Genomic DNA, 57,671 nt, shown 5'->3' on the forward strand with positions numbered 1-57,671 from the left:
CATGGTGGGGTAAGGGGCATTTATATGTCTTTATGGTGACATTCGATGCACTGTGCCCCCTTTTTACTAACGATGCAGATTATTTTCGCTTCTGTATCATATTAGGCGCGTAGTTGCGGATTTGAGGGTTTCCTTTGTTATATAAACTGACATTTTTCCGCCCATGAGAATCGATTCTTTTCCACGAACACTTATGTCGGTCCTGATTTTTACGAAAATATAGCAATAGTTGTATTTATTTAATAATCAATCTGTTACGATGCTTTTGCTTTTGCCCTGCTATGAAATCACTGATTTATTGCAAAATTCTCTAGAGAATTTCGTGTCATCTCAGTGGTTTTACCTGATGAAACAACCGAGATGACAGCGTAAAACAATAAGAATGACGAGAAGAAACAACTGAGATGAGTGCTTCTATCCATTGTTTTTGTTTTGAAATGAGGCAAAAAAAAGTATGATCTTGTACAAAGTTGTTTTTATCTTCTCTAGATTGCAAGTTTACAAGAACGTACTTTTGTTAAGGAAAATACAGATATAGATGAAGTCACGCACTTTACAAGTTCGGATAATAAAAAATAATGAATGTTGGGATGCATAATTAAAAATCGGTGGAATCTGTGAGATATCTTTCTCACGGATCCCACCGATTAAACATTCTTTCCTTGGAAATGTGTATCGTTACATCGTTAATGGTTTTGTGTAAAGCGTGAGGGTCATACTTCAACATGATGTGCTCGATGTCGATGCCCAGCCTTCTGTTGGAATCCAATGACTCTTAAACTCCTCCAAATCATGTTTGATCAGCCCCTTGCCAGGGTCGGCAATATAGTTTTTTTGCCCTATTTGACCTTGTTGGTGGGGCTTGTCTTATGTAACTCCCTTCTTTTCGACAGTATAGAATTGTTAGCATGAAACATTAAAATCTCAGTCCGATGGCCAAGCTCGCCCTGCTGTTGTGCTGACTGTTGGCGGCATGGAGATAGTCCCCGTCGAGCCGGACGAACCACATCGAGGTGTGGCCTTTGACGGTGATGGGCTGCTGATAGGTCAGCGCGAGGCCTGCCCTCCAGGAGTTGACCGTGTAGTAGTCGTCATAGTCGGCTGTCCATACCTGCTGGGCATAGGGCGTGGTGGCATCGGCGAGACTGAGCTGGTTGTCAAAGACCTGACGCAGGCGGAAGGCGGCATCCACCCAGAAACGATTGGCAAAGAAGCCATGACCGGCAGCGAGCCCCCAGTCGACATAGTGATGGACAAACGATGAGGCGGGCAGATGATACTCGTTGTGGACCGAGCGTAGGATGCCATCCACGCCGATGTAGCCATTGATGCCGTGATCCGACGCACTGTTGAGGCGGTAGCCCAGTGTGGCGTCGAGCAGGCGCACGCGGTAGCGTTTGTTGTAGGTCATCTGGTTGACATACTTGTAGGTGTTGTAACCCGTTGTGGAGTCGGTGGTGATGGTGAGCTGCTGGCGATACTCGTCAGCATAGCCTTCCTCGTATTGCAGACGGGCCTGTACGACGTGGAGCCACCGTGGTGTGCGCCATGTCGTCTTGTTGGCTACGGCATAGCGATAAACATGGTAGTGCCCCGGCTGATACTTATAGGTACCGTAGATACCTTCACTGCCACGGTCGATGCCGGCCTCGGTGAGTGAGGACCAAGAGGGCGACTGCCAGGCATAGGAGAGGCGGAAGCCAAACTCATGGTTGACGTATTCGCGCATATAGCCGTTGTAGCCGCCGACGACCCCGTTGGCGTTTTCCATTCCCGTCATCGTGTAGTATTTCATGTTGGGATCAGTCTGCACCGTGGTGATGTCAGGAATCTTCTCTTTGTAGCGGCGGTAGTGTCCCTCCAAGCCCAGCGTGGAGCGGCCGATGGAGTAGGTGAACGACGGCGTGAGGCGATAGTCGAGCATCTCACTTCTCGACCGTGGGTCGCGCAGACGGCTCAGGTCGCCGAGCTGGTAGTCGAGGCGCAGGCCGAAGCGCCAGGGGCCGAAGGCAGTGGTACCGACGGCTGCCGTGAGGCTGATGTCCTGACGGTCGTAGCTGCCGCTCACCTCACTGCCTGAGATAAATGGATCACTGTTGTAGGTCCGGCGCACGTCGCTCCACCGGCGGTTCTTCGTACGTCCCATGTCAAAGTCGAACTTGCCATAGCCATAGAGGTAGCGTCCTAAGTGCTGATAGCGCTCGGTGAAGAAGCGGAGGCTGTTGTCCTGATTGCCTTCCTGCACGCGGTGGAAGTCACGGCTCTCGTGGCTGCCCTCCATCATGGCGACACCCCGGTCAACGAGGAAGTCGAGGGTGAGACCAGCCGCATTGGCGGTGGTGGACCAGAGCGAGGCGGCGTCGGCGAGGCGATAGGATGACTCGTCGATGGTCTGAGCCTGCAGTGTCGCAGGGAGGAACGTAGAGGATGCGGCTAAAAGAGCAAGGGTGAGCGTCTTATGATCAATATTCATAGTTGCGTGGCGTTAGAGTGGATGAAACAGAAAAGTCGTTGGTCGAGTTGTTGGTATCCTGCAGGATATATTGTCCCTTGGCTCCTTTGCGTGTGGATTTCTTTCGATATACGGTCTCGCCGTTGTATCCGCTGGCAGAGTGGATGTAGGTGGCTCCCGCGTCGATGACGGGCAGGAGACGTTTGGTGGCGAGGTCGATGGTACCCGTGTTTTTATATTTCAGAATGTCCACGCCGTCGAGGATCTGCGAGATGCCGGCGGCGAGCCACTGGCTGCCCGAGGTCTTTCCGTAGTTGTAGACGTTCTGCCAGGAGTTCACGGCGGCATTGCTACGGAAGAGTACCACGCCTGTGGGACCTCCCTGTCCGATGTTCATCTTCGAGATGGCACTGAACGCCGTGTAGACCAGTTCGAGTGCCGGTGTCGCGGGGTTGTTGAGCGTCTTTCCCTGTGCGTCCTTGGCTTCGTAGTCGGCATCGGAAAGATTCATGGGCGTGCCGACGTTAGCAGTGTGGTCAATGGCACTGTTGGTGATCACCACCGACTGTCCGGGGTTCACCAAGTGAGGTGTAGCAGCTGGAATGCGGAAGAGCTGCTTGAGCACGACCACGGAGTCCTGAAAGCCAGAAGCGATCTGCTCGAGCGTATAAGCCGGTGAGGTATTTGACTCGACAAGTCCGAGGTACATGCCCGCAATGTCCACCGCCTCGTCGCCTTGGTTGTAGAGCTCGATATACTGTGCGGCGAGATAGTTTTTCTTGTTTACATCTTTCATTCCGGCATAGAACACCTTTGAGATGACGAGCGAGCGTGTGATGGTGAACTGTGTGGCGAGGATCATCGGCGAGGCGGTCATGTCGGTCGTAAGCAGTTGGGAATGGCTGCTGCCCGCCACGATGGCACCGTCGTTGACTTCCGTGTCACCGGTGGCTTGACGGTATTCATCGGCAGAAAGGGGCCATGACACCGAGACAGTGTATACGTCGGGGATGAGCTCCGTGAAATGCGCGATGCCATTGGCGTCGGTCGTTGCTGTCGTCTCGCCGCCGCCCTCTCGGGTCAGCGTCACGGTGTGGCCCTCAAGGGCGAGTTGAGCAGTGGCATCGGTGGGCTGCTCCACGCGAATGTCCACATTGATGGTCCGGGTCGTGTCGCTATAGTCGACGCAGCTGACCATGAGGGTCAGACACAGCAGCAACAGCATCCAAAGACCTATATGTTTTTTGTTGTTCATTTACTAATATATTATGGTATTGGTGTATGTTGATGGTTATAAGTTGAAATAGAGCTCCATGCCATAGCTGAAGTTGTTGGTGTTGCGCTGCACGAGCGTTCCTGTGTTGTTGTTCGCCACCTTGTAGGGTTCGTAGAAGATGACGTTGTTGACATAGAGCGAGAGTCCGCCGATGTTGCCGAGCTGTTTGGTGAGGCGCGCTGAGAGATTCCATGTCGGCATCGTCTTGGTGGGCACATTATCCTTGTAGTTGAGCGCGAGGTCGGCGACGGCGATGCCCTGTGTGCTGGCGGGCAGGGTTGTGTAGTAGTTGCCGGCGTAGTCGAGATAGCCGTTCTGCATGTCGGCGGCGAGTGCGTGGTAGCCCAGGTTGGTGTCGATCAGCCCAATAGCCTGCTTGTCGGCCATATAGCTCCAGCTGTAGGTCTGCCAGATAGCTTGTCCGGCAAGCGATGCCACCATCTTCAGCGACGGGATATTCGTCACCACACGCACGGTGCTCACGTACTGCCGGTAGAGGTCATAGTCCAAGCCTGAGGGATAGACCACCTTGAAAGGCGTCAGTCCGTAAGCCGAATAAGCAGAGGGCAGCAGAGCCGTCTTGACATTGGCAGTGTTGAGATCAGTGCTGTAAGTCTTGGTCTCAGAGAGCGCACCACTGTAGTAGAAACTCGTGTTGATGGCGCGGATGGTACCGAGGTCGAAGTCAAACTCCAGTCCCTTGTTGATCGTGGTGTTGGTATTGCCGATCTTTCCCGTGGTCATATACACGATGTCGGTGCGTGCGGGATTGGCGTAGTCCACGGTAGTGGCGGCTCCCGGCGTGATGATGAGGCCGTGAGAAGCGTCATAGACATTAGAGGGATAGGTGAAGTATTGCGTTGCCGCCCCGAAGCCGTTGGGCGTCTTGTCGTGATAAGCCAGCACACTCAGCTTTCCGCCCCAAGGCAGCTTTACGTCCACGCCGGCTTCGATCTTTGTCGTGGTGGCGTTCTTCAAGTCTGTGCTTCGCTTCACGTCATATACCTGCGTGTGATAGACCAGAAGTTGCTGCACGGCGGCGCCGGCACCTTGCGGCATAAAGTTCACGGCCACGCGGTCGTCGTATTTCTTGTCGGGATAGAGATAACTCAGTCCCGGTGTCTTGCTGTTGAGGCCGATGCCGGCGCGGAGAGCCAGCCATCTCGTCACGTCGAACGAGAGGTTGACGCGCGGGCTGAGTGCTGTGGTGCTGAGATTGGAGAAAGGCTGCTGGGCCGTGAAGCGCAGACCGATCTGCGCCCGCAGGTGGTTGACACGGTTGGGCGACCACACAAAGTGATCCTCGGCGTAGGCAGCGAGCTGATGGAGCCCGGGGATGTCGGAGAAAGCACGTGGACGACCGTTGGCGTTGGGGCGCAGCGGATGGCTCTCGTCGAGGTTGAAGTAGCCGCGTCCGTCGTTCCAGTCGTATCGGTATTCAGCACCCACCTTGAAGCTCTGCCGTGTCTTGCCCCAATGGAAATAGAAGTCGTCGGCAATCTTGGCAAAGATGTTTCCCGGTCGCCCTTCCGTCTTGCTGGTAGCGAGATAGCTCTGTGTAGCCCAGCTCACGGAGTGGTACCCCGTCTCCATGGCCGTGATGATGGGCAGCAGTCCGCCGGGCACGGAGACGAAGGCGGTGTTGCGGCTGTCCTGCCAGGCATAGCTCATGCCGAGGGTATAGCTCAGGTTGCGTGAGAAGAGACGGTCGAGACGTATCTTGCCATTATGGGTGAAGCCGAGTGAGAGGTAGTCGTTTTTCGTCTCCGAGCCGTCTTGTCGGGCGTCGGGGTCGTTGCCGCTCCAGTCGCGTGTCTGTGCCATCCTCACGCGGGTGTCGATGTGCCATATCTTGGAGATGTTATAGCTCCATGCCATGTTGCCGTTCCAGCGGTGATAGGAGCGGGTGCGCAGACGCGGATCGCTCCACGCTTTGGCATAGTCAACACTGAGGTTGAGGATACCGGCGCGGCCGAGCGAGGTGCCCTTGCTGAGTGAGTAGTTTTGCAGTTCGGGATTGATCTTAGCCTTAGCCTGCCACGGCGTGACACCTGCCTTGGAGTGAACGATGACAAGACCGGAGGTGAGATCGCCATATTCGGCCGAGGGGATGCCGCGCACCACCTCGACGTTGTCGATGTCGTCGGCGCTGATCTGCCGGAGGTCCGTGCCGGTGAACGCTGTGGCACTGAAGGGTCCTTGAGTCATCGCGCCGTTGTTGCTCATCGGTATGCCGTCGACGATGATACTCGATCCGAAGGCACTCGTGTTGTTGTTCACGAGCGTGCGCAACTGCAGGTTGGACTGGCTGGTGAGGTCGGTGTTTTTGATGATCTGTCCGGGCAGGAGCTGCATGACGTCAGCCAGTGATGAGGCCTGCAGGTGGTCGATGGCCTGGCGTCCGATCTTGCTACTGGTGCCCATCGTGTTTTGTTTGGCGGTGACGACGACCTCTTTGAGTGAGAGGTCGCTGATGCGCAAGGAAATGTGCATGTCGACGTCTTTGGAGACTTTCACCTGCGTTGTGGAGGTGACATAGCCCACGTAGCTCACCACCAGCTGATAGTTGCCGTCGGGAATATTGGTGATCGTGGCCTTTCCGTCCATGTCGGTCACGGCATTGGAGCCGAGCGGCTGGAGCTGCACGGAGCCCATGACGATCGGTTCCTTATTCGAGGCATCTGTCACGCTCACCGTCAGCTTGTGACCCAGCATCGGTCCGGCAAAAGCCGGGAGCGCAAGCCACAGCAGGATGACGAACAGAAGTAGATAATGGAATGTCTGCTTTTGTATCATTGCTTGTGATTATAGATAGTGATTATATTTATATGATGTGTTGGCAGTTAGGTCAATGTGCATTGGCAAGATGAGTGTTACCTAAACTTCTACAATGAATATGACTAATACGTTGCAAAGGTAACAAAAAAAGAGCGAAAGAATGCAAACGCAACTTAATAAACACACGAGAATACCTATTAATGTGGATACTTGTTTGCGGAAATACAGCCATGCAAGCCAAAAACTCAGTGATAGATTCACGATACTGACTGATTATTTGTATTTTTGCACGTAAGTATTTCAATCATAGCATTATACTCAAAACAGTTCCATGGCAAAGGCTAACACAGAATACGTCGACGACGCTGCCGTTCTGCAAATGATGACTTGCAACTGTTGCGGGAGAACAGCGCCAATGCCTAAATACTGCCTCACCCCTATACCCCTTCGGCCTCACCCCCCTAACCAATCTCCAAAGGGAGAGGGGGAGTGATTACCGACAAGAGCTGAGGAAGTAGGAGGTGATGCGTCCCGCGTCACATCATCACAATATCGGTTGTGAAATGCTTGACACAGGTCAATAAAAGCTATGAATATACGGTTTTTATGCTAATTGACTGCCTTTTCCTTTTGTATATTGATGCTGTTTTTATACCTTTGCAAGCCGTAACCAATAAAGGAAAAGAATGTTTAGGATACTTATTGTCTTGCTTGTCGGCATCGTGCTGGGCTTTGCGCTGCGTCGAGTGCCACATATCCATAAGGTAGAGACAAGTGCTCATTATACTATCTGTGCCCTGCTTTTTGTCTTCGGACTGGGTTTGGGCTCCAACAACTCGCTGATGCACAACATCGGCTTCTATGGTCTTGAGGCCGTGGTGGTGGCGCTGTTGGGTATGGCGGGCAGCTTTGGTGCCGCCCGTCTGTTCAACCATCTCATGCAGAAAAATTCGGAGGGCAAGGCATGAAAGGAAACCTGCTCTTGTTCGTTTCGCTGTTGACCGGTATTCTTGTAGGCATGACCGGTGTCACTCCCCATTGGTTGCTCAACCCTCAGTTGCCGATGCTGCTCTTGGAGCTGCTCATTGTGCAGGTAGGCATGGGCATCGGCTCGATGGAGCATCTCGACCGATTGTTTGCCGGATTCCGTTGGGAGATGCTGTTGTTGCCGGTGTTCACCATTGTGGGCACGTTGCTGTTTTCGGCTACGGCGGTGCTATTGTTCAGTGGTCATTCGCTGAGCGACTTTCTTGCAGTGGGCAGTGGCTTTGGCTATTACTCGCTCTCGTCGGTGCTCATCAGTCAGGTCAAGGCGGGTGCCGTCGGTTCTGCCGCTGCCAACCAACTTGCCACGATCGCACTGCTGGCCAATATCGTGCGAGAGATGGTATCGTTGCTCAGTTGCCGCTTCGTCGCTCACCGTGGCAGTGGGTGGGCTGCTATCAGTGTGGCGGGCATCTCTTCCATGGATGTGTGTCTGCCTTCCATTCTGAGCAGCACGGGCAACAAGCGCTATATGCCTATCGCCATCTTCCATGGGCTCTGCCTGGAGGTGAGCGTGCCGATGCTCGTCACCTTCTTCTGCAGCGTGAACCTATAGGGAAAGGGGCATCATCTTTACAAGAAAAAACAGCAACGACCGTCACAGGATTACGTGGCGGCCGTTGCTTTTTATTCATTTCTCTTTGTGCTTTCTTCAAAGAAAAAAGAACTTCCTAAGTTTTTTAGTATTCCACCACGAGTGCTTCCCTGGGTTGCAGGGTGATGTCGTGGGTGAGGTCGATTTTGCGTCCGGAAATGACATCGGTTGCAGTGGTGGCTTTGCCGATGACCTCAGCATAGCGGGCTACGGACATGGTGGCCTCGCTTCGCTTGCCGTTGAGGATGGTCAGCGACGTGCGCCCCTGATACTGGCGTGCGATGACGTAGATGCCTTTGAAGGGGATGAACTGTGTCTGCTTTCCCTTGCTGATGAGGTCGTTGCCCTGACGCCAGTGGAGCAGTTTGCTCTCCCACTGGAACATGGCGTTCTCGGCCTTGGTGCGGCCTTCGGCGGTGAAGCAGTTATGCGTGTCACCGGGGAAACCGCCGGGGAAGTCGCGTCGTACATTGCCGTCGGTGACCTCCTTGGTGCCGTTCATCAGCACCTCTGTACCGTAGTAGAGTTGTGGGATGCGATTCATCGTCAGCAGCAGGGCGAGTGCCTGTTTCAGTGCTGTGGAGTCCTTGGTGTTGCCCAGGAAGCGGTCGGTGTCGTGGTTCTCGATGAAGGCCAGCACATGCGACGGGTCGGCATAGAGATAGTCATAGCAGAGACTGTTGTAGATGCGGTTGAGTCCCTTCCACCAGTCGTCGGTCTCTTCGTGCTTGGCCTGGCTGAGCTTGTCGAAGAAGCTGAAGTCCATGACAGTTTTGAGATAGCTGTTCATGTTGCTGAGCTTTGAGTCTTTCTGCCAGGCAGCGGTGTAGGCTGGTTCGGTGACCCATGTCTCGCCTACGGTGTTGAAGTTGGGATATTCCGTGTCGAGGGTTTTCATCCATTCGGCCATCGCCTTTCGGTCGGCATAGGGATAGGTGTCCATGCGTATGCCGTCGATGCCAGCTGTTTCTATCCACCACTCACTGTTTTGGATGAGGTAGCGCATGAGGTGAGGATTGCGCTGGTTGAGGTCAGGCATGGACTTGACAAACCATCCGTCGACGGTCTCGCGCATGTCCTGCTTCGAGGCATAGGGATCGAGAACCGGGGTCAGCTTATAGCTTGTCTGCAAGCCGTAGTTGGGATTGTTGAACCAGTCCTTTGTAGGCGGGTCGAGGTTCCAGGGATGGTAATCGCTGCAATGGTTGAAGATCATGTCCATCACCACCTTCAGCCCACGCTTGTGGCATTCGTCGATGAGTTGCTTGTACTCCGCATTGGTACCGAAGCGCGGATCTACCTTATAATAATCGGTGGTGGCGTAACCATGGTACGAACTGTTCACGCCATGGTCGTTGGGCCAGTTGTTCTCTAAGATCGGAGTGAACCACAGTGCGGTGACGCCGAGGTCGGTGAAATAGTCAAGGTGTTGCTCAATACCGGCGAGGTCACCGCCGTGGCGCAGACTTGGCTTGGTGCGGTCGCAGGTCTGGTCACGCATACCCTTGACGACATCGTTCTTCGGGTTGCCGTTAGCGAAACGGTCAGGCATGAGCAGGTAGAGCACGTCGGCGTTGGAGAAGCCTTTGTGCTCCTCGCCGCGCATGGTGCGGTCTTTAAGCGTGTAGCGTACTTTTTTGCCGTCGAAGTTCAAGGTCATCTGTCCGGCTTTGGCACCTTGCAAGTTCAGGTAAACAAGCAGGTAGTTGGGTGAGTCGAGACGGACGATGGAGTCCACCTTCACGCCGGCGTAGTCTGTGGTGACCTGTTTGACATTCTTTACATCTTTACCATAGACCATGAGCTGCAGGCTCGGGTCTTTCATCCCCACATACCAGTCGGTGGGGTCGATGCGGCTGATCGTGGTGGCAGAAGTTGCCGTGGCCATCATCAGTCCCAGTCCTAAAGTCATGAGCGTTTTCTTCATATCTTCTATTATATTTATTTTACCATAATCATCGCACTCTGTCCGCTTACCTTTACGTCACCTCCAGGTAGGATAGTGAGACCGGTCTCGTCGATTTGTCCGTTTTGGCAGACCACACGGTATGTGCCTTCTGGCAACGTGATGGTGCGGGTTTCACGGTTGCCATTGAAGATGACATAGATGTTGCTCCAACTGTCGATGCCGTCAAGACCCTTCAGGTGGAAGGCTACCAGAGCAGGCTGCGACGGCAGAAACTCCAGATGCTCACGCACTGCGGCGGCTGAGCCGAGACGGAAAGCTGGGTGATGGCGGCGCAGGGCGATAAGCCGGCGATAGTAATCTGTGACACCGGGATAGCGCTGCAGGTTGCCCCAGTCAAGGGCGTTGATGCTGTCGGACGAGTTGAAACTGTTGTGCACACCCTTCTTGTCGCGCAGCAACTCCTCACCGCTGAGCATGAAGGGCACACCCTGAGAGGTGAATACGATCGTCTGGGCGAGCTTGTCGAGGGCTTGTAGTTCAGATGACGTGATGTTCGGGATGGAAGCCTTCAGACGGTCGACGAGGCACATGTCGTCGTGACAGCTGACATAGGCGATCATCTGTGTGGGCTCGGTGGCCCATGGCTCCTTGCTGTAGTTCACCTTGGTATAGTCCACTTGCGGATGGGCAATCATACCGGTGATGCCTGCCTTGATGCTCTCCTCACTGCCCGGCAGTCCGGCTAAGAATGCGGGCTTGTGGTCATCGCTGAACGGTCCGCGTACAGCATCGCGCAAATCATCGCAGAAGGCGGCGATACCTGGCATTTGCTTCATGTTGGCTTTCATGGCCAGCCGATCGTTGGGAAGGGCGCAGCTGCCTGCACTCCAGCCTTCGCCATAGATGAAGATGTTCGGGTCGAGGGCTGTGAGCTCCTGTCGGATAGCGTTCATCGTCGGGATGTCGTGCACGCCCATGAGGTCGAAGCGGAAGCCGTCGATGTGGTATTCTGTGGCCCAGTATTTCACGCTTTCGAGCATGAATTCGCGCATGAGCGGTTTCTCTGAGGCGGTCTCGTTGCCGCAGCCCGAGCCGTTGCTGGGCTTGCCGTCCTTGGTGAATCGGTAGTAGTAGCCGGGATGGGTACGCTGAAAGTTGCTGTTGTCGAGGTCGAAGGTATGGTTATAGACCACGTCGAGGATGACGCGGATGCCAGCCTTGTGCAAGGCTTGTACCATTTTCTTGAACTCACGGATGCGTGTGGCGGGGGTATAGGGGTCAGTGGAGTAACTACCCTCCGGTACGTTGTAGTTCAGTGGGTCGTAGCCCCAATTGTACTGTGGTTTGTCGAGTTTGGTCTCGTCGACAGAGGCGAAGTCAAACGACGGCAGGATATGCACGGCGTTGACGCCGAGGCTCTTGAGATAGTCCACCGCCCAAGGCTCTGACAGTGCCAGAAACTTACCCGGATGGTCGGCGTGGCTGGCGATGGAGAAGTCGCGGTGGTGCATCTCGTAGATGACGAGGTCGGCAGGGGAATGGGTGGTGAGCCTATGGTCATCAGCCCAGCCTTCCGGGTCGGTCTGACGCAGGTCTATGATAGCACCGCGCTGTCCGTTGACACCGACGGCCTTGGCGAAGACGCCCGGTGTGTCACCGCGTCCGATGTTAAAGCTATAGAACTGTCCCTTGAGGTCGCCCTTGACGGTGGCTTTCCAACGGTTTTTGCCATCGGCACGCATCTTCACCGTACGCAGAGGCTGACCGCCGTCGCCGTCGCTCCACAACGAGAGGGTAGGTCGCTTGGGGCTATTGAGATAAAAAACAGTCTGCTTGGGACTGTAGGACATCTCGCGAAAGACATCCTGCGCCCAAGCAGACATATTTGTTGCCAACATAGCGATGACAGATATTGATAGTTGTCTGATGTTCATGGTTTGTTGCTAAAGGTGATTTAGGGGTGTAGAGAAAGTGAGGAGTGTAGGGGAAGGTATAGAACTCCTCCGATCCGCTTTTCCTCTTCCTTTGGGAGGGGTTAGTGGACGGGCTTTATGCTGACAGCGAATCCTCCGCCGGGTGCCTCGGTAAACTTTAGGGTGTCGCCCTTCTTCACCGTGCGCTTGGTGATGACATATGCCTTCGGGTTCTTGTCGTAGCTGGCGTTCTTGGCGTCAGCATAGATCGTAGCCTCGTATTTGCGGCCCTTGTCGAGGAAGTCGAGTTTCACAGTGCTTTGATGTCCATGTTCGTCGCACTTGCCGGCGAGGAACCAGTTGTCGCTGCCCTTTGCCTTGCGTGCTACGGTGATGTAGCGGGCAGGTTCAGCCTCGATATACTTACTGTCGGACCAGTCGATGGCAACATCCTTGATAAACTGGAAGGCATCGTTGTACTTGGCATAGTTCTCGGGTAGGTCGGCAGCCATCTGTAGTGGTCCCCACATGACGAGATAGAGAGCGAGCTGCCCCACAAGTGTGGTGCGTACATAGCTTGGGTTGTCGCTCCATGTCTTCAGTTGAGTCTCGAGGATACCCGGTGTATAGTCCATCGGACCGCCCTGCAGACGGGTGAAGGGCAGGATGACAGTATGGTTGGGATAGCTGCCGCCGAAAGCCTCGTATTCTGTACCGCGTGCACTCTCGTTGCCGACGAGGTTAGGCCATGTACGGGCGATGCCGGTAGGACGTGTGGCCTCATGAGCATTGACCATGATATGGTGTTTGGCTGCTTCCTTGACGCAGTAGAGATAGTGATTGTTCATCGGTTGCGAGAAGTGATGGTCCCCGCGTGGGATGATGTCACCCACATAACCACTTTTCACGGCATCGTAGCCATATTTGTTCATTAAGTTGTAGGCAGCCTCCAAATGACGCTCGTAGTTGACCACGCTCGAAGAAGTCTCATTGTGCATCATCAGTTTCACACCCTTGGAGTGGGCATAGTCGTTGAGTGCCTTGATGTCGAAGTCGGGATAAGGCGTGACGAAGTCGAAGACATAGTCCTTCCAATGGTTGGCCCAGTCTTCCCAACCTACGTTCCATCCCTCGACGAGTACCTCGGAGAGACCGTTGGCAGCGGCGAAGTCGATATACTTGCGCACCTCGGTATTGTTGGCACCGTGTCGTCCGTTGGGTTTCACCTTACTCCAGTCAATCTCATCGAGCTTGATGGACGGATACTCATCGGTGTAGTTCCATGAGTTGCGGCCGACGATCATCTCCCACCACACACCACAGTACTTCGTAGGATGTATCCAGGAAGTATCCTCTATCTTGCACGGCTCGTTGAGATTGTAAATGAGGTTGTTGGCCTCAGAGAGCATGTCGCGAGCATCGTCGCTTACGGCCACGGTGCGCCAAGGCGTATTGCAGGGAGTTTGCATATAGCCTTTCATACCTGTAGCATCGGGAGTGAGCCACGACTCGAAAACCATGTTCTTGTCATCGAGGTTGAGATGCATGGTGGCATAGTCGACGCAGGCAGCCTCATGGATGTTGATATACAGTCCGTCCTTGGTCTTCATCTGTAAGGCGGTCTGCACGCCTGTGGGCGAGAAGACCGCAACCGACGAGTTGTTCCAGTTCACGGCGTCATGGAAACGGGCGCGTATCTCAGAGAGCTTGCTCTCCTGCGTTTCTTGTTCCTGAGTGTCATAGTCGCCGGGAAGCCACCATGCGGTGTGATCACCAGCCATAGCAAACTGAGTGTGTTCGTCCTTGATGACAAAATACACCAGAGAGTCCTGCTGTGGGAACTCATAGCGCAGACCCATACCTATATTATAAACGCGGAATCGGATGGTCATCTTGCGCTTGGTAGCGGGTTGCGTGAGGTTCACGGCCATCTCGTTGTAGTGGTTTCGGATCTTGGCATATTGTCCCCAGACGGGAGTCCAAGTCTCGTCGAAAGTTGACTTTGTGCTGCTGGTTTCTGTAAAGCCGTCCATGAGACTGGTCTCGCGCAAGCCCTTGCTGGCGTGCTTGTCTTTAGCAAGTTCAAGTCCGAGGTGTGAAGGCTTGACGACAGCCTTGTTTTTATAGGTCATCTCGTAGGTGGGTACGCCATTGCCGGTGAGCGAGAAGGTGAGGCTGACGTTGCCGTCGGGCGACTTCACCGTCTGTGCCAAAGCTGCCAAGGGCATGAGCAGTGCCAAAGAGATGATGCTTGCTATCTTGTTCATATCGCTTGATTTAATATTATCATTTGGTTGAGGGCTATAGCTTCTGTAGCCCCTATAGCCCCAATAGTTTCTATAGTCTCCTATTTCCGCGTTAGCCTTCCCCTCCCCTGGGAGGGGTTAGGGGTGGACTTTCCTTATCTTTCTCCGAAGGTGTTGGTGCGCCCGCTCTGGTTGACCAGTTCCTTGACGTTAGCCATGAAGCTGTTGTTGGCCATGAGATCCTCGATGTTGAGGTGCATGCGGTAGCGCCAGTAGTGCTTCGGGTTGGCGGGAATATTGATGCGCTCGGCATTGGCATCGGGCAAACGCAGCTTGTCGTCGATGGCGAGCCAGTCCTGTATGCTCAGGATGCAGAGCATAGAAGGAGAGGTGAGCTGACGCGAGACAATGTCGCGCGCCAGCCAGCCTGGCAGAGGATGCGGAGCGGCTCCACCACGGTAGAGCATGCTGTTGTAGTAGTCCTGTGTGCGCTCGTAGTTCTCGTCCCACCATTGGCGCAGTGTCGGCATGTCGTGAGTGGAGAACGTGCAGACCGAGCGATAAGGATTGCGTGAGAGGTGACCGAAGCGTACGTGTGGATCTTTCGGCATGGACTGGATCTCCAGTGAGAGGATGCGCAACTCGTTGATGACCCATGGCACACAGTCGGGAACCATGCCAAGGTCTTCAGCGCAGACGAGCATACGTGTGGCCTCGACCAGTCGCGGCAGCTTCTTCATTGCCTCACGATACCAGAACTGGTTGTTGCGGCGATAGAAGTAGTCGTTGTACAGGCGGTTGAAAGCACCCTTGTCGTTGTCGTAGAGGCTTTCGTAGATGAAGCTGAACTGTGCGGACACGCGAGGATGGAACTTCGAGGCATCCTTGGTGTCGCGTACAAAGAGTACATCGCTGATCATGGCATAGAGACCATCGCGGATGTTGAGCTCGTCCTGGTCCGTGACAGTTGCAAAGGCTTTCTCCACCTTGCGCTGAGTGTCGTACTCGGGTTTCATCTTATAGCGCTCATCGTCAAGGCGGTCGAGATATTTCGCTTTCACATCGTCGGCCTTGTCGTGGAACATACGCTCCAGTGTCCAGTCTGTGATAAACGGAGTGGTGAATCTCTCTTCCTGGAAGTTGAGGCCGTAGCCGCGGATCTCATCGGCTGTCATGCCGAGTGCTGGTGCGAACTGTCCGAGCAGTCCATGTACGGAGTTGATAGGTATCTCCCAGATGCGGAAGAAGCCGAGTACGTGGTCGATACGGTAGGCATCGAAGAACTTCGCCATGTTTTGGAAACGTCGTACCCACCACTGGCAACCGTCTTTGACCATCTCGTCCCAGTTGTAAGTCGGGAAGCCCCAATTCTGACCGTTGACAGAGAAGTCATCGGGTGGCGCGCCAGCTTGTCCGTTGAGGTTGAAGTAGCGTGGCTCCATCCATACGTCGCAGCCATAGCGGTTCACGCCAATAGGGATGTCGCCCTTGAGGATGACGTGGTGCTGGCGTGCGTAGGCATGAGCCTCGTCGAGCTGAGTATTGAGGATATACTGAACGAAATACCAGAACTCCACTTCTTTATATAGCTTGCTGCGGCTGTTGGAGAGTTCCTTGCGGTCGGCCTCGTTCCAAGTGTTGTGGTCGGGCCATTGCGAGAAATCGGCCGTTCCGTACTTGTCGCGCAGCGTAGCATACTGTGCGTAGGGCACGAGCCACTGCTCAGTTTCGTGGAAGAACTCGTGGAATTTCTTAGAACTCATCATCTGTTTGCCTTCTTGGGTGAAGAGCAGATGGAGATATTCGAGTTTGGCATTGTTGACACGTTCATAGTCGATCTGCTTAAGTCCGTTGAGCTCTACGCGCAGCTTCTCGAAGCGGTCGCGCTCCTTGGCGTCCTTCAACTGTGGCAGTTGTGTGAGGTCTACATACATCGGATGCAGTGCAAACACGCTGATGCAACTATAAGGATAGGAGTCGGTCCATGTGTGGGTGATGGTGCTGTCGTTGATAGGCAGGATCTGCAACACGCGCTGTCCGGTCTTGTCGATATAGTCGATCATCTTCTTCAGATCACCGAAGTCACCCACGCCGAAACTTGTCTTGGAGCGAAGTGAGAACACAGGTACGAGCGTACCGGCGATCTTGGTGTTGTAGATGGGCATGTAGGCCTCGTTGAGATCATAGACCACGACTTCGCCGTCTTTCATTTCCGGCAATTCTATTGTACGGTTGTTGCTGCACTCCCACAGTGGCGTAACGTCTTTCTTGCTGTCGAGAGCGGCGAACTTAAACTCCATCTCTCCCTCGGGGAAGTCGTCGGCATTGAGATCCACTACCCACTCGTTGATGTTGTGCTCGGTCATCTCCACAGCTTTTGTGGAGTCCCAAGCTCCTAAGGCGGGGTTGCTGCCGATGATGGCAAGACGCTCAGAGGAGCGCAGCTGGGGAGCACGCACGATCAGTCGTACGGTTTTGCTGAATGATGAAGAGGGAAGCGCATGTAGTGTATGCGGACACAGGCAGTCTGTGAAAGCTGAACTGTAGAGATAAGCGTCCTCAGGGATGTCGGACCAATGGTCATACATCGTGTAGCTATTGCCCTTGGAGGCATTGAGCTCCAATTTATGATGCACGGTTGCCCATTCATGGCGGTGTTCACTGCCGATGGCGTCCACACTGTAATAATATTCCAACACTTGGTTGGTATCGGGGATGGTCAGTTGGCATGTCCATCGTGCACCGTCAGTGGTACCCAGATGGTATTGCGCAATGGCTCCATCTTTCATAATGTTCAAGACTAGTTCTTCTCCGAAAACCGTCTTGTAGTCTATGCTAAATATTAAGTTCATCGAGCTTTAGGTTTTTTATAATTTCACGTTCAAAATTACGAAAAAATAGATGGTTGAATGTCATGGACTTGCACAAACAGCAGAAAAGATTGTGCAAACGATTGTAATGCTTTGCTTGGATTTTGAAAGTTTCAGCTTGTCCTCATACTTTATCGTGTCGTCAGGTGATTTAGCTTGTCAGCGCAAAAGTTAAACACAGTGAGAGTATGAGAGGGCAGGGGATTATTTGTTGAAGAGTTGTATGCAGAGGCTGAGGCTTTGTCCGTCTGTGGTCACTGCGTAACGGTTGTGCTCTCCCGTGATTCTCTCGCCGAGCCAATAGCCCAAGAGCGTGCTGCCCACACCGATGGCGGCTCCTGCTGTGACATCCTGCCAGGCATGGCGGTTGCGTGCCATGCGGTCGACAGCCACTCCCGTTGCCACGGCATAGCCTGCCACGCTGATCCAGGGGGAGACGTGACGGTATTCCTTGTCGAGGATGACGGCACCGGTGAAGGCCAATGCAGTATGTCCGCTGGGAAAGGAGTGGTTGTCGGTCCAGTCGGGTCGCCGCTCATGGATACTGTGTTTGAGTGCCCACGTGGTGCCGGCAGAAAAGGCGTAGGAGACAACGGTGTTGACAGCCAGTTGCTTCCATCCGCTTTTACTCTCTACGCCACATGTCTTGAGTGCATACACCGTGGCGACGGGCACGAAACGCAGTACGTCGTCGGGACCGTCACCGTGGTAGGCTCGCTGTGCCCATGTGGGCAAAGCGAGCAGTAGGGAAAGAGGTATGCTCCAAAGTCTTTTCATAGAGAGAATGACACTAAAAGCAATAGCTGTTATCGTTTTTTTAGAGTCTATTTTTCTTTGATGGCACTCACACTCAGCGCGCCGAGAACGAGGGCAATGCCGGCCACGATCATCATGTGGCTCTGCACGCTGCCAACAAGTGCTAACAGTGTGCCACCGATGGCGGCAGCGACGATCTGCGGGATGCAGATGGTGCCGTTGAAGAGTCCCAGATAGGCACCCATGTGGCCGTAGCCCTGCAATGCATTGGTGACAAAGGTGAACGGCATGGCGAGCATGGCAGCCCAAGCGCAACCGATGAGCAGGAATGGGATGAACAGCAGATACTGGTCATGGATGAAGGCGCAGGAGGCAAACCCGATGCCACCCAAGAGCAGACTCACGGCATAGGCAACCTTGCGGTTGGTGAACTTTGGCAAGATGGGAGCCCAGATGACCGAGCCAATGGCCTGTACGGCAAAGAGAATGCCTACCCAGTTGCCGGCAGCCTGATAGCCCTCGCTTGTCACGTCGGTGGTGCCCCAGCAGTTGGCGGCCACGGTGCCGTTGGTGTAAGTCCACATATACATGAATGCAAACCAGCAGAAGAATTGCACAAGACCGACCTTCCAGAATGTGGCGGGAGCGTTTCTCAACAGGGTGAACCAGTTGCCACTACCTTCTTCTTCCTTTTTGACCTCTTGCTTCACTCCGTTGTATTCCTCGTATTCCTTTGGATTCCACTCTTTTACCTTGGCGACAGTGTAGATGACACAGAGGATGAGGATGGCGGCACCGACATAGAAACTATAGATGACAGAGTCGGGGACAACACCCTTGGGCGCGGTGTTGGCAATGCCTAAGAGTGCAAAGACAAAGGGGAAGACATAGCCTACCAGTGAGCCTGCGTTGCACAGAAAACTCTGAATGGAGTAGGCGGCAGCCTTCTGCTTTTCGTTGACCATATCGCCCACCAGCATCTTGAAAGGCTGCATGGCCATATTAATAGAGGTGTCGAGAAACATCAGGGCGATCAGACCAAAGGTCATGGCAGTGGATACGGTCATGCCAAACGATCCAGAGTTCGGCAGCAGACACATCACAAGTACGGCAATAGCAGCACCGATGAACAGATAAGGGATGCGGCGACCGAAGCGGCACCATGTCTTGTCAGAACAGGTACCGACAATGGGTTGCACAATGATGCCCATCAACGGCGGTAGTATCCAAAAATAACTGAGATTATGCGGATCTGCACCTAAGGTAGCAAAGATCCTGCTGATATTGGCACTCTGTAGTGCATAGGCAATCTGTACGCCGAAGAACCCAAAGCTCAGGTTCCACAGTCCCCAGAAAGATAGATTTGGTTTTTCTTTCATATTGTGATTCTTTAAATTATTCGGTGGATTATCATCTGTTGTGATGGTTATAGATTCTATAGCGTTGCTTATTTCTGTAACTTCTATTGTTTCTGATATTTATCTTGTTGTGCCCCGGATGATCAGTCTTGTACGTACGACGCGCTTGACGACTTTGTCCATGGGTATCTCTCCTTCTACCTTGCTGATGAGAATGTCGGCGGCCTCCTCACCGACGAGTACGCCACGCTGCTCCACTGTTGTGAGCATGGGATCGCAGGCCACGGCACGCTGGCCGTTGGTGAAGCCACAGACCGAGATGTCCTGCGGCACACGAAAGCCCATGCGTTTGGCGGTATACAGAATGCCGATGGCGGTGTCGTCATTCACAGCGAAGAAAGCATCAGGCTTCTCGTCCTGCGAGAGCAACTCTGGAGTGATGGCCTCGGCGTCGGCACGGTTGTCGCAGATGCGGAACATTTTCTTGTCAGGTTCCAAGCCATAGCGCAACAAGGCATCGCGGTAGCCGTTGTAGCGGTTTTTGGAGATCTCAAGCGACATAGGAGACATATAGCAGGCGATATGGCGACAGCCGGTCTCTATGAGATGGCTAACGGCATTGAACGCGCCCTGATAGTCGTCGACAACCACGCGGCTACAGTCAACCCCCGTGCAGATACGGTCGTAGAACACCAAGGGAACACCGCTGTTGATGAGCTTTTTGAAGTGGTCGTAGTTCATCGTGTCCTTAGCCTGACTGACAATGATGCCGCAAACCTTGTTTTGGTAGAATTTATCGCAGAGAAGAGTCTCTCGGTCGTATTGCTCAGCGCTCTGTCCTACCATGATGGTATATCCTCGCGACATAGCCTCCTGCTCGATGCCGCTAAGGATCGAGGAGAAGTAGAAATGCTCAAATTGCGGTACGATGACCCCGATGATTTTCACGGGTTTTGTACGACTGTTGCGCAAATTCTCTGCAATCACGTTGGGGATATAGTTATGTTCGCGCGCATATTGCTGGATACGCTCGCGCTGTTCATCGCTGATACGGGGACTGTTTTTCATCGCCCTCGACACAGTGGCCACCGAGACGCCAAGAGCCTTGGCAATGTCTTTCATGGTGATAGGTGCTGGTTGTTCCATTGTCAAATTTAGGTTGTATGGCAGACTTGTCGCAAGAGTTTTGTATGATCGTGGAAGATGTGCAAACCTTCTGCGCCTTGTATTTGCTCTATATTACGCTTGTATTTGCTTTTTACACATGCTATATGTGCTACAGTGCAAAAGTAGCAAAAAAAGCAAGAGTCCTCCTATAAGGCTTTGGATAATTTGTGGATTATTTACGCAATCGATTGCACAATTACAAAAGAGAGCTTCTCAGCGGTGGCACATCCTTTGTCTTGTACGTTTATCCTCTTTTTTCCCTTTCCTTCTCTTTCTATTTGTCTTTTTCCCCTTCCCCCTCTTTTGCCTTATTCCTTGTTTCTTTTCTTTATTAGCCTTATCTCATCCAGATTCCGTACTTGCGAAGCCTTTCTTCAAGACAGATAAAGACGGAGAAAGAGAAGGCGTTAGTTCTCTCGTCATGGTACCATTTTGGTGTTGCCATCTTTATTGTTGCCTCTCTCGTTTCCCCGAATGGTGAAGACAATCAAAGAGGGGCACCCGACGACGAGATGCCTCTCTCCTTTTTTAATAAGAGATATTAGCGGAAAGACACACAATACACAGCAAGTCATATTCTGACATTCCTATGTCAAAATCATGTGCAGTGATACCATATGGATAGGGCTTGTCCCGCCCTAACTCTACGGGTCAAATAACTCCCGTTAAGATTTTCGCAAAGATCCAAATATGACAGAATCAAGCCAAGATAAGAAACCGACAGCTGACACAGCTCTCTGCAAATCGTCTCAGATTGTCTCTATATCCGTGATAGAGAGTCCTGTGACTTTGGCTATGACATCCGTAGATATTCCCAAGGCTTTCATAGTCTTGGCATTTTTTTTCTTTTCTTCTAAGGCTCCTTCCTCTCGTCCTTCTTCTCGTCCTTCTTCTCGTCCTTCCTCTCGTCCTTCTTCTCGTCCTTTATCCCATCCTTTTTTATACCCCTCTTCCTTGCCCTCAGCATATCCGTGGCGGTGGGCACTCTTATAATAGGTACGCTCCGTACGCACGATATCCCAGAACTTATCGTAGCCTTCCAGCTGGGCAGGCGTATAAGAAGATTCTTCAAGGATGTCAACGGCCTTCTTTACTTCTGGGTTGTCAAGAAACTCTTGCGGCACCTTGCTGGCGCCACCCATTTCCGTGAGGAAACGCAGCCATAGCACCTGCATCTTCTTCTCGGAGAAGCTCTGAGGCTTGAACTTCGTCAGCTCCACGAAGATGAGATGTAAACCCTCAATAATCTTGTCAGGGTGGTCGATGTTTGCCACAGCATACTGATGGTAGTAGCTGGGCAGGTTGGGCTCAAAGGTCTCATTGACAAGATTAAGCGAATAGACAGGCTGGAGGAAATCGAAGTTCTCGCTCTTGTCCAATTGCCGCTTTCCCATACGCATATAGGTTCTGCCCCATGCTAACATAGGTTTGGTACTATGCGCACATAGGTTCTGTTCCAAGAACAAAGCATGTTCGTATTCAATCATAGGCAACATCAATGTCTGTCATATTATATATATATTGGTCTCTTTGTCGAATAGGTCTTTTGTTGTGACAGCTCCTTAGGATCTCCACTCTTCAGTCAAGTCAACGAAGACTTCTCTCGTAGAAAGGGTTTTGATATAGGGGAACGGTAATGCCTTGCGACACAGAAGATTCAATTGTAAGATGTAGTGTGGCGGTCGCATAGTTGCTCATGCAACAGCTTATGCAACAGTCATGACAGACAGTGATCTTTTTACACTATTGCAAACGTTTGCACGAGGAAAAGAGTGTTTTTGCTGGAAAAACTAAACAAATATAAGTTAAAGAAAGTACTTTTGCACACGAAGATGTAGCCTAAGACTGCTCATACAACCTATATATTGAGGAGGAACCTAAATAGCAGCCACAAGGCCACGGGATGGCCCAAAGAGATACATCGAGATAAGGCAGATAACTAAAAACAATGCAATAACATTAACTTAAATTTAAAGCAAATGAAGCAGGTAAAAATCAAATTGCCGCTAAGGACGCTCGCTCTTGCAGGCGGTCTGTTCCTTTCCGCTACGGCCTTTGCTCAGTCTGGTGCTGTCAAGGGTCAGGTCAAGGATGCTACCGGCGAACCCGTCATGGGTGCTACCATCACTGCCAATGGCAAGACGGTGGGCATCACCGACATGGACGGTAACTACAGCATCAACGTAGCTCCGGGTACCAAGCTCACATTCACTTACTTGGGCATGGCTCCTCAGACCGTTGCCGCAGGTGACAACATGGTTGTCACACTCAAGGCCGACGAGAAGACGCTGGATCAGGTCGTGGTCATCGGCTACGGTGTGGCCAAGAAGACGGATGTGACCGGATCCGTTACAGCTATCAAGCCTGACGATATGAACCACGGCTTGCAGACCAATGCTCAGGACATGCTTTCCGGTAAGATCGCCGGTGTGAACGTCATCAGCACCAACGGTCAGCCGGGTGCCGGCGCACAGATCCGTATCCGTGGCGGTTCGTCACTGAACGCCAGCAACGACCCGTTGATCGTCATCGACGGTCTGGCCATGGACAACTATGGTGTGCAAGGCTTGACCAACCCTCTCTCGATGGTCAACCCTAACGATATCGAGAGCTTCACCGTGCTCAAGGATGCTTCCGCCACGGCCATCTACGGTTCACGTGCTTCAAACGGTGTGATCATCATCACCACCAAGAAAGGCCGCTCCGGACAGGCTCCGAAGGTGAGCTACAACGGCAATGTCTCTGTCTCTACACACAAGAAACTGATTGACGTCATGGACGGCAACCAGTATCGTGAGTTTATCAAGAATCTCTATGGCGAGGACAGTGACGCTTACCGTTCACTGGGTTATAGTAGCCTGAGCGACGAGACCATTACACCTACTTATGACAAGGATGGTCACCTCAACGGCTATAAGAGCAGCTTCGGCACTACTGGCGACCAGCAGTTTGCCAATACCGACTGGCAAAAGCAGATCTACCGTACCGCTGTCTCTACAGACCACAACATCACGGTGAGTGGCGGTCTGAAGAACATGCCTTACCGTGTCAGCCTCGGATACACCAACAACCAAGGTATCGTGAAGACTTCTAAGTTTGAGCGTTACACCGGCAGCTTCAACCTCAGTCCGAGTCTCCTCGGCGACCACTTGAAACTGAATATCAATGGCAAGGGCATGATTGCCAAGACTCACTACAACGACGGTGGCGTCATCGGTGCTGCCCGCTATATGGATCCGACAAAGCCCGTATCGTTCAGCAATGCCGTGTATGACAAGTATTTCGGTGGCTACACGCAGTGGTACAACGCTTCGTCGTCTTATCTCGATCCGACATGGGGCGTGTCCTACAACCGCAACGCCACCTCCAACCCGGTGGCCCTGCTGAACATGAAGGACGACCGCGCTACTTCCAAGACTCTCGTGGGCAACATCGAGGCCGACTATAAGATCCATGGATTTGAGGACTTGCACCTGCATGTCAATGCCGGCGCAGATGTCTCTACCGGTAAACAGAATACCGACATCAGCCGCTTTTCCTACTCCAACTCTTATTATGGCTACAACGGCTGGAACAAGATGGATACTTACAACCTCTCGTTCTCGGCTTACGCTCAGTATCTCAAGGACTTTGCCGAGGTGCACCACATCGACGTGATGGCCGGTTACGAATATCAGCACTTCCACAAGAAGACTGACTGGAATGGTTACGGAATGTATCCGAGCACGTGGTCTGAGGCTGACAAACAGAACAAGCCGTACAATGCACCGACTTCTATCACTCAGTACAAGACTGAGAACTTCCTTGTGTCGTTCTATGGCCGTTTGAACTACAGCCTGATGGATCGCTACTTGCTCACCTTCACACTGCGTGATGATGGCTCTTCCCGTTTTGCCAAGGGCAATCGCTGGGGTCTCTTCCCCTCTGTGGCTTTGGCCTGGAAGATGAAGGACGAGAGCTTCCTGAAGAATGTCAACTGGCTCTATGATGCTAAGCTGCGCTTGGGATGGGGTAAGACCGGTCAGCAGGAGGGTATCGGTGACTATACCTATATTCCTACCTATACGCCGAACATTGACCACGCTTACTACAGCGTCATCAAGAATGCCAAGGGTGAGGGCGTCACCTATCGCCCGGATGCTTATAATCCCAACTTGACTTGGGAGAAGACAGCCACTTGGAACGCTGGCCTCGACCTCTCGTTCCTGCGTGACCGCATCACGATGAACCTTGACTGGTACTACCGTAAGACCACCGACCTGATCAACTCAGTCTACGTCTCCGCCGGTTCGAACTTCCGCAACAAGGTGACCAGCAACATCGGCTCGCTGCACAATACCGGTTTCGAGTTCGCTACCACCGTGCGTCCTATCCAGACACCTGCGTTCCGTTGGGAGGTAAATTATAACCTCACCTACAACAAGAACAAGATCGATGAGCTCGTCAGCGGCTCCGGCGACAACTACTATGTTGAGACCGGTGGCATCAGTGCCGGTACGGGTGGTACCATTCAGGCACATGCTGTAGGTCATCCTTCCAATGCTTTCTACGTCTACCAGCAGGTATACGACAAGGACGGCAAGCCTATCCAGAATACATTCGTTGACCGCAATGGCAATGGCTATCTCGACAGCGGCGACCGCTACTTCTACTATAAACCCGCTCCTGACGTGACCATGGGCTTGGGCAGTAAGTTCATCTATAAGAACTGGGATCTCAGCTTCTCTATGCGTGCCAGCCTGGGCAACTATGTGTACAACGACAACTTCGCAGGCTCCTGCAATGTGGGTAGTGGTGCTGTCTACACGCTGGGTTATGCCGGCAACCGTCCTGTCAAGGCAGTGGAGTTAGGATTCAACAGTCCTTCTACTGAGCAGTTCTATTCTGACTACTTCGTGGAGAACGCTTCCTTCCTGAAGATGGACAATATCACGCTGGGTTACTCCTTCGACAGCCTGTTCAAGGCCAACAAGTATCAGGGCATCAGCGGCCGTCTGTACCTTACTGCACAGAACGTGTTCACCATCACCAACTACAGTGGCATGGATCCTGAGATCACCAACGGTATCGACAACTCGCTCTATCCGCGTCCTTTCACCGTGATCTTTGGTTTGAACTTGAATTTCTAAATTCCTAATAGAAAAATAGTCATGAAAATCTTTAGATATAAAAATATCATTCCTGCCGTCGCTCTCGCTGTGGCTTCCTTGGGGATGACCTCTTGTGTAGGCGACCTCGACGTGGACAACATCAATCCACAGCAGGTAGCGACACCGGACTACGATGCCGTATTAAATAAGGTGTATGCCAACATGGTGCTCACCGGTCAGACAGGTCCTGCCGGAAACGGTGACCTCGACGACATCGATGAGGGTACCTCCAGCATGATCCGTCAGTTGTGGAACGCCAACGAGCTGACAACCGATGAGGCAGAGTGCATCTGGGGCGATGCCGGTATCCCGGAGTTCAACCACAACTCCTGGAGCGACAACCACCCGATGATGAAGGCACTGTACTATCGTCTTTATTTCGGTATCACGTTGGCTAACTATTATCTCGACCAGACAGTCGGATCTACCGATGCTGGTATTTCCACCAAGCGTGCTGAGGCTCGCTTCATGCGTGCACTCTACTATTCCTATCTGATGGATCTCTACGGCAACGTGCCCTTCACTACGAAGACCTCTACTGAGTCTGCGCCCCAGGCCAGCCGCACTAAGATCTTCCGCTTTGTGCAGGATGAGCTGCTCGAAGTGTCTGGTGAAAAGGGCGGTTCTACAGAGGTGCTCTCCGATGCCAAGGTATACAATGGCAACGAGAACGGCTACGGACGTGCCAACAAGGCTGCTGCCTGGCTGCTGCTCGCACGCAACTATCTCAACAGCGGAGTTTACACAGGTACAGAAAAGAACGACTCTGCTAAGATCTACGCTGGCAAGGTCATCGACTCTCCTTATAAGCTTAGCACAGAGGCTTCGGGCAGCTATACTGGCTTCCAGAAACTGTTTATGGGTGACAATGACACCAATGGCGCTCAGAACGAGATCATCCTGCCTGCTATCCACGACGGTGATAAGACACAGACTTGGGGTGGCTGCCTCTTCCTGATCGCTTCGACCACCGACGCTGATGTTCTGAAAGACTATCCTACCGGTACGTCTGAGAACTGGGGTGGTAATCACGCCCGCAAGCAGTTCGTGCAGAAGTTCTTCCCCAGCAGTGAGCCTGCTGCCGGAACACCGGCTGATGTCAGTGCTGAGGCTAAGGACGACCGCGCGCTCTTCTATACAAAAGGTCACACTGAGAGCATTTCTAAAGAGACCGACTTCAAGAGCGGATTTGCTTATGTGAAGTTCATTAACCGTCATAGCGACGGAACCAACCCGAAGAACTCTCAGTTTGTCGATGTCGACTTCCCGATGATGCGTGTGGCTGAGGCTTACCTGACTTATGCTGAGGCTGACGCTCGCCTGAACGGAAACAAGTGCACTGCTGATGGTCTGGCAAAGGTCAATGCCCTGCGTGAGCGTGCCCATGCTGCCACACTCTCCAGCTGCACGCTCGACAATCTCTGCGACGAGTGGAGCCGTGAGTTCGCCTATGAAGGACGTCGCCGTATGGATCTCATCCGATTCGGCAAGTTCGGCGGACAGAGCGACTATACATGGGAATGGATGGGTGGCACAAAGAACGGTACACCGTTTGACAAGCACTTCAACATCTTCCCGATCCCGAACAGCGATATCAACGCCAACACAACGGGCTTGAAGCAGAACCCGGGTTATTAATTCTTAATCTTATAATACTTAGAATCATACGATATGAAAAAGATAGGTTTATGGACGATGTCGCTGCTGGCCGTGGGTGCTGTTGCACTCACCAGTTGCGACGCTGACCGGGACGATAACCCCGTGCTGACCGTCCCAAGCTCATTCAATCTTCTCAAGCCGGATATGGCAGATAATGTCATCGACTTGGCCAACACTACCTCCGTGGAAGTTCAGGCTGAGGCAGCACCGGACTTCGGTGGCTTCCCCACAGAGACAACCTACTGGATGCAGGTGACCGGCGAGGACAACAAGGACTTCTCCAAGAAGGACGAGATCTATTCTCTCTCTACCACCTCCAATTCCACCACATACAACGCTCCTGCCAAGGAGGTGGACTACTGTGTGATGCAGGTCAAGGGATGGGATGATGCTTCCAAGGTAGAGTATGGCAAGCCCGTGACGCTCAATGTGCGCTTGGTGGCCTGCCCGAAGAATCTCAATGACAGTGCACACTATGTGTACTCTACAGCCCAGCAGATCAAGGTCTATCCTTACTTCATTAAGGAGAGTTTGCCAGACTTCTGGTATCTCACCGGTGGCATGATTGCTGACGGCGGTTGGGGCAACGACATCGCAAAGGTCGGAACAAGCATGATCCCGATGTACGTCAAGAAGGGTGCCGAGTACGACAAGTTTACAGGTGCTGGTGTAGTCGAGTACACAGGCTACTTTGCACAGGGTACATTCAAGATCATCGCCCCTGCCGGTTTGTCAAACTGGAACTATGGTATGTGCGGTGGTACGATTAACTCTGCAGGTGGTTCTGGCTTCGCTTATCGTGACGGCGGTGACGATCCCGGCAACATCACTGTTGAGGAAGCTGGCTTCTATACGCTTGACCTCAACACCACAGAGCACACGCTCAACGTCAGTCCATACAAGGGCGATGTCAAGGACTACACCGCTATGAAGGTGGGTGACAACGACATGGCTCCTGTGACCACAGTGGCAGGTGGCAAGAACCACGACTGGTATGCTACGGTAACGTTCGCTGCTGATACAGAACTGACCTTCACTGCCGGTGACGGCACCACATGGGGCTCCGCTGTGTTCCCCTGCGCCATTGCTAACGTAGGTGGCAGCAAGATCCCTGTCGCCAAGGGCACGTACAAGGTCTACTTCAACGATATCATGGGTGCTTACTCTTTCGTGGAACAGAAATAAGTGATTACATCACGGCATGGGGCTCGTCCCCATGCCTTTAAAAGAAACAATCATTATGAAAATCAAATCATATTTACTGGCTGGCCTTGCTATGTTGGCCATGGCTTCCTGCGATGACAGTTTCAACGACTGGACACAGCAGGCCACCAATACCGAGAAAGATGCCATCTCCTTTGGCAATGGCACAGTCAATGAGGTGGGACTGATAGACTTTGCCAACCTCCCCGAGGGTACTGACTCTGTGCAGGTTTGCACCATCAGCGCTGCTCCTACCACTTCTTCCGACACTTACAAGTCTTCTTACTCGATCATCTTCTCCTACACCAATCCCGCTACAAGCAAGGTCGAGGAGACCACGCTCAACATGAGCAAGGACGGCAAGGTGGCTTTCAGCGAGCTGAAGAGCTATGTGGAGGCTACCTACGGCAAGCGTCCTACTGAGCGCGACCTCGCCTCTGTAGCTCGTGTGTCTTTCAGCAATGGTACGACTGCTACTTATCTCAATTCCGACAACTTCACTGTCAAGGTGAAGCCGCAGGCTCCTGAGATCGAGCAGGCTTATTACTATATCGGTGCAGCTAACGGATGGAGCACAACAGACCAGACCTACAAGCTGACTAACAGCGGTCTCGATGTCTATGACGATCCTGAGTTCTCTGTAGTGGTGCCGGTCGTCTATGACAAGGATGGTAAACGCCAGGACAACTGGTTCAAGATTGCTCCTGCATCTGCTTATTCTGCTCCTGACTTCTGGTCATATGATAAATTCATCGGTGCTGCTACGAATGGTGAGTCTGCTGCTGAGGGCTCTTTCGTGCAGGGTAAGGATGCTCAGGCTTTCAACATCAACGACGCTGACGCTAAGTACTACAAGATCACCTTCAACTTGATGACCCGTAAGTACAAGGTGGAAGGCCTGAACTTCAGCGAGTACCTCTATATGGCTGGTAATGCCAATGGCTGGCACCAGATCGACTTCTTGAGCACAAGCACCTATGATGGTAAGTACACAGGTTTCATGTATCTCGACACAAACGGCTTCAAGTTCTGCTCACAGGCTGACTGGCAAGGTAAGAACTATGGTGCTGGTGCTGCCGATGGTACCCTTTCTGATTCTGGTGACAACATTACTTCTCTGCCTAAGGGCGATGGTTACTACAAGGTGGATGTCGACCTCTCCAAGAACACGGTTGCCTATACACGGATCAATACCATTGGTATGATCGGTGACGCTACTGCCGGTGGCTGGAGCGAAGACACGCCGATGACCTATAACGCTACTGAGCGTTGCTGGGAAGCCAAGGGTGTGACACTGAAGAAAGGCGACCTGAAGTTCCGTGCCAACAATGATTGGACAATCAACTGGGGTGGCAAGGGCTTAGCTGCTTTGACACAGGGCGGCGACAACCTCAAAGTTGAGGCCGGTACCTACGATGTCCAGCTCTTCGCTTGGTGTAATGGCAAGGCTTACGCCGTGCTGACAAGGAAGTAATTTTTACCGCTTTATCATTATATCGTGAAGAGGGCAGCTCCGTTACGGGGCTGCCCTTTTTCGTTTTCTTTCTATTTCGGCCCCCGTTCGTGGGTAGCAGGGGACGCTGCGCAGCAGCGTCTTACAGGACGATGCCTCCATCACTCGCATAGCCGCCGTGCTATCTCGTTGAGTCCGAGGCACTCCGAGCGCGTGATGGTCTTGCGCTCGTTGCTGTGATAGGTAGGACCGAGGAAGAGAAGCTGACCGAGAGCGCAGGCATCAAAGCTCTTGCCCGACGGCTTTGCCAAAGGGGCAAAGCCGTTGTCCTTGAGGATGATCTCCGGGAAACCTGCATCGAAGGCTGCGCGCATGACAGCCTTCTCGCCCGGTGACACCGAGGGCGATACCAGAACGGCACCCTGACGGCAGAGAGCCAACGTCTCCGCTGTTTTTGCTGCTATCTGCTTCTCGGAGAGGCTGCGCGAGCACTGTATTTGGACAAGCATCGGACGACGAAGCAAGAAGAGGTTCCCCAAACCGGAAAATGTCATCCCCTTCCACACTAACGACCGCTGGACCCGGAAGAACTCCGGGTGCTCGCGCTTGACGAGGAGACGGCGGGGATTGTCGGCGAGATAGTGCTTCCAGATGTCGAGCTGTCCCCCGCGGAGGAGGACTTTGTCATTGTAGTTGAGCTCGAAGAGAATGCCGTGGTCGGAGGCTTTACGATGAGCATCTTTGTGCTGACGCTGCGCAGCAGCGTCGTACAGAACGGGACAAAGGGCATGGAAGGCTTGTCGGCAGCCGGTCTTGAAGCCGTTGAGGACCTTTCCCAACGGGTTCGCCATCTTGCCGGTGATGAAGAGGATGGCATGGAAATGGTCGGGCATGAGTTGGAAGGCGATGCCTGTCATTTCAGGGAAACGTGCTAGCATGCCTGACCAGTTGTCGAAGATAGCCGCGCCAAGTGGCGTAGGCACCGTGTGGGGCGCATCGGGATCGCCGTAGGGTTTGTGCACATCGCCCACTACCTTGCCAAAGAGCGGGAGCCGCCCTTCCGTAACCATTGTGACAAGATAGATGCATCGGGAGCTGTAGTCATGGCCGTCAAGACGCCGTTTCATGGAGGGTTTCTTTTCCCCAGCATACAGTCGCTTCTTTTTACGTGCTTCTTCATCCATGCTGCAAGTTTTTTGAGATGCGGCAAAGATAAGGAAAAAAGAGACACGGGGCAAGGCTTTGCGGCCTCTTTTTTCAAAAAAACAGGCGCTGCTGCATAGCAGCGGCCTACGGCCCCCAGCCCACCACACCCACAAAAGACATGGCAGAAGGAGAGAGGCCGGGAACGAAGGGCAGGGCAAGAGAGGCAGAAATCAAAAGCCAAAGGGAGAGAGGCTGGAAACGAAGAGAAGGAGGAGAGAGGGGGGAAAGGTAGGACGGAAAGAGTGAGCGGGCAGCGGTGGGCTGGGATTCCGTAGGGTGCTGCTTTGCAGCGTCGGGCTGGGTTGGCTGGAACAGCGATGCGCAAACGTTTACGCAAAATAAAACATAATTGATAAAAATCATGCAATAGCGCAACAAGAACTTTTCGTAATTTCGCAAAAGAAAAGCCAAAAGACGGCAGAAAGCCAAAAGGCAGCAAAAAAGTTATATCCACTTTGCGTCAACACAAAGAGAGAAATCTGAAAACAAATATAATATCAATAATATGAAACGAATACAACATCTTATCCTCGGCATCCTCCTCGCCCTGCCAATGAGCACATGGGCACAGGGATGGCCCAGCGACTATAGCGGCGTTATGCTGCAGAGCTTCTACTGGGACAGCTACAATGACACACAATGGACCAACCTCACCACACAAGCTGACGAGCTGTCTAAATACTTTAAACTCGTGTGGGTGCCTCAGAGCGGCTGGTGCAACGGAATGAAACAGATGGGCTATGCTGATATCTATTGGCTTGACCAGCACAGTGCCTTCGGTACTGAGGCGGAGCTCAAGAAGATGATAAGCACCTTCAAGGAAAAAGGTATAGGTACTATCGCTGATGTCGTCATCAATCACAAGAACGGTAAGTCAACATGGGTCGACTTCCCTAACGAGACATACACAAGTAAGACGACCGGTAAGACCTATACCCTTAGCTGGACCAACCCTTTGGCAGACATATGTACCGGTGATGACGGCGGCAAGACCAAAAATGCAGGCTATAACGTATCTGGTGCTGCTGACACTGGTGATGACTTTGACGGTGCCCGCGACCTCGACCACACTAATACCGAGGTTCAGAACAATATCAAGACATATCTTGACTTTCTCCTCAACGAGATGGGATACACAGGCTTCCGTTATGATATGACCGGCGGCTACTCACCGACATACACAAAAATGTACAACGAGTCAGCGAAGCCTTCCTTCAGCGTAGGAGAATACTGGCGTAGCGATGGCCTTTCCGGCCTGCAAAACTGGATAAACAACACCGGCAAGACAAGCGCTGCCTTCGACTTCCAGCTTAAATGGCTCATCAATAATGCCTTTAACAACAGTTCTTGGAGTACTCTTGCTAATTATACAGCGCAGAGTCTTATCGGCAGCGGATACGCACAGTATGCCGTAACGTTTACGGATAACCATGATACATACCGTAACAGCAGCAACATGCTGAGAAACAATATCGAGGCCGCCAACGCCTATATTCTGACTATGCCGGGAACCCCTTGCGTCTTCATGAACCACTGGAAAGCTTATCGCAAACCAATCAAGAAGATGATACTCGCCAGGAAACTTGCCGGAATATCCAACACCAGCAGCGTTACATCTTCCAAGGGAGAGAACGCTGGCTATTCCGTTACGGTCAGGGGCGACAAGGGCAGCGTGCTCCTCTGCCTCGGCACGACAACGGTGAGCACCAGCGGATATCAGCTTGCTGTGGAGGGCACTAATTATAAGATGTATGTCTCCAACGGCATAGACATTAGCTCCATAAGTGCTGTCGACAATGAAGAGGAGACAAAGGTTACTCTTCCTGCCTGTGCTACGAAGATTACCGGCGCGAAGTACTACTGCTACTTCGAGAAGCCGTCGAACTGGAAGACAACCATATACGCATGGCCTTGGAGTGAGAATGGCACTACGGTGAATGTCTACACCTCATGGCCCGGCTCAACAGCGGATGTGACGAATGTCGGCACCAACCCGGCAACGGGAAACACGGTCTATCTGTGGAAGTACAACGGTACCAAGAGTGTTACGATGATAATCTTCAACGAGGGTAAGGACGGTTCGCAGACCGGCAACCTCGAATTCAAGAACGGCAACTACTATACCGCAGCCGGTTACTACGGAAATGTGGAAGATGCTTCCACCGGTATCAGCAAGATAACTACTACAACGAATACCGTTGACGCTCCAATGTTTAACCTTGCCGGGCAGCGTGTGGGCAGCAACTATAAAGGTGTGGTGATACAGAATGGAAAGAAAGTAGTGAGAAAGTAAAAGCCCTTCCCTAAAGCCCTTCCCTAACCCTCCCCAAGGGGAGGGAATGGCAATACCCGAAAGGGTGGATTGCGGTTTTGATGTAGGGGCGGGCTTTATGCCCGTCCTAACTCTCTTGAAAGTAATCTTTTGATATGAGGAAGATGCCATTCGGGGGTTAGGACGGGCATAAAGCCCGCCCCTACGGCGTTACCCCCTGGTTGTACATTTTAGTACAGCAGTACCAGTCCGGCGAAGGCGGCGTAGCCAATCATGCGGATAGGGTTGATGTGTAGCCAGTAGGTACCCACAAACGTAGCGACGAAGAGCGCTACGCTGATGGAAAACTGCCAGGGATTCTCTGCCCAGGACGAGAAGTTCTCCTTGTCGAGAAGCATCAACGTAGCGGCAGCAAGCAGGCCGACGACCCCCGGGCGCAATCCTAAGAAGATATGCTGAACCGTCGGCGTATTCATATACTTCATAAACATCCGTGCGATGACGATCATCATGATGAACGAGGGCAGCACCAGCGCAAAGGTAGCAGTGGCTGATCCCAGCGTCGACATCATCATGCCGTAGCCCGCATTGTTTACCGCGGTATAGCCGCAGTAGGTGGCGGAGTTGATGCCTACGGGTCCCGGCGTCATCTGTGAGATGGCGACGATGTTGGTGAACTCTGCCGTCGACAGCCATCCATGGACGTGCACGGTCTCGTTCTGAATGAGCGAGAGCATGCCGTAGCCGCCGCCGAAGCCGAAGAGGCCGATGAGGAAGAACGTATAGAAGAGTTGCAGAAAGATCATAGATTATTCGTTGATGAGATACTTACCGTAGACATAACCGCCCAGTCCTGTGGCGATGATAATCCAGATAGGGTTGACGTGGAGTCCCCAGATGAGCAATGCCGAGGCAATGGGAATCCAGCAGTTGGACAGGGTGATATGGGCACTCTTGGCCAGTGTGAATGTCGGTGCGGCAATGAGCGCCACCACGGCGGGACGTATGCCACGGAACATCGCCTCTACCCAGTGCCATTCCATGATGTGATGCAGAAACATGGCGATGGCAAGGATGATGAGAAAGGAGGGTAGGGCAGAACCCAACGTGGTGCACAGCGCGCCCTTCTTGCCCTTGAGCTTATAGCCGACAAAGGTGGCCAGGTTGATGGCGAACACACCGGGACAGCTCTGTGCCACGGCGACGTAGTCGATAAACTCCTCCTTCTTGATCCAATGATATTTGTCCACGACATCAGCCTCAATGATGGGCAGCATGGCGTAGCCGCCCCCCAAGGTGAAGGCTCCGATCTTGAAGAAAGTGGTAAAGAGCAGAGAATATGAACTCATCTGATAATGGATACTTACTTTTGTGTAAACGCTCCGCTTGGCGGAATAGAGAATATTTCCGGATATAATATATATATGGTATTCGTTTATATTCTTAATGCCATCGACGATGGCACGTTTAAAGCTATAAAAGTCCCCGTCACACGTTTCTTTCGGAGCGTGTGAGGGGGACGATCTGTTCTTGCTTACTTCTTGCAGTTCTCAATCCACTTACGTGCATTGACGAAAGCTTCTATCCACGGCGTGACATCGTCGTTGCGGTGCTTAGCCGGATACCATGCGTTCTGCCAAGGGAAGATGGCGCGCTCGGGGTGCGGCATCATGGCCAGATGGCGGCCGTCGGCCGAGCAGATGCCAGCCACGTTGTAGTCCGAGCCGTTGGGGTTGCCGGGATACTCAGCGTAGTTGTACTTTGCCACGACGTTGTAGTGGTCCTCAGGTTCGGGCAGATAGAAACGACCCTCGCCGTGAGCCACCCAGATGCCGAGCTTGTCGCCGCTCAGACTGCCGAGCATCACGCTGTTGTTCTGTGGAATGCTCAGTCCGAGGAACTGGCTTTCGAACTTCTGGCTGACGTTGTGCGTCAGGTGCGCGCGGTGCTTATGCTCCGGGTTGATGAGGTTGAGTTCCACCATCAGCTGGCAGCCATTGCAGATACCGAGGCTCAGCGTGTCCTTGCGGGCATAGAACTTGTCAAGAGCTTCCTTAGCTTTCGGGTTGTAGAGGAAGGCACCAGCCCATCCCTTAGCCGAGCCGAGCACGTCGCTGTTGGAGAATCCACCGCAGAACACGATCATGTTTACCTCTTCGAGCGTCTCGCGGCCACTGATGAGGTCGGTCATCATCACGTCCTTCACGTCGAAGCCTGCCAGCCACAGCGTGTAGGCCATCTCGCGCTCACCGTTGGTGCCTTTCTCACGGATGATGGCAGCCTTAGGACGTGCAGCCTGCTGAGCGTTGTCTTTCCAACGGTCGGGGTTGAGGCCGAGCGACTCGAAGGAACCCTTGAAGTCCTTGCCGAACTTCATCTCCAGCGGTTGCTTCTTATAGTTGAGATAGCGCTTGCGTGCCATGCCATTCATGCTCTGGTCGCGGTCGAGGAGATAAGAGGTACGATACCAAACGTCGCGCAGCGCGTCGATGTCGAATTCGTGGCTGTAGTTGCCCTTGACCACGACGATCTTGCGCTCGTGTGGCGTAGGATAAGCGATCTTGGCGTAGCCGATGCCGTTGTCTTCGAGATACTCGCGCAGCTCCTTCTTGTGCTGGTCAGAAACCTGGATGACCACACCGGGGTTCTCGGCGAAGAGCATCTTCACGATGTCGTCGCTCTCAGGCTCCACATCGTGGAGGTTGACATGCAAACCGCCTTCTGTGTTGGCGAAGGTCATCTCCAGCAGCGTGGTGATGAGACCACCAGCACTCACGTCGTGACCTGCCATGATCCATCCCTTGCCGATGAGCTCCTGCACGGCATTGAAGCAGTCGGCAAAGTACTCGCTGTTCTTCACCGTAGGCACGTCGCTGCCGATGCGGCCGAGGCTCTGCGCGAAGGCTGAGCCGCCGAGGCGCTGCTCGTCGAAGCTGAAGTCTATATAATATAAGGAGGAGTTCTTGTCGTTGACAACCACGGGGCTGACGACCTTCTTCACGTCGCTGACCTCTGCACCACTGGTGACGATGACAGTTCCCGGAGCGATGATCTTGCGTCCGTCGGGATATTGCTGGCTCAGCGAGAGAGAGTCCTTGCCCGTCGGCACGTTGAGTCCGAGCTCACAGCAGAAGTCGCTCAGAGCCTGCACACCGGCATAGAGACGGGCGTCCTCACCTTTCTGGCTGCGGCACGGCCACATCCAGTTGGCGCTGAGGTTGATGTTCTGTACAGGATAAGGATGGTCGTGATCAGTGGCGATTGGTGCCCAGATGATATTGGTCAAGCTCTCTGCCACGCTGAGCACACTGCCTGCGGCAGCGTCGGCCATACCGGCCTGAGGAGCATGCCCCAGTGCGGTGGCGATGCCTTGCTTGCCACGGTAGTCGAGTGCCACCACGCCACAGTCTGACAATGGCAGCTGTATCTGGCCCTGTGTCTGCTGGCGGGCTACCTTACCCGTCACCGAGCGGTCTACTTTGTTGGTCAGCCAGTCCTTGCAGGCCACAGCTTCGAGCTGCAACACGCGGTTGAGGTATTCATCAATGTGGTCGGCCGAGTAGGTCACGTCCTCGTAGTGGTGCTCGACGGTTTCGTCGACCATCACGGTCTTGGGCGAGTGGCCGAACATCTGAGCCACGTCGAGGTCGAAAGGCTTCACGCCGTCGCCCTGTACAAAGCTGAAGTGGGCGTCGCCCGTAGTCTTACCGACGACATACAGCGGGGCACGCTCGCGCTCAGCGATCTTCTCTACGTGCTCAAGGTGCTTTTCGTCGATGAGCAGTCCCATGCGCTCTTGGCTCTCGTTGGCGATGATCTCCTTGGCAGAGAGTGTCTTGTCGCCGATAGGCAGCTTGGTCATGTCGATCTCGCCACCGCAGTCCTCGACAAGCTCAGAGAGGCAGTTGAGGTGTCCGGCGGAGCCATGGTCATGAATGGAAACCACTGGGTTGACGTCTTCCTCGACGAGGGCACGCACGAGGTTATAGGCACGCTTCTGCATCTCAGGGTTGGCGCGCTGCACAGCGTTGAGCTCAATGCCGTTGCTGTAGCGTCCGGTATCTACCGACGAAACGCTACCGCCACCGAGTCCGATGCGATAGTTGTCACCGCCGACGACGACGATGTCATTGCCGGTTTGTGGCTCCTTTTTCAGGCAGTCACGTTTCTTGCCGTAGCCCACGCCGCCGGCGAGCATGATCACCTTGTCGTAGCCATAGACCTCACCAGCCTGCTCGCCCTCGACAGGCTTGCCGTCAGCAGTCGTGGCGGTGTCGCCCGTGGTGCTCTGATACTCAAAGGTCAGCAGCGAACCGGTGATCAGTGGCTGACCGAACTTGTTGCCGAAGTCCGAGGCACCGTTGGAAGCCTTGATGAGGATCTGCTCCGGAGTCTGATAGAGCCATGGACGTGGTGCGATCTTGTCCTCCCAGTCGCGTCCTGCCGTGTCGTTGTCGGTCTTCAGACGTGGGTAGCTGGTCATGTAGACCGCTGTACCGGCGATAGGCCATGAGCCTACGCCACCGCCCATACGGTCGCGGATCTCACCGCCCGTACCCGTAGCGGCACCGTTGAACGGCTCCACCGTGGTGGGGAAGTTGTGAGTCTCGGCTTTCAGCGAGATGACGCTTTCGATAGGCTTCACGCGGAACCAGTCGCTCGTGCTCTGGTCTTCCGGTGCGAACTGCTCGATCTCGGGTCCCTGTGCGAAGGCCACGTTGTCCTTATAGGCCGAGAGGATCTTGCCCGGATTTTCTTTAGTGGTCTTCTTGATGAGTGCGAAAAGGCTTGAGGGACGCTCCTCGCCGTCGATGACAAACGAGCCGCCGAAGATCTTGTGACGGCAGTGCTCAGAGTTGATCTGTGCGAAGCCGAAGATCTCGGAGTCGGTCAGTGGGCGTCCGTTTTGCTTTTCTATCTTATGGAGATATTCTATTTCCTCAGGACTCAGCGCGAGGCCCTCCTCCTCGTTGTACTTCTCGATGTCGTCGACGTGCTTGATGGGCTCAGGCTCGTGGTTGACGGTGAAGATAGTCTGGTCCAGACCTTTGTACATACGCTGGAGCATGGGATCGTGCTCGGCGTCCTCGCTTTTGACGGGGAAGTACTCCTCAATACGCGAAATGCCGGTGAGACTCATGTTTTGCGTGATCTCAACGGCATTTGTGCTCCATGGTGTAATCATTTCGCGGCGTGGTCCGACGAAGAAGCCGTCCAGCTTCTCGTCGCTGAGCATCTCGGCGTCGCCGTAGAGCCAGCACAGTTCCTGCTTCTCCTGCTCACTGGGCTGGTGGTCCATCTCAGTGGCAATGACAGTCTCCTTCGGAGTCTTAAAGAAAAGAATCATAGTCTCTCTAAAGTTTTATATGAAAGATGTTGTAATATTACAAGTGCAAAGATACAAGAAATTATCGATAAATCACAATCTGAAGATTCAATTTTTAGGGTTGTAGTATGTATTTCTCCGGTTTCCCAACTTCCTGTTCTATAAATGTATCAGCAATTTGATCAAAGCGACACGTCCCCTGAGTGGCAGTCGGGAGTAGATGGTGTTCACCCCGGCGTTTTGTCTGATGATATAGTTTCGTTCGTTGAGTACATTCTCCACATAGCATTTAGCCTCGAATCTTTTACTGATTTTGTAGCTTGCTTCTGCATCAAACAGATGGCAATTCTTGTATTTCGACGGCTCCACCTCATTGATCATGCTTTGGCATTTCAACTTAATGTTCCAGTGCTTTGATGGAAAGAAAAATATCGACGACTCGCTTTTGAGTGACGAGAGCACGTCGGAGTGGTTGTAGTTGTTGCGTTCCCAATAGAGAAAGTCTGTAGCCGCCAGGTTCAGCCGCAGCCACGACAGCTTTTGCCATGTGGCGTTGATGCCCATACTGACTATGTGGGAACGGTTGCCGGTGACCACTCCTGACTGGGACAGCGGATAGGTTGAGAGACTATATGACAACTGAGTCTTGAGCGTCAAGCCGGCATCAGAGAGGCTTTTGCTCACTTCAGCGTTGCTCAGGAATGTGCGTCGGTGGTTATTCTCGGCCACCTCAGAGACGTAAGTCTTCGTTTCGGTATATTCGAAATTTTCGTAGCACTCTCGCCGCTCATCGATATACGATGCCGAGACGTTGAAGAAGAGCATGGTAGCCAGGTCTTGGTAGTAGAAGCCGCCGAAGAGCGAGCTGCTTTTGCTAAAGAAGAGCTGATTGCTTGTCTCGTACCATGAGCGGTAGGAAGTCCTCACCGGATCGAGGGCATAGAAGCTGCCGGGAGTGTCGCTCTTGCTCAGATCCATCGACAATTTTATTTTCCAGTGTGGTGACAGCACATATTTGAAATGTAGGGCCGGACAGAGAAACGGCATCTCCCTTGTCTTCTCGCTTTGTGCGGTTACCGAGGCGTAGAGCCACCCCATGGTCATTTCGAAGGTCGCATAGCACTCTTTACCCCAGGAAATGGTGTAGCTGGGTTGCAGCTGATAGTTGTCCCGACGGCGTTGCACCGTATCTTCTGCCCTGTATTGGTGATAGGCATGGTTGACGAGAGCCTTGACGTCGACATAGCGTCCCCAAAGAGGGAACGAGGTGGAAAAGACGTTCTTCGATGTCCACGAACGCAGAGACAACGGTTCCTCTGCATAGTAGTCTTTTATCGAGTCAGCGAGGCAACACAGCATCTCGTGACGGACGTAGTATCTGGTGAGTGATTTGAATTGTATGGCATTCTGTCCCAGGGTAAACGCTGCGGTGAGATAGTTTTGTAAATAGGTTGGTCGCGCGTGTACGTGCTCACGAATATCCTTCTCGTTGCTGGTCAGGTGGTTGTCAACGTCATAGTTGTTGTAGGAGTAGCGCAACTCGTTGGAGAGAAACACCTTTTTGGTGTTTAGCTCATATCTGATGATGGGCAACAACGTCAATGTACGTCTGTTCAGACGGTTGTCTTCGTGGAGCTGTGTCGTAGTCATGCCTCCATAGGTATAGTCATACAGGCTGTTATACCCTGATCGGTCTTTATAAGCCAGCATGTTGAAGCGCAGCGTGGCATCGGTGGAGAGGTTGACAAGATAGTTGAGGCCGCCGGTATATGACTTATTGGTGGCGTATCGGTTGACGGGAAGGCTTTCCTGAAAGGACGTGCCGCGTAACAGTGACGTGGGCGTAGGCTCGTAAGCGTCCAGATCGGTGACGTCGATATGTTCTTGCGTCTCCTCAGAGAGGTCCTTCCCGCTGTTGTTCATCTTTCCGGTCACCATCAGCTGACTGCCACCGAGAATCTGAGTGAGAAAGAGACTATTGTCCCATACTGTTCCTTGTCCACTTCCCAATCCTCCAGCCGCTTCACCGAAGGGACGTGCGCGGTGGCTTTTGTCCAACTTGATGTTCAGTGCGGCTTTGTCACTGATTTGTTTTCCTTGCAGCACCTTGACGGGCTGGTGGTTTTCCATGACCTCTACGCTTTTCACCGCTTCCACGGGCATGTTGCGGGTAGCCTGATTATAGCTGTTGGCTAAGAGGTCTTTGCCTTCAATATAAAACTTGTTGATGGCTTTGCCTTGGTATGACACGATTCCGTTGTCTGACACGTTGATGCCGGGCAGCTTTTTCAGAACGTCTTCGAGATAAGTGTCGCCCGCCTTGGCAAAGGCACGGACGTCATAGACCAGCGTGTCTCCTAAGGCTCTGATGGCGGGTGCCTTGATGGTGATCTCCCTTAGAGCCACTCCTGTCTGAGCAAGCAATACAGAATGGCACCGGCCGTCGGCAAACGCTGATGCGTGGAGTTCTTGCTTCTTATATCCCAAGGCGTAAAACTCCAGCACGTCGTCCTTGCCGGCCTTGACCGACAGTGCTCCGTCGTTATTGGCCAAAGCATAGCCTGCCATCTTTCCATTGCTGAAAACGCGGCACGCAGCACCTCCTAAAGCATGATGGCTCAGGGAATCGCGGACAAGAAACGTCAATGTGGATGCTTTTTGGGATCCTTGACCCCAACAGGCATCCACACTGAGTAAGATGAGTAAAGTGAGATAGCTTCTGAGCATCTATTCCAATTCCATGGGATTATAGGGTTTGGCAAAGACAGTGGCTTTCGTTTCTTCAGGTACTATCACGTCTGTGCTGGTCAATGCTCCCGCAGGGTCGGCACAATAGTTCTTGTAGATCTGTCTTACCGTTTTTCTATTAGTCTTGATAATTTCTTTCTCAGACCACAAATAGATGGGGCGAGGTCCATTGACTTTTTGGAAGCCATTGAGCAGAAAATCAAATTGGTTTTGTGTGTCTGTGACACGAAGTACAAGTCCAGGCAGGCCGTTGAACTTATAAGGGCCGTAAGGCATGGTGATCTCCGGAGCATACCATGCCACATAGTCTCGGCCGAAAAGAGAAGTCTTGGCCTTATTGCACTTGTAGCCGTTGATGATGGTGTCACCTTCCAATAGCTGCCAGTTCAGTTTCGGGCAATTCTCATCATATTGATACAATTGGGTGAGTCCTGCCGTGCGTTGTATGATCTCTTTGTTCGTCTTCTTGTCCCAAATAATGTTTTCCATGAACTTCTCTTTTCTGAGAAGAGGCAACAATTGGGAAGTTGTTTCCATTACTGTGATCTGTCTTTGTGCACCTTCGTCATAGATGGAGTCAAAGGACAATCGGTATCTGTCTCCAAAGCGGTTATATCGGTCGCCTATCTCCAAAATGGTTTCTCCATGACGCTTGGAATTGGGATCTGCGGCATCACGGACATAGGTGTAGGCATAGGTGGCGATATATTTGGCTGGCCCTAAGATCTTCTTGGCTATCGTATCGCTTTTCATTCTCTTTTGTTTACCAGAATTTCCCCAGTCAATTGTCTGGGCCATAGAGGTGGCGGATAGGCCAAATAGAAGAAAAAAAGATAATAAAATGTTGCGCATTAACGTATGTTGAATCAGATGGTCTTTGAAATTCTCTATAGATTACCAGGTTTAGTCATCGCAGAGAACATGCTCTATGGCCATAACCTGTCTTCTATTACAAAATTACGAAACGAATAGCAAATATCTGCCAAAAATATAAGTTTATTAACGTTTTGTATGGTTTTTATATAATACTAACACTTATCTTTGCGTATAGACTTTTTGCTTTTAGTATACTTAACTGCTATGGTAAATCTCTGCCCAAAGAGATTGCTTTCTATTCATTTTTCTTTGTAAATGTTTAGACCGACCTCTTCTTCATTACATACATAGATTTTTTGAATATTTTGTCCATACAGTTTTTATGCGGTCCTCTTGTCTTTTTAGGGCGATCGGGTGGGTGTAGGATTTTGGTCTAAGGGTGTTGCCCTGAACTAAGGATGTGCTGTTCTTTTCGGGCGATCGATGTTGTAAGGTGAAACAGAGAACTTATGGGGAAATGTACATGTGTTGTTTTCAGAGCGATACTTGTTGGATGTTTTGACAAAAAACGGCCTCTATTTTGCGATTCTTTTCAACGAAGTGGCCTTTTGTCGTGATTTTGCGAAAAATGGCAGGTTTTTGTAAAGTGCTGAATTATAATCATTTAAGGAAAAGACCATTTCGGGGACAAAACGAAAACGGTACTTTGATGAAAAATTCTCTAGAGAATTTTTCATCAAAGTACCGTTTTCTATGAGTCATCTCAGCCTTTTGACCCTATCATCTTGGCTTTTTGACCTTGAAAAGTCACTGTTTTATGCGGGAGATGCCTCTTTTTTATGATATAGAGCGTGGTGAATGTACAAAAATGCCGCTGGATTCTCTCTGGAAGCAACAGTTTTGGTGACAAGCTTTTGTAAAGTTCGTTGAGGTCTGTATCACTGGTGGAATTGTACCGACCCCTCCCTTTGGGAAAGGTGGGGCTCTTCACAACGTGTCTATATATAATATGGTGTATAAAGCTAAATAAAGTGTGCTTTTCTTTGTTAATAATAGATTATTTACTATCTTTGCAGGTGTAAATAATCAGCAAGAAAGCGTATAGACACCGATACGGCATGTTTATGCTTTGGAATATTAATTTTCTACAGCCATGAGAATAGCAAAATACGACTATGAGGCGATGCCGCGGGAGACGCGCAACCTCTATCTGTTGATGATGGACAAGACCGCGGGCGGTCAGACCGCCTTTGCCCAGGAGATTGGCGTGCGCCAGCAGACACTCACGCGGCTTTTCCGTCCCGACCCACGCAACGGGCGCTACCCTGCCATCAGTCCGGATATCAAAGAGAAGGTCTGCCGGCACTATGGCTTGGACCAGTCTTTCTTCCTTGCCGAGACAGAGAGCAGTCTTCGCAACACCGATCAGACACGCCCGCGTATCGACCAGACAGCATCGGCGGGCAAGCTCACCGAGGAGATCGATGTCTCCTACGAGCGTTATCCAGTCATCAAGCAGCTGCCCGACTACGACTTCACCATTCTGGTGAAAGGCGACAGTATGGAACCGGAGATCAAGAGCGGCGACGAGCTTGCCTGCCGCGTGGTGACCGATGCCAGCTTCATCCAGTGGGGTAAGGTGCATGTGCTGGATACCGACCAGGGCATTGTGGTGAAGCGCATCTACGACGATAAGGATGGGCTCAAGTGCGTGTCGGACAATCCCAAGTATCTGCCTTTCACGGTGCCGAAAGACCAATTGCGCAGCGTGTGCCTGGTGGTGGGACTCGTCAGGTTTTAAAACGAAAATCGCTGGAATGCCGCGGCATTCCAGCGATTGTTGATTCTTGGTGGTTGTCAGTCATGAAAGAGGCTTCACGAGCGTTTCTCGGTTAAGGCTCGCCAAGGTAGTAGAAGATCCATTTGACCTGCGCCGGTGTGAACGTGCGTTGATGACCGGTGTAGCCAAGATCCTGCAGTCGTTTCAGCAGGTCGGGACAATGCTCTGTCCATTGCCTGAGCTTTCTCCATGCGGCTCCGGGAGTGTCCTGTGGGCAATACATCATGGCGAGTTCCGTGCGTCCGTATGCCCGAGCCTTCATTTCTGTTTCTGTCTTAGTTGGTTCAATCATGCTTTTTTTGTGTTGAATAGTATTAAATGGTTGTTGTTGATAACTCTCTTCGTTCATATCCTTCTTTTGAAATGTTTTTGATTTGTCAATGTGTATGGTTGTAATGAAAGGTAATGCAAAGATATAAAAAGATTGTGAATGTAACAAATAAAAGCTGATAAAAATATCATTTACAAGCGAGATTTTGCTTTTATGGACTTTTCCCCCCTCAGAAACAAGATTGTGAAAGGACAAGAACAAAAACGCCCCGCAGTCATCGCGACTACGGGGCGTGGAAAGTGTTCACAAGAGAGATTACATACTAATATTTCGTGTTTTCAGGATCCCAGTTGGCCCAGCCTGCTGTCCAGTCATTGCCATCGGCGAAGGCTCCTGCCGTTTTTGAAAGTTGCAGGTTGGCCTCGATGATGCTCTTGATGCCGCTCCAGGTCATAGCCGTCCAGTTGAGGATGCTGTTGTTGTTGGCAGCGAGCGTGAAGAACGAGGTGGAGAACGACGGCTTGGAAGCGTCGGTGGTTTTCGTATTATAGTCGTAGAGCCCATCGGTGTAGACTTTGTTGAAGTCAGAGCCTGTGATGGTCATTCCGGCGAAGACATTGTTCTGCAGTTTCATCAAGCCTTTCTTGGCAGCGCCTTGTGTGTCTCCTTTCTCGTTGTCGAGGATGATGCCGACAGGCCAGCCGATGAAGACGCTGTTGAGCACGTTGAGGCGCGAGTTACGACGGATGTGCATGGCAGCCTGGAATTTGCCCATTGACGAGCCGTTGCCTGGGTTCATGCCGCCGCCATTGATGTAGTCGGTGGTGTTCTGGAAGTTGGCGTCGAAGGTCTTCGGCCCGAGGATGGTCATATACTTCAGTGTAGCGGTCGTGTAGGGCTCTGCCGTAGAACCGCTGGCATTGTTGTCGCTTTCGAAGCTGTTGCTCTGTGAGGCATCTGCAATTTTGGAGTCGCGGACGCTTAGCCCATAGGTTACGCTGCCGGCGAATCCGTTGTCGGTGTCGAAGTCATCGTCCCATCCGCGGTAAGCGATGAGGTGCTGGCAGTTCACCGTGCCACCGAACCACTCGAAGGAGTCGTCGTTGGAGTAGCTCACCTGCACGTGGTCGATGGTCGTTCCAGCTCCCACGGATCCGAGAGTCAGGCCATTGATCTCCTGGTCTTTTTGGAAAGGATAGCCAGCGAACTCAATGCGCACATACTCCAGGTCGCCAGAGTTGTCGTTGGCATCAGTGCCACCGTGCTTGGTGCGGGGACCTCCCTCGATCTGCTGGTTGAGCACGCCGTTGTTGTTAGGAGCCTTTCCGCAGAGGATGATGCCGCCCCAGTCACCGGGCTTCCGACTACCGGCTGCCATCTCCGAGGTGAAGACGATCGGGCTTGTCTGTGTGCCTTTGGCGATGAGCTTGCCACCTGGCTCGGCGATGAGGGCAGCCTTGGTGTCCTTGTCGCCCTTGATGACGGTGCCCGGCTCGATGGTCAGTTCAGCACCGTCAGCGATGTACACCCATCCTTTGAGCAGGTAGGTGCCTTTCTTGATGGTCTGCTTGCCCTTGAAGACGAAGTTCTGGTCGCCGTTGCCGATGACGACACCATTTGCATCGTCCTTGCCGTTGTCGTCGAAGAGAATGTTGTCGCAGGCTTTGAAGCCACCGTCGGTGGACCAGTTGTAGACGACAGACGTTCCGCCGTTGTTGCCGCCGTTGTTGCTGCCGCCATTGTCGTCGTTGTCACTGCTGCACGCTGTCATCGAGGCAGCGAGGGCCAGGATGCCCATGCATCCTAAAAACATCTTTGTTGTTTTCATCTTATTGTTGTTAAGAGTGATTATTTTTCCTTTATAGTTTCGCTAGTTGCTCTAGTTGTTCTAGTCGTTCTAGTTGTTCTAGTTGCTCTAGCCCCTATAGCTTGAATGTCACCGTGGCCTGCAGGTTGCGGCCGGGCTTGTAGCGTCGGGTGACCTCCTGGACTTTCTTGCTGCTGCCGCCTACGCTCACCGTAGTGAACTGTTTGAAAGTGATGTTTTGGTTGAGCAGGTCGCGGGCGGCGAGCTTCAGCTCCACATGTTTGCCGAAGCGCTTGCTGACGGTGAGATCAAAGGCATCGCGCGGCATCTCGTAGCTGTTGGGCACTTTGACGTTTTTGTCCATGCCTTCGGAACGTCCCACACCTACGATGCGTTTGCCGATGCGGTTGTAGAGAAGTGCGATGTCGAGGTCGAGCGGTTGGCTTTTGTAGAAGAGTCCCGTGTTGACCAGATAGGGTGACTGTCCCTGCATGGCGCGACTTTCCTCATTGCTGCCCGGCTCAAAGTTGACGCGGCTATGGATGAGTGAGCCGTTGAAACTCCAGTTCAGGTCTGGCAGTCCCATGAAGGCGAGGTTCTTGCGGATGTCGAGCTCCAAGCCGTAGTTGTTGGCCGAGCGGGCATTGGCATAGGAGTAGATGACATCGGTGCCGCCCGCCATGGTATAGACCCACTCGATGGGCGAGTCGAAGTGCTTGTAGAAGGCTGCTAAAGATATCATCTCGCCGCGGCTGGGATACCACTCATAGCGCAGGTCGAGGTTGTCGATATAGCAGTTCTTCAGGTTGAAGTTACCCTCTACGTTGCTCGCCAGGTCGAAGTCGTAGTAGACCGATGGCGAGACCTCGCGAAACTCCGGGCGGTTGACGCTGCGGCCATAGCTGAGCCGGATCTGGTTTTTCTCGTCGATCTTATAGGTTGCGTTGGCAGAGGGGAAGAGGTCGCTGTGACGATAGTAGTGGCTCTCGTGGCTCGTCTCATAGGATTTGCTGTTGGAGATGAGTTCCATCTGGTTGTATTCAAAGCGGACACCGGCATGGATATCCAGTCTGCCAAAGGGGAGAGCAGCACTGACATATCCAGCCCCCAGTGTGTTGTGTCCGCTGTAGTCGTTGATCTTGTTGACATCTTCGAGCAAGTAGAGCTTGTCGGCACCGTAGTTGTCGGCATTGCTCAGCAGGCTTGTCATCTCCATCGAGCGGAATCCGCTGGGCAGGCTGTTGCCTTCGGCGTTGTACCAATACATGAAGTTGCGGGTGGTGTACTTACGGGTGCGGTACTCGCCGTAGGCACCCACCTTCACCTTAGGTTGCCAGTCACCGAAGGCAAACTGATGCTCGTCGTTGACATTGGCAGAGACGATGTGCTCGTCGAGAGAGGTCCACTCGCGCGAGATGTCGTTTTGATAGAGCCACACATAGTTGTCGCTCTTGCTGTCATCCTCGTTGTAGAGGATGTATTTACGACGGTCAGGCAACCGGCGATTGGCATACGCATAGCCGACGCTCCAATCAAGTGCATCGCCACTGAGGGTATGGCGGCCGGTTATCTGACCGGTATAGGTTGTTCTGCTACGATAGTAATATTCTGCCGAGCGTTCGGGCTCGGACTGGGCACTGAGGCCTTCACGCCAGGTGTATCGGTTGTTGCCGATCTGGTTGAAGACATTCTTGAGCTGGTATTTGTTCTTGCCGCTGGCACTGAGCAGGGTCATGTTGAAGAGTGCGCCGAGACGTACGTTGTGGTTGTACTGGTTGTCGGTGGAGAGGCGCAATGGGTTGGAGCGGTCGTTTTCGGTGTCGTAGGCTCCATAGAAATTGTTGAGCATGTCGCGGTAGACGCGGTACTCGTTGGTGTAGTTCACGGCGGCGATGGCACCGAGCTTTCCGGCGGTCAGTGTCCAGCTATGGCTCCAGTCGGCAGCGAGCTTCAAGTCGCCCCAGGGATGTTGGTTCTTCACTGCCCAGTCGTTGTTGAGGTGGTTGTCCGAGAGGCTGTACATGGTGTTGCCGCCGCTGTTTTTTCCGAGGTTGGCCAGGGTAGCGTCGATACCGCCGTGGAGCGAGCGAAGTCCGTTGTCGAAGCCGAGGAAGTCGGTGCGGCTCTGCTTGGTGGCAAGGAAACTCTTGAAGGCAGACGCACTGTTCCAGTTGCCGCCCACAGAGACGTGAAAGGCATTCTCCAAGGGAATCTCTTTGGTATCGATCATGATGAAGCCACCTGTGTAGTCGGCAGGATATTCCGGCGTCGGAGACTTCACGATGGTGAGGTTGTCGATCTGATTGCTTGGAATCATGTCGAAAGAGAAGGCTCGCTGGTCGGCCTCACTGCTGGGCACGGCACCACCATTCATCCACACATTATTATATCGTTGGGCCAGGCCACGCACCATGACGAATTTGTCGTCGATGAGGCTCACCCCGGGCACGCGGCGGATGACTTCGCCGGCATTGGCATCTTGGGTGAGCTTGATATCCTGGGCCGAGATGTTGCTCACGATGACGGGACTGTTTTTTACTTCGAGCACGGCGGCCGTGACAGTATTTCTTCGTTTCACACCGGTCACCGTGACTCCTTTCAGTTGCTGTTCATCAGGCTTCAGTGCGACGGTGAGAACGTCTTCTGCTGCTGAGGCCTTTGAGAGAACCCCGTCAATGGTTGTATTCTTGTACCCCACGTATTTCACCAAGAGGGTGTAAGGCGTGGTGGTCGAGAGATGGTCAAAATGAAATTGTCCGTCGGTGTCGGTGACAGTCTTCGTGTCAGTGCCTTGCAGGCTGACGACCGCACCGATGAGCGGTTCTTTTGTTTTGGCGTCAACTACACGTCCGACGATGCTCTGTGCCTGGGCGGTAGTGGCGGCTATCAGCAGCACGGTGGCTGCTATTCCCCTTTGTAGCTTTCTCATTGTTACTGATTGTATCCTTACTTTTGTTTTCTGTTGCAAAGTTAGCATATAGATGTTTCCTTTTGATGTCCATGTGTTTACAATGGATAGACAGAAACAATACAATATAATGACGGGAAAGGTAAAGGTGCAATAAAAAACAAGTGCAAAGCTCCCCTTGTTAGCCTGCAATTGCTTATCTTTGTAGCTGGGAACAATCGGTGCAGTAGCATCTCATGTTATAGCTTATGGAGAATACACATCAAGACGGTAAGGAGCTGTCCGCAGATAAGGATAAGAAAGTGCTTCGCGACGTGGTTGACTGGCAGCACCTTCACTTATATCAGAAATCAGATGTACTCTATCAATTAACCTTTATTTTCTGCCAGCGGTTTCTTCCGAAGTATGGTGACCGCACGGTAGACCAAATGGTACAGGCGGCACGATCGGGCAAGCAAAACATTGTGGAGGGCTCGGAGGATGGCATGACCTCCACTGAGATGGAGATCAAACTGCTCAATGTGGCGCGAAGCAGCTTCCGAGAATTGCGTGAAGACTACCAGGACTACCTCAACTCACGCAATTTGCGGCAATGGGATTTTCATCATTGCCGCTACAATGGCATGTTGGCTTATTGCCGGGAACACAACCTGTTTGCCGACTATAAACCTTATGCTATGCGATGGACAGCGGAAGAGTTTTGCAATGTCGCCCTGACGCTTTGCCACATCACTGACAAGATGATGTGCAGCTATCTGAAGTGGCTGGAAAAGAACTTTGTGCAGAAGGGTGGCATCAAGGAAAGAATGTATGCGGCTCGCACTGGCTACCGCCAGCAGCAAGATGAGCTCTTGAGTAAATACAAGCAAGAGAACGAGGCTCTCAAACGAAAATGCTCGGCCTACGAGCACGAAATACAATGCCTGAAGGCCGAGCTGGCTAAATTATCTAATGCAGCTTGTGACACTAGTACAACTAGTACCACTAGTACAACTAGTATAACTAGTATAACTAGTGCCACTAGTGATACTAGTTCATCTAGTTCTCCTAGTTCTCAATGAACTTCTTGGCAGCACGCAACTGGTGGCGCATGATATTGAGAAACTCATCCGTCTCCTGCAGAATGTTGAGATATACGAGAGACACCTGAAGCATTTGTGTGCCGGTAGACTGCTGGATATGGTCGATAAGTCCTTTGCGAAGTGTTGACAACTCGTCGCGGCAGAGATCAGCCTCTGAGAGGATATCGCGGTAGTCGTCGTACTTACCATTGGAGATCATCTCCTGCGTCATGTGCATGAGGTCGTTGACCTTTTGGCGAACGGGCTGGAACTCATGGATATATTCCTCGGGTATCGGATTGAAGTTGTTGTCGACATGCTCGCGTACCGGTTCCAGCATACGGCGCAGGCAGTAGATGAACTGTTGGTCGGAGTTGGCGCCGAGGTGGAACCAAGTATTGCGCTCGATAGCAATGTCCTGTGGTGATTTCTTCAGTCCGAGCATTTCCTGACGGCGGTATTTCTTCAGGTTGTCCTGCTCCTTATGGAGTGACTTGCGGCACCGGCCGAGCTCACGTGCGTTTTGTCCGGTGAAGCCGTCCATGATCTTGTTGAACATGTCAAGCGCATAGTGATTCATATTGCATTGCGTGCTGCTCACACGCTTCTGCAGCATATCCCAGACAAGCTCGGGATCACGGGTGCGCATCATCAAGCGGAAGCTGTCCTCGTCCTTGGCCTCCTGTTCTTTCTTCTTCTTGTATTGTTGGTTGCTGTGCCAAAGCAGATAGATGACGAGTATCATGAAGCCCACTTGCAGTACGATACCGCCATACCACATTGTCAGAGCCACCAGTGAGCAGGTGATGAAGGCCACACCGGCAGTGATGAACCAGCCACCAATGACGCTTAGCACGCCGGTGACACGGAACACGGCACTCTCACGGCTCCAGGCACGGTCGGCAAGACTGGAACCCATAGCTACCATGAACGTCACATAGGTGGTAGACAATGGCAACTTATGATTCGTTCCGAAGGTGATCAGCATGGAGGCAATCACCAAGTTCACGGCGGCACGCACCACGTCGAAGGCGGCTTTGTCATCGACAAGCTCCACCTCGTTGGCGTTGAAACGGCTGTTGATCCAATTGCGCAGGGAAGCGGGGAAGATATGTGCGACACTCTCCACGCCCCACTGGCAGAAACGGACGATGGCACGGGCTGCCTTGGACGAACCAAACATCTCGTCGCCCTCGTCCTGACGGGCCAGGTCCACGGAGGTCTTGATCACATTCTGGGCTTTCTTGGAAGTACCCATTGCCACGATCATGATGATGCCGGCTGCCATCAGATAGAAAGGAGGAGTCTTGGCACTCTCCATCAGCGATTTCATCATGAACGTGTCTACACCGGCACCATGGGCGTTGGCGGCATAGTCCTGATAGGAAGCCAAACCGGCCAAGGGCACACCGATGAAGTTCACAAGGTCGTTACCGGCAAAGGCCATGGCAAGACCGAAGGTGCCCATGAGCACGACAAACTTGAAGATGTCAACGCGGCACAGATGCAGGACTTCCATGACGATGGTAGAGCCAATGAATGTATAGATCAGCAGCAGGTTGATGTTGCTGTTGATATAGTCGCGCACGCTCTCACTGACGTAGGGACTGTTGCCGACACCTTTCATAAAGATGAAGTAGGCCAGCACGGTGAACGAGATGCCACCGAAGATGGCGATGGCGTAGCGGCTGTGCTTCTTGTAGTTGAATGTGAAGACCACACGGCTGATCCACATCACAATCATGCCGACGACAAACGAGATTGCCACGCTCACAAAGATGGCGATGATCACGCTCAGAGCCTTGTCGGAGTTGAGCAGTATGCCATAGTCAAGACTCGGGTCGCCCATGATCTTCAAAGTCGAAATCATGAACGCGCCACCGAGGAGCTCGAAGACCAGTGATACCGTGGTCGACGTGGGCATGCCTAATGAATTGAACACATCGAGGATGATGACATCCGTGACCATGACGGCCAGGAACACGGTCATCACCTCATGGAAAGAATAACGGGCCGGCATCATGATGCCGTGGCGCGCAATGTCCATCATTCCCGATGACAGCACGGCTCCTAATACCACAGCGATGGAGGCAATGATGAGCACCGTGCGGAATGTTGCCACACGAGCACCTACGGCCGACTGCAGGAAGTTCACCGCATCGTTGCTCACGCCCACGAACAAGTCGAAGACCGCCAGACAGAGCAGGAAGATGACGATACACAAATAAATTGTTTCCATAAATGATAAGTTATATTCTTTTTGTGCGCAAAGTTAATCAGTGTATATTACAAGTGGTTTAAACACATATTACAATAGTGTTCACATGTATTACAATCATGTTACAAATAGCTATTGGACGGCTCTTTTTGTTATATGTAGTATTTGAGTCAATTTTTTGGAAAAACAAACTGAAGGACGAATCAAAAAATGAGGAAGAACGCAATAATTTGTGAATGCGGAATGTCGTATTATGAATTATTTCTTGTAACTTTGCGCATGAATCCACAATGAAATGAGAAGGGGGGATAAACCTATTTTATCGAATGACGAATATTATGGAAGGCAATGACATATTCTTAAAAAGCGTGGAGATGATGACACGTGTCTCTGACGATGAGCGTCGGATGGCCCCCCAGGGTGATACGCCTTTACCCTCGGTCGATGCACTGCGTGAGATGGTCGAACTGGTGAAGATGATCGTCTTCCCCGGCTTTTTCGACAAGCGGCAGATCGACAGCGACATCCGTTCTTACCATATTGGTGTGAACATGGAGCGGCTTTGTAGTCTCATGCGCAAGCAACTGACATTGGCTCTTTGCGCTGATGGCAGCGATGAGCACAGTGCAGAAGCTGAAGCTGCAGAGAAGTCCTTAAAGCTGATCGGACAACTGCCTCTCATCAAGCATCTGCTCTACACCGATGTCGAGGCTATCTTCGACGATGACCCGGCAGCCTCTTCGCATAGTGAGGTCATCTTTTCCTATCCAGTCATTCATGCCATGATTCACTATCGCTTCGCTCATGTACTTCATGAGATGGGTATCCCTGTTATACCTCGTATCATCACTGAGCAGGCACATGCCAATACAGGTATCGACATCCATCCGGGTGCCAAGATAGGGGAGTACTTCTCCATCGACCACGGTACGGGTGTAGTTATCGGTGAGACTTGCGTCATTGGCAATCATGTGCATCTCTTCCAAGGTGTCACACTCGGTGCGGCGCATACTGAGAACCCTTATTACACACTCCATCAGCAGCCCAACGAGGAGACGCGGCGAGACCGCACACGCCTCGCACCCCGCCACCCTGTGCTTGAAGATCACGTCACGGTATACTCCAACTCCACACTACTGGGGCGCATCACCATCGGACATGATACGGTTATCGGCGGTAACGTGTGGCTCACACACAGTGTGCCGGCCAACACCACTATCATGCAGAGCAAGGCTATGGACGTGAGTTTCACTGGTGGACTTGGTATTTAAGGATAGCAAGCAGATGAAACTGTCATGATATAGAAACATTATTAGTGTCTCGTGTATGAAAAAGAAGAGTATTATCAATGAGTTGCGTGACTACTTGATGATCACGATAGCGATGATCTCCTATTGTATCGGGTGGAACGTATTCCTTTTGCCTAACAATATCACCACGGGTGGTGTGCCGGGTATTTCTTCGGTAGTCTACTGGGGTACGGGCATTCCGGTGCAGGTGACTTATTTCGTCATTAATGCTTTCCTGCTTATTGCAGCCCTGAGAATCCTGGGATGGAAGTTCTGTGTGAAAACGATCTATGCGGTGGTGGTGTTGACATCGCTCACCGCCTTGGCTCGACACAACCTCGTTGGTACCCATCTGCTTGCTGACCAGCCTTTTATGGCAAGTCTTATCGGTGCTATGTTCTGCGGTGGTGGAGTAGGACTGGGACTGGCCAATAACGGATCTACGGGAGGTACGGATATCGTGGCGGCCATCGTCAACAAGTACCGCGATATCTCCTTGGGCCGTGTCATCATGCTCTGCGATATTGTCATCATCACCTCTTCTTATCTTGTCCTTCACAACTGGGAGCAGGTCATCTATGGCTATGTGGTGCTGATGGTCACCGCGTTTTGTATCGATCAGGTTGTCAACTCCATGCGCCGCAGCGTGCAGTTCTTCATCATCTCGGACAAGTATCGCGAGATAGCCTCGCGCATCGCGGTCTATCCCCATCGTGGTGCTACGGTCATCGAGGCGCACGGCTTCTACACGGGCCATCAGGTGAAGATGCTCTTCATCATGGCCAAGCGTCGTGAGAGTAACACCATCTTCCAGATCATCAACGATATCGACCCTCGTGCTTTCGTCACTCAGACCAATGTCATTGGTGTCTATGGTGAGGGCTTTGACAAGTTCAAGGTGCACAAGATGACCAAGAACGGCTATGAGATCATCAACCGTGAGAGAGCGGAGATAGAAAAACTCGAGGAACAGAACTAATAATTCTCTTTGAGATAAAAAGCAAGGGGGGCTATGCCGTGCGGCATAGCCCCCCTTATATAATAATAGGAGTGATCCTTACTTGTTGTTGCTCTCCTTTGGGAACAAAAAAATCTGTGTGGTGATGTACGAACAGCATCACACAGAAAAAATGATGGCATTTGGATAATATGAAGAGAAAGACTTGCTTCATTCGAATAGAATGTTTATTTTTGCAGTAAAAAGGAATATGTCTATGGCTACTTCAAAAAATGATAGGTTTAGAATACCTTATATAAACATGATCATCCGGACATTTGGGGAACATTTCCAATTGTCTGTCCAGCAGGCCTGCAGCTATCTTTACCGCTGCAAGGGTATTCATTATTTAGTGGATCATTATGATGTGGAGCATACTTTGCCAGTGGAAGATACTATTGAAGCCTTGGCCAGTGTGTGCCGAAGAAATGGAGGACTGCTTGCATGATATTATATCACGGAACAAATGTAGACTTTAATAAGATAGATATCTCAAAGTGTTTACCTTATAAAGACTTTGGATGTGGCTTCTATCTTACTGATATTCAGAAGCAGGCTAAGCATATGGCCCGACGCAAGTTCGATGCTTTTGGAGGTGGTATGGTAGTCCAAGAATACTTTTTTGACGATCAGCTTCTTGTCAATGGCAGCCTTGCCGTGTTGAAATTCGACAAAGTCTCTGTAGAGTGGGCTCAATTTATTTATAAGAATCGTAGCCGTCAATTACATTTTCATCATAGTTATGATGTTGTTATAGGTCCTGTGGCTGATGATGGAGTAGCGTTTCTTATGAGCCAATTCCAACATGGTTATATCAATGAGGTAGCTTTTGCTGAACAACTGAAGTATAAGCAACTTAGTAACCAATATTGTTTTTTGACACCAAAGGCAATTAAAACGTTGAAGAGATTATGATGACAAAAGATCAAAGATATCACTTCCTTGTGGATAATGCAGTTGACAGTATGAGTGAACAGCTCATAGAGGATTTTCATTTACCTGTTCCAGAAGCACTTAACTTTATCTATCAATCTTCTACATTGAAGATCATCCAAGATCCAAGAACACTTCTTTATACAGAGAGTCCAGATTATTTGTATCTCATCTTAAAATACGAATACCAAAATGGCAAGTTGCCAGAAACGGCGTAAATGTCTTTTGATATAATCACATAAGGGGGGCTATGCCGTGCGGCATAGCCCCCCTTATATATAATAGGAGTGATCCTTACTTGTTGTTACTTTCCTCTGGAGCCTTGTCGATGAGGTCCATGAACTGGTCGAGCTTCGGTGTGATGATGATCTGGGTGCGGCGGTTGCGCTGTTTGCCGAGTTCTGTGTCGTTGCTGGCCACAGGGTTGTATTCGCCACGTCCGCCGGCGGTCAGTCGCTTAGGTGCCACACCGAAGTGATCAATGAGATACTGAACTACGCTGGAGGCACGCAGAGCACTGAGATCCCAGTTGTTGCGGATGTTCTTCATGGATGGTGCGGCTGTGTTGACAGGCACGTTGTCGGTGTTGCCCTCGATGAGCACGTCATAGTCCTTGTAGTCTGTGATGATCTTAGCAATTTTGCTCAGCGTCTCCTGGGCACGGTCGTTGATCTCATAGCTGCCACTCTTGTAGAGCATGTTGTCGGCCAAACTGATATAAACAACACCCTTGAGCACTTGCACGTCGACCTCTTTCATCTCCTCCTTGCTCAGTGAGCGGGTGAGGTTGTTGGTGAGCACCATATTGAGCGAGTCGCTCTTGCTCTTCACCTCCACGAGATGGCGGATATACTGGTTCGACTCATTGATCTGGTCAACGAGCTTTGAGATGTTGATGTTGTTGGCGTTGGCATTGTTGAGACTCTTGTCGAGAGATCCTTGCAGCGAGGCGTAGTCTTTCTTAGCCTGAGCGAGCTGATCCTCCAAGGAGCTGACGCGAGCCTGAGAGGCAGCGAGCTTTTCCTTGGCGTCCTGATAGTTGGCGGTCAGTTCACGGTTTTCTGTTTGACAATTCACCAAGTCTTTCTTGCTGGCGCAGCTGCTGACGAGCATAGTGCTGGCGAGCAGAGCTACAATAGCGATGTTAGTCTTTTTCATGTCTTATCGTTTTTATTTATAAATGTCGTTTCATATATTGTGTGGCCAGAAATCCTTTGTAATGGGATTATCGTGAAGCCAACTTATTGCAAATATCGTTATTATGACGCAAAAAGGAAAGGAAAGTTGCATGAGATTAGTTTATTTTAACCACATAAGTGAGCTTTTTAGTTTCTTTTGGTAGGAGATAGCAGGAAAAAGAAATATCCACGCATCAGGAGCATCGATGCGTGGATAAAGATTCCGGCTATGCTTATGGTTTCACCTTTGCCGTTTTCATGTCGCGGTAGAGTCCGTCGACGATGGAGTCGGCAAGCGAGATATTGGGTACCATGATCTCGTCGCATCCGAGTTGCTTGCTCACGTCGAGGAAGATGCGGGCTGCGGGAACGATGACATCGGCACGGTCGTCCTTGAGGTTGAAAGAGATCATGCGCTCCTCAATGCTCATCGGCTTGAGCATGGAGTAGAGCCGTTGCAGTTCGGTGATGGAGAGCTTCTTGTTTTTGCTTTCTTTGCTGATCTTGAACAGCTTGTTGATATTACCACCCGAACCGATGATGCGTATGTCGGGGTATAGCTTGGCATATCCTTGCAGATCAGCCTCCATGGCTTTCCAGGCTTCAGGAGTGACGCGGTCAGAGAGCAGACGCAGTGTACCTATATTATAGGAGTGGCTATCGGCGAGCGTGCCGTCATGGATGAGCGAGATCTCTGTGCTGCCACCGCCCACATCGACGTAGGCGAAGTTGCCTTCATTGGAGTCGGTCTTCTCCACAAGGTTGTTGACAAGCAGCAGTGCCTCGTCGGGACCTTTGACCACCTCCAAGTCGAGTCCGCTCTCCTTCTTAATCGTCTTGATCACCTTCATACCGTTTTCGGCATCGCGCATGGCCGACGTGGCACAAGCGCGGTAGGCATCGACGCGGAAGACCTTCATCAGTTGCTTATAGGCTTTCATCATGTGGATCATCATCTCCTCACGTTCTTTC

General features: G+C 51.9%; 37 protein-coding genes (1 of these 37 running past the window's edge). 14 read left to right on the forward strand and 23 right to left on the reverse strand.

All coding sequences use genetic code 11. From position 1 onward, the window contains the following. Nucleotides 1-916: 916 nt before the first annotated feature. Genes FYJ73_RS07940 through FYJ73_RS07950 form a run of 3 tightly spaced genes read right to left on the reverse strand, consistent with a single transcriptional unit; the run spans nucleotide 917 to nucleotide 6,524 of the window. On the reverse strand, nucleotides 917-2,473 hold the full coding sequence (locus FYJ73_RS07940) for a DUF6850 family outer membrane beta-barrel protein (protein ID WP_154534184.1): 1,557 nt from the start codon (nucleotides 2,471-2,473) through the stop codon (nucleotides 917-919). Then, on the reverse strand, nucleotides 2,463-3,707 hold the full coding sequence (locus FYJ73_RS07945) for a DUF4876 domain-containing protein (protein ID WP_235899285.1): 1,245 nt from the start codon (nucleotides 3,705-3,707) through the stop codon (nucleotides 2,463-2,465). Before FYJ73_RS07945 ends, FYJ73_RS07940 begins: the two co-directional genes overlap by 11 nt. Before the next feature lie 36 nt (nucleotides 3,708-3,743). After that, nucleotides 3,744-6,524, reverse strand: a complete 2,781-nt coding sequence (locus FYJ73_RS07950; protein ID WP_154534185.1) for a TonB-dependent receptor — start codon at nucleotides 6,522-6,524, stop codon at nucleotides 3,744-3,746. Nucleotides 6,525-7,192: 668 nt separating this feature from the next. Here FYJ73_RS07950 and FYJ73_RS07955 point away from each other — a divergent pair. Beyond that, nucleotides 7,193-7,474: a LysO family transporter gene (locus tag FYJ73_RS07955; RefSeq protein WP_154534186.1), complete on the forward strand. Its 282-nt coding sequence runs from the start codon at nucleotides 7,193-7,195 to the stop codon at nucleotides 7,472-7,474. Then, nucleotides 7,471-8,106 carry a LysO family transporter gene (locus FYJ73_RS07960; protein ID WP_154534187.1) on the forward strand — a complete coding sequence of 212 codons (636 nt, stop codon included), beginning with the start codon at nucleotides 7,471-7,473 and terminating at the stop codon, nucleotides 8,104-8,106. Before FYJ73_RS07955 ends, FYJ73_RS07960 begins: the two co-directional genes overlap by 4 nt. A 124-nt stretch (nucleotides 8,107-8,230) precedes the next feature. Here the strand turns inward: FYJ73_RS07960 and FYJ73_RS07965 are convergent, their stop codons facing one another. From FYJ73_RS07965 to FYJ73_RS08000, 8 genes are all read right to left on the reverse strand, one after another. Beyond that, on the reverse strand, nucleotides 8,231-10,072 hold the full coding sequence (locus FYJ73_RS07965) for a glycoside hydrolase family 13 protein (protein WP_154534188.1): 1,842 nt from the start codon (nucleotides 10,070-10,072) through the stop codon (nucleotides 8,231-8,233). A gap of 14 nt (nucleotides 10,073-10,086) precedes the next feature. Then, entirely contained in the window at nucleotides 10,087-11,988 is a 1,902-nt protein-coding gene (gene pulA / locus FYJ73_RS07970; RefSeq protein ID WP_154534189.1) for a type I pullulanase, read from the reverse strand. A gap of 101 nt (nucleotides 11,989-12,089) precedes the next feature. Continuing rightward, entirely contained in the window at nucleotides 12,090-14,234 is a 2,145-nt protein-coding gene (locus FYJ73_RS07975) for a glycoside hydrolase family 97 protein (protein WP_154534190.1), read from the reverse strand. A 134-nt stretch (nucleotides 14,235-14,368) separates the two neighbouring features. After that, a complete protein-coding gene (locus tag FYJ73_RS07980) occupies nucleotides 14,369-17,065 on the reverse strand; it encodes a 4-alpha-glucanotransferase (protein ID WP_154534191.1) in 2,697 nt (898 codons plus the stop codon). Nucleotides 17,066-17,287: 222 nt separating this feature from the next. Continuing rightward, nucleotides 17,288-17,860, reverse strand: a complete 573-nt coding sequence (locus FYJ73_RS07985) for a phosphatase PAP2 family protein (protein WP_154534192.1) — start codon at nucleotides 17,858-17,860, stop codon at nucleotides 17,288-17,290. A 47-nt stretch (nucleotides 17,861-17,907) separates the two neighbouring features. Beyond that, nucleotides 17,908-19,218 (reverse strand): MFS transporter, encoded by a 1,311-nt coding sequence (locus FYJ73_RS07990; RefSeq protein ID WP_154534193.1) that lies wholly within the window; start codon nucleotides 19,216-19,218, stop codon nucleotides 17,908-17,910. A gap of 99 nt (nucleotides 19,219-19,317) precedes the next feature. Then, the gene (locus tag FYJ73_RS07995; RefSeq protein WP_154534194.1) at nucleotides 19,318-20,343 is read right to left on the reverse strand and encodes a LacI family DNA-binding transcriptional regulator; all 1,026 of its coding nucleotides are present in this window, start codon (nucleotides 20,341-20,343) and stop codon (nucleotides 19,318-19,320) included. A 770-nt stretch (nucleotides 20,344-21,113) separates the two neighbouring features. Further along, the gene (locus tag FYJ73_RS08000; protein ID WP_235899286.1) at nucleotides 21,114-21,758 is read right to left on the reverse strand and encodes an Rpn family recombination-promoting nuclease/putative transposase; all 645 of its coding nucleotides are present in this window, start codon (nucleotides 21,756-21,758) and stop codon (nucleotides 21,114-21,116) included. 585 nt (nucleotides 21,759-22,343) lie between these two features. On the opposite strand from FYJ73_RS08000, the gene FYJ73_RS08005 reads away from it, so the two are divergent. The 4 genes from FYJ73_RS08005 to FYJ73_RS08020 are packed head-to-tail and all read left to right on the forward strand — an operon-like array spanning nucleotide 22,344 to nucleotide 29,850. Beyond that, complete coding sequence (locus tag FYJ73_RS08005; protein WP_154534196.1) at nucleotides 22,344-25,493, forward strand: SusC/RagA family TonB-linked outer membrane protein; 3,150 nt, start codon at nucleotides 22,344-22,346, stop codon at nucleotides 25,491-25,493. Between the two features lie 21 nt (nucleotides 25,494-25,514). Further along, entirely contained in the window at nucleotides 25,515-27,152 is a 1,638-nt protein-coding gene (locus FYJ73_RS08010; protein WP_154534197.1) for a RagB/SusD family nutrient uptake outer membrane protein, read from the forward strand. 33 nt (nucleotides 27,153-27,185) lie between these two features. After that, entirely contained in the window at nucleotides 27,186-28,358 is a 1,173-nt protein-coding gene (locus tag FYJ73_RS08015; RefSeq protein WP_154534198.1) for a cadherin repeat domain-containing protein, read from the forward strand. Between the two features lie 55 nt (nucleotides 28,359-28,413). Beyond that, on the forward strand, nucleotides 28,414-29,850 hold the full coding sequence (locus FYJ73_RS08020; RefSeq protein WP_154534199.1) for an Outer membrane protein SusF domain-containing protein: 1,437 nt from the start codon (nucleotides 28,414-28,416) through the stop codon (nucleotides 29,848-29,850). 140 nt (nucleotides 29,851-29,990) lie between these two features. Here FYJ73_RS08020 and FYJ73_RS08025 read toward each other — a convergent pair whose 3' ends face one another. Continuing rightward, nucleotides 29,991-31,013 (reverse strand): transposase, encoded by a 1,023-nt coding sequence (locus tag FYJ73_RS08025; RefSeq protein WP_154534200.1) that lies wholly within the window; start codon nucleotides 31,011-31,013, stop codon nucleotides 29,991-29,993. 527 nt (nucleotides 31,014-31,540) lie between these two features. On the opposite strand from FYJ73_RS08025, the gene FYJ73_RS08030 reads away from it, so the two are divergent. Continuing rightward, nucleotides 31,541-33,328 carry an alpha-amylase family glycosyl hydrolase gene (locus tag FYJ73_RS08030; protein ID WP_154534201.1) on the forward strand — a complete coding sequence of 596 codons (1,788 nt, stop codon included), beginning with the start codon at nucleotides 31,541-31,543 and terminating at the stop codon, nucleotides 33,326-33,328. 209 nt (nucleotides 33,329-33,537) lie between these two features. Here the strand turns inward: FYJ73_RS08030 and FYJ73_RS08035 are convergent, their stop codons facing one another. The 5 genes from FYJ73_RS08035 to FYJ73_RS08055 all read right to left on the reverse strand — a co-directional run bounded on the left by FYJ73_RS08035 (nucleotide 33,538) and on the right by FYJ73_RS08055 (nucleotide 42,233). Beyond that, the gene (locus tag FYJ73_RS08035) at nucleotides 33,538-34,113 is read right to left on the reverse strand and encodes a chromate transporter (RefSeq protein WP_154534202.1); all 576 of its coding nucleotides are present in this window, start codon (nucleotides 34,111-34,113) and stop codon (nucleotides 33,538-33,540) included. A gap of 3 nt (nucleotides 34,114-34,116) precedes the next feature. Next, complete coding sequence (locus tag FYJ73_RS08040; protein ID WP_154534203.1) at nucleotides 34,117-34,656, reverse strand: chromate transporter; 540 nt, start codon at nucleotides 34,654-34,656, stop codon at nucleotides 34,117-34,119. 185 nt (nucleotides 34,657-34,841) lie between these two features. Continuing rightward, nucleotides 34,842-38,654, reverse strand: a complete 3,813-nt coding sequence (gene purL / locus FYJ73_RS08045) for a phosphoribosylformylglycinamidine synthase (RefSeq protein ID WP_154534204.1) — start codon at nucleotides 38,652-38,654, stop codon at nucleotides 34,842-34,844. 138 nt (nucleotides 38,655-38,792) lie between these two features. Then, the gene (locus FYJ73_RS08050; RefSeq protein WP_154534205.1) at nucleotides 38,793-41,279 is read right to left on the reverse strand and encodes a TonB-dependent receptor; all 2,487 of its coding nucleotides are present in this window, start codon (nucleotides 41,277-41,279) and stop codon (nucleotides 38,793-38,795) included. Nucleotides 41,280-41,360: 81 nt separating this feature from the next. Beyond that, nucleotides 41,361-42,233 carry a GLPGLI family protein gene (locus FYJ73_RS08055; RefSeq protein WP_154534206.1) on the reverse strand — a complete coding sequence of 291 codons (873 nt, stop codon included), beginning with the start codon at nucleotides 42,231-42,233 and terminating at the stop codon, nucleotides 41,361-41,363. 1,117 nt (nucleotides 42,234-43,350) lie between these two features. Between FYJ73_RS08055 and FYJ73_RS08060 the strand changes: the two genes are divergently transcribed. After that, complete coding sequence (locus FYJ73_RS08060) at nucleotides 43,351-43,998, forward strand: S24 family peptidase (protein ID WP_154534207.1); 648 nt, start codon at nucleotides 43,351-43,353, stop codon at nucleotides 43,996-43,998. Between the two features lie 91 nt (nucleotides 43,999-44,089). Here the strand turns inward: FYJ73_RS08060 and FYJ73_RS08065 are convergent, their stop codons facing one another. The 3 genes from FYJ73_RS08065 to FYJ73_RS08075 all read right to left on the reverse strand — a co-directional run bounded on the left by FYJ73_RS08065 (nucleotide 44,090) and on the right by FYJ73_RS08075 (nucleotide 49,044). Continuing rightward, the gene (locus FYJ73_RS08065) at nucleotides 44,090-44,329 is read right to left on the reverse strand and encodes a DUF4248 domain-containing protein (protein ID WP_206081732.1); all 240 of its coding nucleotides are present in this window, start codon (nucleotides 44,327-44,329) and stop codon (nucleotides 44,090-44,092) included. Between the two features lie 301 nt (nucleotides 44,330-44,630). Then, on the reverse strand, nucleotides 44,631-46,136 hold the full coding sequence (locus FYJ73_RS08070) for a hypothetical protein (protein ID WP_154534208.1): 1,506 nt from the start codon (nucleotides 46,134-46,136) through the stop codon (nucleotides 44,631-44,633). A gap of 94 nt (nucleotides 46,137-46,230) precedes the next feature. Further along, nucleotides 46,231-49,044 carry a TonB-dependent receptor domain-containing protein gene (locus FYJ73_RS08075; RefSeq protein WP_154534209.1) on the reverse strand — a complete coding sequence of 938 codons (2,814 nt, stop codon included), beginning with the start codon at nucleotides 49,042-49,044 and terminating at the stop codon, nucleotides 46,231-46,233. A gap of 227 nt (nucleotides 49,045-49,271) precedes the next feature. Here FYJ73_RS08075 and FYJ73_RS08080 point away from each other — a divergent pair, with 227 nt between their 5' ends. Then, nucleotides 49,272-50,084: a four helix bundle suffix domain-containing protein gene (locus FYJ73_RS08080; RefSeq protein ID WP_154534210.1), complete on the forward strand. Its 813-nt coding sequence runs from the start codon at nucleotides 49,272-49,274 to the stop codon at nucleotides 50,082-50,084. Here the strand turns inward: FYJ73_RS08080 and FYJ73_RS08085 are convergent. Further along, entirely contained in the window at nucleotides 50,071-52,323 is a 2,253-nt protein-coding gene (locus tag FYJ73_RS08085; protein WP_154534211.1) for an inorganic phosphate transporter, read from the reverse strand. The genes FYJ73_RS08080 and FYJ73_RS08085 overlap by 14 nt on opposite strands. Nucleotides 52,324-52,640: 317 nt before the next feature. On the opposite strand from FYJ73_RS08085, the gene FYJ73_RS08090 reads away from it, so the two are divergent. The 5 genes from FYJ73_RS08090 (at nucleotide 52,641) to FYJ73_RS08110 (ending at nucleotide 55,739) form a co-directional block, all read left to right on the forward strand. After that, nucleotides 52,641-53,573, forward strand: coding sequence for a serine O-acetyltransferase (locus FYJ73_RS08090; RefSeq protein WP_154534212.1), 933 nt, complete (start codon nucleotides 52,641-52,643; stop codon nucleotides 53,571-53,573). A 55-nt stretch (nucleotides 53,574-53,628) separates the two neighbouring features. Continuing rightward, nucleotides 53,629-54,570, forward strand: a complete 942-nt coding sequence (locus FYJ73_RS08095) for a YitT family protein (RefSeq protein WP_154534213.1) — start codon at nucleotides 53,629-53,631, stop codon at nucleotides 54,568-54,570. Between the two features lie 235 nt (nucleotides 54,571-54,805). Then, nucleotides 54,806-55,036 carry a DUF3791 domain-containing protein gene (locus FYJ73_RS08100; protein ID WP_154534214.1) on the forward strand — a complete coding sequence of 77 codons (231 nt, stop codon included), beginning with the start codon at nucleotides 54,806-54,808 and terminating at the stop codon, nucleotides 55,034-55,036. Next, a complete protein-coding gene (locus FYJ73_RS08105) occupies nucleotides 55,033-55,503 on the forward strand; it encodes a DUF3990 domain-containing protein (protein ID WP_154534215.1) in 471 nt (156 codons plus the stop codon). Before FYJ73_RS08100 ends, FYJ73_RS08105 begins: the two co-directional genes overlap by 4 nt. Beyond that, nucleotides 55,500-55,739 carry a hypothetical protein gene (locus FYJ73_RS08110; RefSeq protein ID WP_154534216.1) on the forward strand — a complete coding sequence of 80 codons (240 nt, stop codon included), beginning with the start codon at nucleotides 55,500-55,502 and terminating at the stop codon, nucleotides 55,737-55,739. Before FYJ73_RS08105 ends, FYJ73_RS08110 begins: the two co-directional genes overlap by 4 nt. Before the next feature lie 76 nt (nucleotides 55,740-55,815). Here the strand turns inward: FYJ73_RS08110 and FYJ73_RS08115 are convergent, their stop codons facing one another. Next, the gene (locus tag FYJ73_RS08115) at nucleotides 55,816-56,679 is read right to left on the reverse strand and encodes an OmpA/MotB family protein (RefSeq protein ID WP_154534217.1); all 864 of its coding nucleotides are present in this window, start codon (nucleotides 56,677-56,679) and stop codon (nucleotides 55,816-55,818) included. A gap of 253 nt (nucleotides 56,680-56,932) precedes the next feature. Continuing rightward, nucleotides 56,933-57,671: the 3' portion of a Ppx/GppA phosphatase family protein gene (locus FYJ73_RS08120; protein WP_154534218.1), read on the reverse strand. It continues 164 nt past the right edge of the window; the window shows 739 of its 903 coding nt (coding positions 165-903); its start codon lies off the right edge, out of view; it ends in the stop codon at nucleotides 56,933-56,935.

It is taken from the genome of Hallella mizrahii, assembly GCF_009695775.1.
GTDB classification, from domain to species: Bacteria; Bacteroidota; Bacteroidia; order Bacteroidales; family Bacteroidaceae; genus Prevotella; species Prevotella mizrahii.

Coding starts and splice junctions, on each gene's coding strand:
- FYJ73_RS08075 (WP_154534209.1), bottom strand. CDS start 49,044: ATGAGAAAGCTACAAAGGGGAATAGCAGCCACCGTGCTGCTGATAGCC.
- FYJ73_RS07945 (WP_235899285.1), bottom strand. CDS start 3,707: ATGAACAACAAAAAACATATAGGTCTTTGGATGCTGTTGCTGCTGTGT.
- FYJ73_RS08025 (WP_154534200.1), bottom strand. CDS start 31,013: ATGGATGAAGAAGCACGTAAAAAGAAGCGACTGTATGCTGGGGAAAAG.
- FYJ73_RS08015 (WP_154534198.1), top strand. CDS start 27,186: ATGAAAAAGATAGGTTTATGGACGATGTCGCTGCTGGCCGTGGGTGCT.
- FYJ73_RS07980 (WP_154534191.1), bottom strand. CDS start 17,065: ATGAACTTAATATTTAGCATAGACTACAAGACGGTTTTCGGAGAAGAA.
- FYJ73_RS08030 (WP_154534201.1), top strand. CDS start 31,541: ATGAAACGAATACAACATCTTATCCTCGGCATCCTCCTCGCCCTGCCA.
- FYJ73_RS08020 (WP_154534199.1), top strand. CDS start 28,414: ATGAAAATCAAATCATATTTACTGGCTGGCCTTGCTATGTTGGCCATG.
- FYJ73_RS08060 (WP_154534207.1), top strand. CDS start 43,351: ATGAGAATAGCAAAATACGACTATGAGGCGATGCCGCGGGAGACGCGC.
- FYJ73_RS08100 (WP_154534214.1), top strand. CDS start 54,806: ATGGCTACTTCAAAAAATGATAGGTTTAGAATACCTTATATAAACATG.
- FYJ73_RS08055 (WP_154534206.1), bottom strand. CDS start 42,233: ATGCGCAACATTTTATTATCTTTTTTTCTTCTATTTGGCCTATCCGCC.
- FYJ73_RS08065 (WP_206081732.1), bottom strand. CDS start 44,329: ATGATTGAACCAACTAAGACAGAAACAGAAATGAAGGCTCGGGCATAC.
- FYJ73_RS08005 (WP_154534196.1), top strand. CDS start 22,344: ATGAAGCAGGTAAAAATCAAATTGCCGCTAAGGACGCTCGCTCTTGCA.
- FYJ73_RS08115 (WP_154534217.1), bottom strand. CDS start 56,679: ATGAAAAAGACTAACATCGCTATTGTAGCTCTGCTCGCCAGCACTATG.
- FYJ73_RS08035 (WP_154534202.1), bottom strand. CDS start 34,113: ATGATCTTTCTGCAACTCTTCTATACGTTCTTCCTCATCGGCCTCTTC.
- FYJ73_RS07965 (WP_154534188.1), bottom strand. CDS start 10,072: ATGAAGAAAACGCTCATGACTTTAGGACTGGGACTGATGATGGCCACG.
- FYJ73_RS07975 (WP_154534190.1), bottom strand. CDS start 14,234: ATGAACAAGATAGCAAGCATCATCTCTTTGGCACTGCTCATGCCCTTG.
- FYJ73_RS07940 (WP_154534184.1), bottom strand. CDS start 2,473: ATGAATATTGATCATAAGACGCTCACCCTTGCTCTTTTAGCCGCATCC.
- FYJ73_RS08095 (WP_154534213.1), top strand. CDS start 53,629: ATGAAAAAGAAGAGTATTATCAATGAGTTGCGTGACTACTTGATGATC.
- FYJ73_RS08070 (WP_154534208.1), bottom strand. CDS start 46,136: ATGAAAACAACAAAGATGTTTTTAGGATGCATGGGCATCCTGGCCCTC.
- purL (WP_154534204.1), bottom strand. CDS start 38,654: ATGATTCTTTTCTTTAAGACTCCGAAGGAGACTGTCATTGCCACTGAG.
- FYJ73_RS07960 (WP_154534187.1), top strand. CDS start 7,471: ATGAAAGGAAACCTGCTCTTGTTCGTTTCGCTGTTGACCGGTATTCTT.
- FYJ73_RS08080 (WP_154534210.1), top strand. CDS start 49,272: ATGGAGAATACACATCAAGACGGTAAGGAGCTGTCCGCAGATAAGGAT.
- FYJ73_RS07950 (WP_154534185.1), bottom strand. CDS start 6,524: ATGATACAAAAGCAGACATTCCATTATCTACTTCTGTTCGTCATCCTG.
- FYJ73_RS08105 (WP_154534215.1), top strand. CDS start 55,033: ATGATATTATATCACGGAACAAATGTAGACTTTAATAAGATAGATATC.
- FYJ73_RS07985 (WP_154534192.1), bottom strand. CDS start 17,860: ATGAAAAGACTTTGGAGCATACCTCTTTCCCTACTGCTCGCTTTGCCC.
- FYJ73_RS08000 (WP_235899286.1), bottom strand. CDS start 21,758: ATGGGAAAGCGGCAATTGGACAAGAGCGAGAACTTCGATTTCCTCCAG.
- FYJ73_RS08010 (WP_154534197.1), top strand. CDS start 25,515: ATGAAAATCTTTAGATATAAAAATATCATTCCTGCCGTCGCTCTCGCT.
- pulA (WP_154534189.1), bottom strand. CDS start 11,988: ATGAACATCAGACAACTATCAATATCTGTCATCGCTATGTTGGCAACA.
- FYJ73_RS07990 (WP_154534193.1), bottom strand. CDS start 19,218: ATGAAAGAAAAACCAAATCTATCTTTCTGGGGACTGTGGAACCTGAGC.
- FYJ73_RS08040 (WP_154534203.1), bottom strand. CDS start 34,656: ATGAGTTCATATTCTCTGCTCTTTACCACTTTCTTCAAGATCGGAGCC.
- FYJ73_RS08110 (WP_154534216.1), top strand. CDS start 55,500: ATGATGACAAAAGATCAAAGATATCACTTCCTTGTGGATAATGCAGTT.
- FYJ73_RS08085 (WP_154534211.1), bottom strand. CDS start 52,323: ATGGAAACAATTTATTTGTGTATCGTCATCTTCCTGCTCTGTCTGGCG.
- FYJ73_RS07955 (WP_154534186.1), top strand. CDS start 7,193: ATGTTTAGGATACTTATTGTCTTGCTTGTCGGCATCGTGCTGGGCTTT.
- FYJ73_RS07995 (WP_154534194.1), bottom strand. CDS start 20,343: ATGGAACAACCAGCACCTATCACCATGAAAGACATTGCCAAGGCTCTT.
- FYJ73_RS08090 (WP_154534212.1), top strand. CDS start 52,641: ATGGAAGGCAATGACATATTCTTAAAAAGCGTGGAGATGATGACACGT.